50 protein-coding genes and 1 pseudogene (1 of these 51 running past the window's edge) are annotated in these 57671 nt (G+C 59.6%); 21 read left to right on the top strand and 30 right to left on the bottom strand.

Translation table 11 applies throughout. From position 1 onward, the window contains the following. A protein-coding gene (locus FGA82_RS08140; RefSeq protein WP_141126690.1) for an anti-sigma factor crosses the window boundary here: on the bottom strand, positions 1-157 show its 5' end (the start). The gene continues 518 nt to the left of window position 1, outside the view; the window shows 157 of its 675 coding nt (coding positions 1-157); its start codon is at positions 155-157; its stop codon lies off the left edge, out of view. Then, positions 154-789, bottom strand: a complete 636-nt coding sequence (locus tag FGA82_RS08135; protein ID WP_141126689.1) for an RNA polymerase sigma factor — start codon at positions 787-789, stop codon at positions 154-156. Before FGA82_RS08135 ends, FGA82_RS08140 begins: the two co-directional genes overlap by 4 nt. A 150-nt stretch (positions 790-939) precedes the next feature. Between FGA82_RS08135 and FGA82_RS08130 the strand changes: the two genes are divergently transcribed. Then, positions 940-1497, top strand: coding sequence for a DUF2780 domain-containing protein (locus tag FGA82_RS08130; RefSeq protein WP_007909995.1), 558 nt, complete (start codon positions 940-942; stop codon positions 1495-1497). A 1-nt stretch (position 1498) separates the two neighbouring features. On the opposite strand, the gene FGA82_RS08125 is transcribed toward FGA82_RS08130, so the two are convergent. Further along, positions 1499-2386: an acyltransferase gene (locus FGA82_RS08125; protein WP_141126688.1), complete on the bottom strand. Its 888-nt coding sequence runs from the start codon at positions 2384-2386 to the stop codon at positions 1499-1501. Between the two features lie 259 nt (positions 2387-2645). On the opposite strand from FGA82_RS08125, the gene FGA82_RS08120 reads away from it, so the two are divergent. From FGA82_RS08120 to creD, 4 genes are all read left to right on the top strand, one after another. After that, the gene (locus FGA82_RS08120) at positions 2646-3149 is read left to right on the top strand and encodes an ATP-dependent zinc protease family protein (protein WP_141126687.1); all 504 of its coding nucleotides are present in this window, start codon (positions 2646-2648) and stop codon (positions 3147-3149) included. A gap of 68 nt (positions 3150-3217) precedes the next feature. Then, complete coding sequence (creB, locus tag FGA82_RS08115) at positions 3218-3898, top strand: two-component system response regulator CreB (protein ID WP_141126686.1); 681 nt, start codon at positions 3218-3220, stop codon at positions 3896-3898. Beyond that, the gene (gene creC / locus FGA82_RS08110; RefSeq protein ID WP_141126685.1) at positions 3898-5316 is read left to right on the top strand and encodes a two-component system sensor histidine kinase CreC; all 1419 of its coding nucleotides are present in this window, start codon (positions 3898-3900) and stop codon (positions 5314-5316) included. Before creB ends, creC begins: the two co-directional genes overlap by 1 nt. A gap of 168 nt (positions 5317-5484) precedes the next feature. Continuing rightward, the gene (gene creD, locus FGA82_RS08105) at positions 5485-6855 is read left to right on the top strand and encodes a cell envelope integrity protein CreD (protein ID WP_141126684.1); all 1371 of its coding nucleotides are present in this window, start codon (positions 5485-5487) and stop codon (positions 6853-6855) included. Between the two features lie 199 nt (positions 6856-7054). On the opposite strand, the gene FGA82_RS08095 is transcribed toward creD, so the two are convergent. From FGA82_RS08095 to FGA82_RS08060, 8 genes are all read right to left on the bottom strand, one after another. Beyond that, positions 7055-7684 carry a glutathione S-transferase family protein gene (locus FGA82_RS08095; RefSeq protein ID WP_141126682.1) on the bottom strand — a complete coding sequence of 210 codons (630 nt, stop codon included), beginning with the start codon at positions 7682-7684 and terminating at the stop codon, positions 7055-7057. Between the two features lie 182 nt (positions 7685-7866). Beyond that, positions 7867-8046 (bottom strand): hypothetical protein, encoded by a 180-nt coding sequence (locus FGA82_RS08090; protein ID WP_141126681.1) that lies wholly within the window; start codon positions 8044-8046, stop codon positions 7867-7869. Further along, positions 8043-9173 (bottom strand): PepSY-associated TM helix domain-containing protein, encoded by a 1131-nt coding sequence (locus FGA82_RS08085; protein WP_141126680.1) that lies wholly within the window; start codon positions 9171-9173, stop codon positions 8043-8045. Before FGA82_RS08085 ends, FGA82_RS08090 begins: the two co-directional genes overlap by 4 nt. 74 nt (positions 9174-9247) lie before the next feature. After that, the gene (locus FGA82_RS08080) at positions 9248-11674 is read right to left on the bottom strand and encodes a TonB-dependent siderophore receptor (protein ID WP_141126679.1); all 2427 of its coding nucleotides are present in this window, start codon (positions 11672-11674) and stop codon (positions 9248-9250) included. A gap of 235 nt (positions 11675-11909) precedes the next feature. Then, positions 11910-12884, bottom strand: a complete 975-nt coding sequence (locus tag FGA82_RS08075; protein ID WP_141126678.1) for a FecR domain-containing protein — start codon at positions 12882-12884, stop codon at positions 11910-11912. Then, positions 12881-13357, bottom strand: a complete 477-nt coding sequence (locus tag FGA82_RS08070; protein WP_249384227.1) for an RNA polymerase sigma factor — start codon at positions 13355-13357, stop codon at positions 12881-12883. Before FGA82_RS08070 ends, FGA82_RS08075 begins: the two co-directional genes overlap by 4 nt. A gap of 364 nt (positions 13358-13721) precedes the next feature. Further along, positions 13722-14429: a 3'-5' exonuclease gene (locus tag FGA82_RS08065; protein WP_141126676.1), complete on the bottom strand. Its 708-nt coding sequence runs from the start codon at positions 14427-14429 to the stop codon at positions 13722-13724. Next, positions 14426-16360 carry a putative nucleotidyltransferase substrate binding domain-containing protein gene (locus FGA82_RS08060; protein WP_349305993.1) on the bottom strand — a complete coding sequence of 645 codons (1935 nt, stop codon included), beginning with the start codon at positions 16358-16360 and terminating at the stop codon, positions 14426-14428. Before FGA82_RS08060 ends, FGA82_RS08065 begins: the two co-directional genes overlap by 4 nt. A gap of 258 nt (positions 16361-16618) precedes the next feature. On the opposite strand from FGA82_RS08060, the gene FGA82_RS08055 reads away from it, so the two are divergent. Continuing rightward, positions 16619-17065, top strand: a complete 447-nt coding sequence (locus FGA82_RS08055) for a response regulator (protein WP_141126674.1) — start codon at positions 16619-16621, stop codon at positions 17063-17065. A 266-nt stretch (positions 17066-17331) separates the two neighbouring features. On the opposite strand, the gene FGA82_RS08050 is transcribed toward FGA82_RS08055, so the two are convergent. Further along, the gene (locus FGA82_RS08050; protein WP_141126673.1) at positions 17332-19509 is read right to left on the bottom strand and encodes a malate synthase G; all 2178 of its coding nucleotides are present in this window, start codon (positions 19507-19509) and stop codon (positions 17332-17334) included. Positions 19510-19962: 453 nt separating this feature from the next. Here FGA82_RS08050 and FGA82_RS08045 point away from each other — a divergent pair, with 453 nt between their 5' ends. Continuing rightward, positions 19963-20481, top strand: a complete 519-nt coding sequence (locus FGA82_RS08045) for a glycine cleavage system protein R (protein ID WP_034155036.1) — start codon at positions 19963-19965, stop codon at positions 20479-20481. Between the two features lie 223 nt (positions 20482-20704). Here the strand turns inward: FGA82_RS08045 and rarD are convergent, their stop codons facing one another. The 5 genes from rarD to FGA82_RS08020 form a co-directional block, all read right to left on the bottom strand. Continuing rightward, positions 20705-21592, bottom strand: a complete 888-nt coding sequence (gene rarD, locus FGA82_RS08040) for an EamA family transporter RarD (RefSeq protein ID WP_141126672.1) — start codon at positions 21590-21592, stop codon at positions 20705-20707. 169 nt (positions 21593-21761) lie between these two features. Continuing rightward, the gene (locus FGA82_RS08035; protein ID WP_016983182.1) at positions 21762-22736 is read right to left on the bottom strand and encodes a serine/threonine protein kinase; all 975 of its coding nucleotides are present in this window, start codon (positions 22734-22736) and stop codon (positions 21762-21764) included. A gap of 165 nt (positions 22737-22901) precedes the next feature. Continuing rightward, entirely contained in the window at positions 22902-24803 is a 1902-nt protein-coding gene (locus FGA82_RS08030; protein ID WP_141126671.1) for a PhoX family protein, read from the bottom strand. Between the two features lie 70 nt (positions 24804-24873). Then, entirely contained in the window at positions 24874-25638 is a 765-nt protein-coding gene (locus tag FGA82_RS08025; protein WP_141126670.1) for a TOBE domain-containing protein, read from the bottom strand. Positions 25639-25822: 184 nt separating this feature from the next. Beyond that, entirely contained in the window at positions 25823-26557 is a 735-nt protein-coding gene (locus FGA82_RS08020; protein WP_141126669.1) for a ComF family protein, read from the bottom strand. A gap of 91 nt (positions 26558-26648) precedes the next feature. Between FGA82_RS08020 and bioB the strand changes: the two genes are divergently transcribed. From bioB to FGA82_RS07965, 11 genes are all read left to right on the top strand, one after another. Continuing rightward, positions 26649-27704, top strand: a complete 1056-nt coding sequence (gene bioB, locus FGA82_RS08015; protein WP_141126668.1) for a biotin synthase BioB — start codon at positions 26649-26651, stop codon at positions 27702-27704. Between the two features lie 130 nt (positions 27705-27834). After that, entirely contained in the window at positions 27835-29013 is a 1179-nt protein-coding gene (gene bioF, locus FGA82_RS08010) for an 8-amino-7-oxononanoate synthase (protein WP_141126667.1), read from the top strand. Continuing rightward, a complete protein-coding gene (locus FGA82_RS08005; RefSeq protein ID WP_141126666.1) occupies positions 29006-29737 on the top strand; it encodes an alpha/beta fold hydrolase in 732 nt (243 codons plus the stop codon). The genes bioF and FGA82_RS08005 overlap by 8 nt, the downstream gene beginning before the upstream one ends. Next, a complete protein-coding gene (gene bioC, locus FGA82_RS08000; RefSeq protein WP_141126665.1) occupies positions 29730-30539 on the top strand; it encodes a malonyl-ACP O-methyltransferase BioC in 810 nt (269 codons plus the stop codon). Before FGA82_RS08005 ends, bioC begins: the two co-directional genes overlap by 8 nt. Further along, the gene (gene bioD, locus FGA82_RS07995; protein WP_141126664.1) at positions 30536-31216 is read left to right on the top strand and encodes a dethiobiotin synthase; all 681 of its coding nucleotides are present in this window, start codon (positions 30536-30538) and stop codon (positions 31214-31216) included. Before bioC ends, bioD begins: the two co-directional genes overlap by 4 nt. A gap of 107 nt (positions 31217-31323) precedes the next feature. After that, the gene (locus FGA82_RS07990; protein WP_016983171.1) at positions 31324-31620 is read left to right on the top strand and encodes a hypothetical protein; all 297 of its coding nucleotides are present in this window, start codon (positions 31324-31326) and stop codon (positions 31618-31620) included. 275 nt (positions 31621-31895) lie between these two features. Next, on the top strand, positions 31896-33701 hold the full coding sequence (locus FGA82_RS07985; RefSeq protein WP_122660119.1) for a phenylacyl-CoA dehydrogenase: 1806 nt from the start codon (positions 31896-31898) through the stop codon (positions 33699-33701). A gap of 273 nt (positions 33702-33974) precedes the next feature. After that, the gene (locus FGA82_RS07980) at positions 33975-36077 is read left to right on the top strand and encodes a cytochrome-c peroxidase (protein ID WP_141126663.1); all 2103 of its coding nucleotides are present in this window, start codon (positions 33975-33977) and stop codon (positions 36075-36077) included. Positions 36078-36275: 198 nt separating this feature from the next. Next, positions 36276-37565 (top strand): GGDEF domain-containing protein, encoded by a 1290-nt coding sequence (locus FGA82_RS07975; RefSeq protein ID WP_077574791.1) that lies wholly within the window; start codon positions 36276-36278, stop codon positions 37563-37565. Between the two features lie 90 nt (positions 37566-37655). Then, positions 37656-39452 (top strand): acyl-CoA dehydrogenase C-terminal domain-containing protein, encoded by a 1797-nt coding sequence (locus tag FGA82_RS07970; protein WP_141126662.1) that lies wholly within the window; start codon positions 37656-37658, stop codon positions 39450-39452. A gap of 226 nt (positions 39453-39678) precedes the next feature. Beyond that, positions 39679-41457, top strand: a complete 1779-nt coding sequence (locus FGA82_RS07965; protein ID WP_141126661.1) for an acyl-CoA dehydrogenase C-terminal domain-containing protein — start codon at positions 39679-39681, stop codon at positions 41455-41457. A gap of 227 nt (positions 41458-41684) precedes the next feature. On the opposite strand, the gene FGA82_RS07960 is transcribed toward FGA82_RS07965, so the two are convergent. Then, the gene (locus FGA82_RS07960) at positions 41685-42599 is read right to left on the bottom strand and encodes a LysR family transcriptional regulator (protein ID WP_141126660.1); all 915 of its coding nucleotides are present in this window, start codon (positions 42597-42599) and stop codon (positions 41685-41687) included. Positions 42600-42768: 169 nt separating this feature from the next. Between FGA82_RS07960 and FGA82_RS07955 the strand changes: the two genes are divergently transcribed. From FGA82_RS07955 to FGA82_RS07945, 3 genes are all read left to right on the top strand, one after another. After that, a complete protein-coding gene (locus tag FGA82_RS07955) occupies positions 42769-44052 on the top strand; it encodes an aspartate aminotransferase family protein (protein ID WP_141126659.1) in 1284 nt (427 codons plus the stop codon). A 209-nt stretch (positions 44053-44261) separates the two neighbouring features. Next, positions 44262-44444, top strand: coding sequence for a DNA-binding protein (locus FGA82_RS07950; RefSeq protein WP_141126658.1), 183 nt, complete (start codon positions 44262-44264; stop codon positions 44442-44444). 65 nt (positions 44445-44509) lie between these two features. Continuing rightward, entirely contained in the window at positions 44510-44668 is a 159-nt protein-coding gene (locus tag FGA82_RS07945; protein WP_003228885.1) for a YqaE/Pmp3 family membrane protein, read from the top strand. 133 nt (positions 44669-44801) lie between these two features. On the opposite strand, the gene FGA82_RS07940 is transcribed toward FGA82_RS07945, so the two are convergent. The 12 genes and pseudogenes from FGA82_RS07940 to FGA82_RS07885 all read right to left on the bottom strand — a co-directional run. Beyond that, on the bottom strand, positions 44802-46613 hold the full coding sequence (locus FGA82_RS07940) for a S9 family peptidase (RefSeq protein WP_141126657.1): 1812 nt from the start codon (positions 46611-46613) through the stop codon (positions 44802-44804). Next, positions 46579-47715: a pyrroloquinoline quinone biosynthesis protein PqqE gene (pqqE, locus tag FGA82_RS07935; RefSeq protein WP_432767137.1), complete on the bottom strand. Its 1137-nt coding sequence runs from the start codon at positions 47713-47715 to the stop codon at positions 46579-46581. Before pqqE ends, FGA82_RS07940 begins: the two co-directional genes overlap by 35 nt. 7 nt (positions 47716-47722) lie before the next feature. Further along, the gene (gene pqqD, locus FGA82_RS07930) at positions 47723-47998 is read right to left on the bottom strand and encodes a pyrroloquinoline quinone biosynthesis peptide chaperone PqqD (RefSeq protein WP_141126655.1); all 276 of its coding nucleotides are present in this window, start codon (positions 47996-47998) and stop codon (positions 47723-47725) included. Further along, positions 47995-48747: a pyrroloquinoline-quinone synthase PqqC gene (gene pqqC / locus FGA82_RS07925; protein ID WP_141126654.1), complete on the bottom strand. Its 753-nt coding sequence runs from the start codon at positions 48745-48747 to the stop codon at positions 47995-47997. The genes pqqD and pqqC overlap by 4 nt, the downstream gene beginning before the upstream one ends. Before the next feature lie 136 nt (positions 48748-48883). Next, positions 48884-49795, bottom strand: a complete 912-nt coding sequence (gene pqqB / locus FGA82_RS07920; protein WP_141126653.1) for a pyrroloquinoline quinone biosynthesis protein PqqB — start codon at positions 49793-49795, stop codon at positions 48884-48886. Positions 49796-49876: 81 nt separating this feature from the next. Next, positions 49877-49951, bottom strand: a complete 75-nt coding sequence (gene pqqA, locus FGA82_RS07915; RefSeq protein ID WP_003422658.1) for a pyrroloquinoline quinone precursor peptide PqqA — start codon at positions 49949-49951, stop codon at positions 49877-49879. A gap of 155 nt (positions 49952-50106) precedes the next feature. Continuing rightward, a complete protein-coding gene (pqqF, locus tag FGA82_RS07910) occupies positions 50107-52521 on the bottom strand; it encodes a pyrroloquinoline quinone biosynthesis protein PqqF (protein WP_141126652.1) in 2415 nt (804 codons plus the stop codon). A gap of 38 nt (positions 52522-52559) precedes the next feature. Then, entirely contained in the window at positions 52560-53354 is a 795-nt protein-coding gene (locus FGA82_RS07905) for a carbon-nitrogen hydrolase family protein (RefSeq protein ID WP_141126651.1), read from the bottom strand. Positions 53355-53366: 12 nt separating this feature from the next. Further along, positions 53367-55049, bottom strand: a complete 1683-nt coding sequence (locus tag FGA82_RS07900) for a flavin monoamine oxidase family protein (RefSeq protein ID WP_141126650.1) — start codon at positions 55047-55049, stop codon at positions 53367-53369. Between the two features lie 223 nt (positions 55050-55272). Continuing rightward, positions 55273-55734 (bottom strand): Lrp/AsnC family transcriptional regulator, encoded by a 462-nt coding sequence (locus tag FGA82_RS07895; RefSeq protein WP_122599260.1) that lies wholly within the window; start codon positions 55732-55734, stop codon positions 55273-55275. Positions 55735-55882: 148 nt separating this feature from the next. Continuing rightward, positions 55883-56977: a pyoverdine biosynthesis transaminase PtaA gene (locus tag FGA82_RS07890; RefSeq protein ID WP_141126649.1), complete on the bottom strand. Its 1095-nt coding sequence runs from the start codon at positions 56975-56977 to the stop codon at positions 55883-55885. A gap of 188 nt (positions 56978-57165) precedes the next feature. After that, positions 57166-57483, bottom strand: a pseudogene (locus FGA82_RS07885) (type VI immunity family protein); the annotation flags it as partial. Positions 57484-57671: the final 188 nt, after the last annotated feature.

Below are 57671 nucleotides of genomic sequence, written 5' to 3'. Positions count from 1 at the left end.
AAGCGCTCAGGCTTTCCTGCCATTGCGCCAGTTCAGCCCTTAGTGCAGCGTCATCCAGCAGCAACTGTTCAAAACGCCGACGTGCCGCCGCAGGCATCAGCCCGATCGCGTAATCGGCAGCAAGGGCGCGGCGCAGGGCAGGGGTCTGGTAGTTCATGATTCAAGGCACCGGCGCAGACGTTCCAGGCCACGACGGATCCACGATTTCACCGTTCCCAGCGGCGTGGCCAGGTGTTCGGCGAGTTCCGTGCACGACAATCCCTGGAAGTAGGCCACGGTGATCGACTGGCGCTGCATGCTGTCGAGGGTCTCCAGGCAGCGGTTCAGCGCATGCGCCTCGCGCGCGCTGTTCAGCTGATCATGAGCCGAAGGGCTTTCGTCCGGCAGCGCGTCCTGTTCGAGATCGGTCAATGGTCGGTCGCGGTGCTTGCGCAACTGGTCGATGGCTTGATTGCGCGTGATGTTGATCATCCAGGTCAGCGGTGCCGACAAGTGCGCTTCGTAGCGTGAGGCGTTGTTCCAGATGCGCACGAAGGCTTCCTGCAGCACTTCTTCGGCCAGATCGGCGCGGCCCATAAAGCCCAAAGCCACGCCATGCAGACGCGGGCCGACGCTGCGATAGAGCGTTTCGAAGGCGCGACGATCACCCAGTGAACACTGGGCCAACAGCTGTCGCAGCTGATCGGTGTCGGCGATGGAAATGACGACTCTCCAGGCAAAAGTGAGCGCGCGAGGGCGTGACTCGGACTGTTCAGAGGCTAGTTCAGCGACAGCGGTTATGCCATTCATCGCGAGGGGGTCCGGGATTTCACGTTTTATATACGCAGACCGGATGAAAATGGATGCGCCGCGCCGGAACATGCCGGCGGATGCCCGGTCAAACCGGCAGTTTCACTGCCCGTTCAACGGGTGGTTTTCACAGCGCAAGAGGATGTCTGAATGAAGATTTCACGCGGTATTGCCTTGGCTTCACTGATGACCCTTGCGGCCAGCCCGGTATTCGCCGGTTTCAGTCTGGATGACGTGACCAAGGCGGCTTCGAGCATGCAGGGTGGCAACGCGGCCACCGCCGCCGCACCGACTTCGGAAACCGCCGGTCTGCTGCAAGCCGTCACCGGTCTGGGGGTTACCCCGCAGCAAGCCGTCGGCGGCACCAGCGCCATGCTTGGCCTGGCCAAGAACCAATTGAGCAGCACCGATTATTCGCAGTTGGCCAAGGAAGTACCGGGCATCGATAAGCTGTCGGGCGGTAGCGGTAATCTGGCGGCGTTGAGCGGGTTGCTCGGTCAGTCCGGCAAGTCTGCCGGTCTGGAAAACGCGCTGGGCAACGTCAAGGACACCAATGACCTGAACAACGCTTTCGGTGCGTTGGGCATGGACAGCGGCATGGTCGGCCAGTTTGCCCCGGTGCTGCTCAAGTATCTGGGTGATCAGGGCGTTGGCGGCCCGCTGCTGCAGAGTCTGGGCAGCATCTGGGGCGCCGGCACCGGTAGCTGATTCAGCCGCGCTCGCTGCGCAGTTCGGCGATGCGCTGATCCTTCTCGTTCCAGAGCTGGTTGACCCAGCTCTGGACCTTCTGGCGAAACGCCGGATCATTCTCGTAATCGCCCTGCCACAACGCCGGGTCGAGTTCGCGGGTCTTGATATCGATGATCACGCGCGGCACGTTGCCGCTGATCAAATCCCAGAACCCCGGGATTTTCGCCTGTGGATAAACCACCGTCACATCGAGAATCGCATCCAGTTGTTCACCCATTGCCGCCAAGACAAACGCCACGCCGCCGGCCTTGGGCTTGAGCAAATGGCTGAACGGTGATTGTTGCTCGGCACTTTTCGCGGCGGTGTAGCGCGTGCCTTCCAGATAATTCACCACCGTCACCGGCTGACGCTTGAACAGCTCGCAGGCCTGTCTGGTGATTTCCAGATCCTTGCCCGCCAGTTCCGGATTCTTTGCCAGGAACGCTTTGGTGTAGCGCTTCATGAACGGGTAATCCAGCGCCCACCACGCCAGCCCCAGAAACGGCACCCAGATCAGTTCTTTCTTGAGGAAGAATTTGAAGAACGGCGTGCGGCGGTTGAGGGTCTGGATCAGCGCCGGAATGTCGACCCACGACTGGTGATTGCTGACCACCAGATACGAGGTGTCGCCGCGCAAGTCTTCGCCACCGCGAATGTCCCATTGAGTGGGAATGCACAGGCGGAAAATCAGCTTGTCGATTTCCGCCCAGGTCTCGGCGATCCACATCACCGCCGCCGATGCGTAATCGCGCCAGCGGCCTGGTGCGATCAGTTTGAGCAGGGCAGACACCAGCAATGGCCCGATCAGGATCAGGGTGTTGAGCAACAGCAGCAGGGTAACGAAACAGCCGGTGAGCAGGCGGCGCATAAGCAACTCTTTGCAAACGGATGGGCGCGCCATGATAAGCAGCTTCGCGCGACAGGCCAAATCGGCGGTGACGAATGTTTCACTTTTGAAGCGTTAACCTGATCGTTCCCACGCTCTGCGTGGTAACGCCGCCCGGGACGCTCCGCGTCCCTGTGATGCGGAGCGTCACTGGATGCATGCCCACGCAGAGCGTGGGAACGATCAAGCGCGCAACGGTCTAAAATCCCGTTGCCCAACCTCTCCCAAGGAAGCCCCTTACGTGAAATCCCTCCTTGCACTGTTTGCCCTCGTCGCCCTGCCGGTCATGGCCGCCGAGCCGACCCTGTACGGGCGCTACGAATACATCGCGCTGCCGGAAATCGGCGGTGAAGTGCTCAAGGCCAAGATGGACACCGGTGCGCTGACCGCCTCGCTGTCGGCCAAGGACATCGAGACCTTCACCCGTGATGGCGACGAATGGGTGCGTTTCCGCCTCGCCACCAAGGACGCCAGCAACAAGGTCTACGAACACAAGGTCGCACGCATCAGCAAGATCAAGAGCCGTTCGGATGAAGAGGACGAGGGCGAAAGCACCGAAGTCGCCAAGCGCCCGGTGGTCGATCTGGAGCTGTGCCTGGGCGACGTCAAGCGTACCGTCGAGGTCAACCTGACCGACCGCAGCAACTTCAACTACCCGCTGCTGATTGGTGCCAAGGCCTTGCGCGAATTCGGTGCGGCAGTGAATCCGGCGCGTCGTTTCACGGCCGACAAGCCGGACTGCTAAGTGGTCTCATTGACGTAACGTCAGGCTTGGGGCACCGTTCGCGCACTTAACCCACGGGCTCGGACGCCATGCCTCATATCCTGATTGTCGAAGACGAAGCGGCGATTGCCGACACGCTGATTTTTGCCTTGCAGGGCGAGGGCTTCACCACCACGTGGTTGAGCCTCGGCGTGGCGGCGCTGGAGCATCAGCGGCAGACCCCGGCCGATCTGATCATCCTCGACATCGGCCTGCCGGACATCAGTGGCTTTGAGACCTGCAAACAGCTGCGGCGCTTCAGCGAAGTGCCGGTGCTGTTCCTCAGCGCCCGGGATGCCGAGATTGATCGCGTGGTGGGTCTGGAAATTGGCGCCGACGACTACGTGGTCAAGCCATTCAGCCCGCGTGAAGTCGCGGCGCGGGTCAAGGCCATCCTTAAACGCATGGCGCCGCGTCCGACGATTGAAGCCACTTCGGCGCTGTTTCGTGTCGATCCGGAGCGGATTCAAATCATTTATCGCGGCCAGACCCTGAGCCTGACCCGCCACGAATTCCGCCTGTTGCAATGCCTCCTTGAACAACCCGAGCGAGTGTTCAGCCGCGAGCAATTGCTTGACGCATTGGGTGTCGCCGCTGATGCCGGTTACGAGCGCAGCATCGACAGCCACATCAAAAGCGTGCGCGCCAAGTTGCGTCTGGTGCGCGCCGACGCCGAGCCGATCCAGACCCATCGCGGCCTCGGTTACAGCTACAGCCCGGGGCACAGCTGATGTCACTGGGGCTGCGGATCTTTCTGGTGTACGTGCTGTTTGTCGGCCTGACCGGGTATTTCGTGCTCAACACGGTGATGGAAGAAATCCGTCCCGGCGTGCGTCAGTCCACCGAAGAAACCCTGGTCGATACCGCTAACCTGATGGCGGAAATCCTCCGTGACGATTTCAAGGCTGGCACTCTCAGTGAGAACCGCTGGCCCGAGTTGCTGCGTGCGTATGGCGAGCGCCAGCCGCAAGCGACCATCTGGGGCTTGCCGAAAAATCAGGTCAACCATCGCATCTACGTCACCGACGCCAAGGGCATTGTGGTACTCGATTCCAGTGGCGTGGCCGTGGGGCAGGACTACTCGCGCTGGAACGATGTCTACCTGACCTTGCGCGGTGAATACGGCGCGCGTTCGAGCCGTAGCGACCCGGACGACGCGAGCTCGTCGGTGATGCACGTCGGCGCGCCGATCCGTGACAACGGGCAGATTATCGGCGTGGTCACCGTGGCCAAACCCAACAGCTCTTTACAGCCTTACGTGGATCGCACCGAGCGGCGCTTGCTGTTTTACGGCGCCGGGTTGATCGGCCTCGGTTTGTTGTTCGGTGCGTTGTTGTCTTGGTGGCTGAGCCGCGCGCTGCACCGTCTGACCGGTTATGCCCAAGCGGTGAGCGAGGGCCGGCGGGTGGAAGTGCCGCATTACCGTGGCGGTGAACTGGAACAGCTCGCCACAGCGGTTGAGCAGATGCGCACACAACTGGAAGGCAAGGCCTACGTCGAGCGCTATGTGCACACGCTGACCCATGAACTGAAAAGTCCGCTGGCGGCGATTCGTGGCGCGGCGGAGTTGCTGCAAGGCGACATGCCGCCGGTTCAGCGATTGCGCTTTGTCGGCAACATCGACAGCGAAAGTGCGCGGATGCAGCAGTTGATCGAGCGGTTGCTGAACCTGGCGCAGGTTGAACAACGTCAGGGCCTTGAAGAGCGGGTCGCTGTGCCGCTGGCGGTTTTGGTTGATGAACTGTTGCAAGGGCAGGCGGCGCGGATTGAAGGCAAACAGTTGCGGGTCGAGCAGACGATTGCGCCGGATCTGCTGCTGATTGGCGAACCGTTTTTGCTGCGTCAGGCGTTGGGTAATCTGCTGGAGAATGCGCTGGATTTCACTCCGGTTCAGGGGCTGCTGCGTTTCAGTGCCGAGCGGGTTGGCGAGCAGATCGAATTTCGATTGTTCAATGAAACGGCGCCGATTCCTGACTACGCCTTGCCGCGTCTGACTGAGCGCTTCTACTCGTTGCCGCGTCCGGACAGTGGGCGTAAAAGTACGGGGTTGGGGCTTAACTTCGTTGAAGAAGTGGTCAAGTTGCATGGTGGGGCGATGCAGATTCGCAATGTCGAGAACGGTGTTGAAGTGACATTGCGCTTGCCTTGATTCAGTCAAAGATCGCAGCCTTCGGCAGCTCCTACATAGGGTTGCGTACACCTGTAGGAGCTGCCGAAGGCTGCGATATTTTGATCTTTCCACACAATCTCCATATTCCCCCCACATTCCCCTCATACAGCACCACCAGACTCTGCCCATCCAAACAGGGAGAGTCCCATGAACAAGAATCTGACGATAAAGCTCGGCGCCATTGCCGTGCTGATCCTGCTGTTGCTGATCCCGCTGCTGATGATCGACGGCGTCATCGACGAGCGCCAACAGTTGCGTGACGGCGTGCTTGAAGACATCGCCCGCAGCTCCAGCTACAGCCAGCAACTGAGCGGGCCGGTGATGGTGGTGCCGTATCGCAAGGTGATTCACAACTGGAAAACCAATGACAAGACCAACCAGCGCTACGACGAACCGAGCGAAGAGCGCGGGCGTTTGTACTTCCTGCCGGAGCGTTTCGAGCTCGACGGCCAGGTGCAAACCGAACTGCGTGCGCGGGGCATTTATGAGGCGCGGCTGTTCCACGCCGACAACCGCATCAATGGCCATTTCACATTGCCGGCGCAATTGGGGATCAAGGAAGACTTCAGCGACTACCAGTTCGACGCACCGTTTCTCGCGGTCGGCATCAGCGACATTCGCGGCATCGAAAATGCGCTGAAACTGGAACTCGATGGCCAGCGCCTGGACTTCGTTCCCGGTACTCAAGTGGGTTGGCTTGGTGAGGGTGTGCGAGTGACGTTGCCGCAGCTCGACACCAGCAAAAGCACCGAGTTGAGTTTTGGATTTGACCTGCGCCTGCAAGGCACCGGTTCATTGCAGGTGCTGCCAGTGGGCAAGAGCAGCAGCGTCAGCCTCACGGCCAACTGGCCACACCCGAGTTTCATCGGCAATTTTCTACCGGCCAAGCGTGAGATCAACGATCAGGGTTTCAGCGCGGATTGGCAGACCACGTTTTTCTCCACCAACCTGCAAGACGCCATGAGCCGTTGTGTGAGCGGCAATGATTGCGAGGCGTTCAATGGTCGCAGCTTCGGTGTGAGTTTCATCGACCCGGTGGATCAATATCTGAAGAGTGACCGGGCGATCAAATATGCGTTGTTGTTCATCGTTCTGACGTTCGCCGGTTTCTTCCTGTTCGAAGTACTCAAGAGCCTGGCGGTGCACCCGGTGCAATACGCGCTGGTGGGTGTGGCGCTGGCGTTCTTTTATCTGTTGTTGCTGTCGTTGTCGGAGCACATCGGTTTTGCCCTGGCGTATCTATTGTCGGCCAGCGCTTGTGTGTTGTTGATCGGGTTTTATGTCTGCCATGTGTTGCGCAGTGTGCGCCACGGTTTGAGCTTTTCGGCGGGGCTGGCGGCGTTGTATGGCCTGCTTTACGGGTTGCTGAGCGCTGAGGATTACGCGTTGTTGATGGGCTCGTTGTTGCTGTTCGGTTTGCTCGGTGTGTTCATGGTGCTGACGCGCAAACTGGATTGGTACGGGATCGGGCAGAAACCGGCCAAGCCGCTGGAGTTTGATGTGGGGGCGATGCAATGAGCGGGTTGCGTGAAGATCAGCGGGAGGTAGAGGTTTTGGTGACACTGATTTTTGCAGCGCTGCCATCGGAACCGAGGTGGTTCATTCGCGAGCAAGCTCGCTCCCACAGGATTGGTGTTGGAACAGAGATTTCTGCCATACCCAAAAACAATGTGGGAGCGAGCTTGCTCGCGAAGAGGCCGGTACAGGCGCCGCCGATTTAAGGCTTGGGCATGGTCGCGATCATGGACGGTCGCTGACTCACTTCAAAAAACCAGTTGGCCAGATGCGGGTTGGCGTCACGCCAGCCCAGATCCGGGAAGCGCAAATCGAGATAACCCAACGCACACGCCACGCTGATCGCTGCCACATCGAAATGGCTGGTCAGCTCGGCAATGGCATCCTTTTCCAGTACAGCGAGGGCGCGACGGATCTTGTCGCGCTGCGCTTCGAGCCATTCATCCCAATGCTTTTCCGGAGCACGCAAAACCATTTCATAACGCACCATCACCGATGCATCCATGATCCCGTCGGCCATCGAGGCCAGGGTCAGACGACGCCAGCGGGCCGCGCCTTCGCGCGGGATCAGCGGGTTGCCGACGTGTTGCTGGTCGAGGTATTCGAGAATCACGCGGCTGTCATGGATGACATTGCCATCGGCCAGACGCAGGGCGGGGATCTTGCCCAGCGGGTTGTCGAGATTGAGCTCGGCGCTCGGGCTGACCGGGCTGAGCACGCAGTCTTGCAGGGCGACGCGATCCTGCTGGCCGGTTTCGTACAGCAACACCATCACTTTGCGCACAAACGGGGAGAGCGTGTTGTGGTACAGGGTCATGCTGGGGGCGGACATTGGCAAACCTCGGTGATCATCGAAGAGCAGGTGGTTAGCCTAGCCAGATGCGGCGAGGCTGGCGAGAAATTGATGGTGTAATTACTGCCGCCTTCGCGAGCAAGCTCGCTCCCACAGGGGAGCGCATTTCAAATGTGGGAGCGAGCTTGCTCGCGAAGGGGCCATCCCAGGCAGCGCAGACTTCACCCGCGCAGCAGCAATCCCCTGACCGCCAAAAATGCCGGGACACCCAGCCCAACCCAACTCAACGCATCCCAAATCCCATCCCCCAGCAACGCCGCAAACAACCCCGCCGCACTGAGCAGTGCAATCACCAACGGCGTACTGAACACCTTCCAGAAATTCGACTGACGCGGCTTCATGCAGAGGCCTCCGCCGTTTCCACTACAGGCTTGGCCGCTTTGCGCCGCACCACCCACAAGTACACGCCACTGGCGAGGACGATGATGGTCAACACATCGAGGGTCGCCCAAAGGATTTTCATCGGCATGCCGCCGTAGTCACCGAAGTGCAGCGGCTGCGACATACCCATGGCGTCCATGTACCAAGGGCGTTCAGCCACGGCGGTGACTTGCAGTGTGGTGGCATCGATCAGCACCGGCGTCAGCAGGTGCGAGGTCAGGTGCGTGCCGCCCTTCATGAACACCGAGTAATGGTGCTCGCTGGAAAAGCGTGTGCCGGGGAAGGCAATGAAATCCGGCTTCATCCCCGGTGCCACTTCAGCGGCGATATCGAGCAAACGCGTGGCCGGCGCCAGGTGGGTCAGCGGAGGCGCATCGCGGTAAGGTTCGATCAGCGCAGTCAGTGCTTCATTGCGCCACGCCGCGATCAACAAGTCGGCGCAAGCGCTGATCACACCGGTCACGCCGACCACCAAGGCCCATGTCAGGGTGACAACACCGATCAGGTTATGCAGGTCGAGCCAGCGCAACCTTGTCGACTTGTCCTGACGCACCGTGCCGAACTTCAACCGGCGCATGAACGGCAGGTATAGCACCGTCCCGGAAACGATGGCCACGACAAACAGCAGCCCCATGAACGCCAGCAGCAATTTGCCCGGCAGCCCGGCAAACATGTCGACGTGCAGGCGCAGGATGAACAGCATCAAGCCGCCGTTGGCTGAAGGCGTTTCCAGCGCTTCACCGGTACGCGCATCGAGCATGAACGTGTGCGACGAATTCGGTTCGGTGCCGGCGGTTTTCGCCATGATCGTCAGCACGGCATTCGGCTCATCGTCATCGAAACCGAAATACTGCACGACTTCATCGGGGCGATGTTTCTCGGCGGCCTCGACCAGTTGCGCCAGATTCAGGCGCGGCGTGTCGGCCGGCATCTCGCGCACTTCGGGCGCATCGCCGAGCAGATGTTCGATCTCGTGATGGAAAATCAGCGGCAATCCGGTCAGTGCCAGCATCAGCAAAAACACGGTGCAGATCAGGCTGGTCCAAGTGTGGATGAACGACCAGCGACGAATTGTTTTACTTTTCATTTCATGACCTTCAAAAACACCAAAGCCGTCCACGAGGGACGGCCTGGTCACAGGGCCTGTTTCAGCTCAATCGCTTACCACTTGTAAGTGGCGCTGGCGACGACACTGCGCGTGTCGCCGTAGTAGCAGTAGAAGCTGTCGCAGGTGGAAATGTATTCCTTGTCGAACAGGTTGTTCGCGTTGACTGCCAGCGACGCGCCTTTGAGGCTGTTGTCCAGACGGCCGAGGTCGTAATGCACGCTCGCGTCGAACACGGTGTAGGCGTCCGCCTTGCCCAGCCAGGTATTGGCCTTGTCGCCGTAGGTGTTGCCGGTGTAACGCACGCCACCGCCAATGCCGAAGCCGTCGAGCACGCCGGCGTGCCAGGTGTAGTCAGTCCACAGCGACGCTTGCTGGTTCGGCATCAGTTGCAGGCGATTGCCCTTGTCGACGCCATTCTGCACTTCGGATTTGGCCAGGGTGTAGGCAGCGATGACTTTCAGGTTGTCAGTCACGTCGGAAACCGCTTCCAGCTCCAGGCCTTTGACTTTCACTTCGCCGGTCTGGCTGGTGATCGACACGTTGTTGACGAAGGTGTTGACCGAGACGTTCTTCTGGGTGAGGTCATACACGGCGGCGGTCAGCAGGGTTTTGCTGCCCGGTGGCTGGTACTTGATACCCAGTTCCCACTGCTTGCCTTCGGTCGGTTTTAGCGAGCCGGTCGAGGTGGCATCGGCACCGGTGGTCGGCTGGAAGGATTCGGCGTACGACAGGTACGGCACGAAACCGTTGTCGAAGACATAGCTGAGCGCTGCGTTGCCGCTGAAGGCCTTGTCGCGCTGAGTGTTGGTGGCATCGCCCTTGTTGATGAACTTTGTGCTGGTGTGCACCCAGTCTTCACGGCCGCCGAGGGTCAGGCGCCACTGGTCAAGGGCCATCTGGTCCTGGATGTACAGGCCGGTCTGGTAAGTTTTCTGGTCATAATCGTAAAACGCGGTGGAGCGCGCCGGGCGCACGATCGGCTGACCGTAGATCGGCGTGATCACGTTGGTGGTCAGGCCGTCACCGAAGATCGAGGTGTAGTTGGTGTTGCTGCGCTGGTGATCAAGGCCCAGCAGCAGGGTGTGGCGGATATCGCCGGTGGCGAAGTCGGCCTGGAAATTGTTGTCGACGGCGAATTGGCTGATGTCTTCTTCGACGCTGGTGCTGGTGCGCTTCACGTTGCCCTGATCATCGACTTGCGCGAACGGGTAGGAACCCGGCGTCAGCGACTGGAACGACAGGTCCGACTTGGTGTAGCGCAGGTTCTGCTTGAACTGCCAGACATCGTTCAGACGATGTTCGAAGGCATAGCCCAGCGCGTAGTAGGTGCGATCGTAATATTCCCAGTCCGGATCGCCCAGATTCTTGTGGTGGGAAATATCACCGAGCGGCGATTTGATCTTGGTGCCCTGCACCGGCAGGAACTGGCTGGTGATGCCGGTATCGTCGCGGGTGAACTGGCTCAGCAGGGTGAATTTGGTGTCGTCGTCGATGTTCCAGGTCAGGCTCGGCGCGATGTTGTAGCGCTTGTTGTCGACGTGATCGACCTGCGTGCCGCTGTCGCGCACGACGCCGCTGAGGCCGTAGAGAAACTGGCCGGCGTCATCGATCTTGCCGGTGCTGGCGAAGTTGATCTGGCGGTGATTGTCGCTGCCGTACTGCAACTGGATTTCGTTGCTGGCTTCGACGCTTGGGCGACGGCTGACCATGTCCAGCAGGCCGCCCGGCGGGGTCTGGCCGTAAACCGAAGAGGCCGGGCCGCGCAGCAGGGCGAGGCGGTCGAGGTTCCAGGTTTCCTGTTTCGGGTTGGCGTACACGCCTTTTGGCAGCGGCAGGCCGTCGAGGAACTGGGTCGGTTCGAAACCGCGTACACGCAGCCAGTCGGCGCGGGTGTCGCTGCCGTAGCTGCTGGCGGTAATGCCCGGCATGTAGCGCACGGCGTCGTCGAGGCTGTGCACGCTGCGGTCGTCCATTTGCTGACGTGTAGCCACCGAGATCGAACGCGGTGCTTCGACCAGCGCGGTGTCGGTCTTGCTGCCAGCGGCGGTGCGAGTGGCGGTGTAGCCTTCGACCGGGCCCCAGGCGCTTTCGAAGTTTTCCACGCCGATGACGGAAGTTTCCGGCAAGGCCAACGTTCCTTCAGGTACGGCCACCAGGGTGTAGGTGCCAGTGCTGCTTTGTTCCAGTTGCAGACCGGTGCCACGCAGGGCCGCGCGCAAGGCGCCGGACGCGTCGTACTGGCCGTTGACCGGTGCCGAGGTCTTGCCTGCCGCCAGTGACGGATTGAGCGACAGCGCAATCCCGCCCTGGCTGGCGATCTGGTTGAGGGTCGTCGACAGTGGCGCCGCCGGCAGATTGTAGGCACGCACGCTGGACGCTTGTTCAGCGGCGAGCAACGGACTGCTGATCAGCGGTGCGCTGAGCGCGATGGCGACAGCCAGCAGACTGGGGCGCAACAAGGTGTCTAGCGAACGGGACATACGGCGGCTCCTGAATGGAAATATTTCTCAATTGCCTGTGTGCCGGATGAAAAGCAAAAAGTGATAGGGCTGGATGAAAATAATTTCTATTAGCCGGAAAACAGCCACATTTCTGCGGGGTTGATCGTTCCCATGCTCCGCGTGGGAATGCCTCAATGGACGCTCTGCGTCCGCTTCGGCAGGGACGCAGAGCGTCCCGGGCTGCATTCCCACGCAGAGCGTGGGAACGATCAGGTCAAGGGGAGGAGGGCTCGGCCTTCGCGACAGTGACCCAATACGGCGTATGCCGCTCGATCTGCACCGGCAGGGTCGGCAGCAATGCGCTCAAGGCTTTATCGGTGTCATGCAGCGGGAAGCTGCCGGTAATCCGCAAATCCGCCACTTCCGGCGCCACGCCCAGATGCCCGCGACGATAACGCCCCAGTTCATGCACCAGATCGCCGAGGCGCGCGTTATCCACCACCAGCATGCCGCGCGTCCAGGCATCGGCGCCGGGAGTGAGCGTGGCAATCGAGCCGAATCCGTCACTGCGCAGCAGCACTTGCTGGCCTTCATGGAGAATTTGCTCTTCAGGGTTGGATTGCGGGTGCGCCGCGACCGCCGACTGCAACACGCTCAGGCGCGTGCCTTCGTCTTCACGCTTGACCAGAAACCGCGTACCCAGAGCGCGCATGCTGCCTTCGCGGGTTTCAACGATGAAGGGCCGCGCATCGCCATGACCGGTCTCGACGAGAATTTCGCCTTCCTGCAAAACGATCAATCGGCGCTTCTCATCGAAGCGCACATCCACCGCACTGTGGGTGTTCAGATTCAGCACGGTGCCGTCAGCCAGACGTACGATGCGCTGCTCACCGGTCGCGGTGCGTTGATCGGCGAGCCAGTAATCCAGCGGCAGAAAGCGTTCGCTGGCAAACAGGCCCACACCGACCAGCACCACAACGCTGGCCAGCCCACTGCCGAGCTTGCGTACCCGTCGCCGAATGCCTTCGCGCGATTGCAGCAAGGCGCTGCGGGCCGGGCCTTTGGCCACGCTGAATCGCTGATCGAGCATGCCCAGCTGGCGCCAGGCGCGGGCGTGTTCTTCATGGGCCGCATGCCATTTGGCGAACTCCTCGCGCTCCAGCGGACTGCTCGAATCGAGGGTCAGTTGCCAGGCAATCGCCGCGTCCAGCACATGGGCCGGCACCGGTCTGGAACTGGCCGGACTCATGTCGGTTCCCCGTACAGGGCGATGTAGCACTGCCGAATGCCTTGCGCCAGATACTGGCGCACACGCGGCACCGAAACGCCGAGCTTGTTGGCGATCTCGGCATGGCTGAGGCCATCGAGGCGGTTATAAAGGAAAGCGGCACGGGCCTTGGTCGACAGTTTGCCGAGCAAGCGGTCGATGGCTTTGAGGTCTTCGAGGATCATTTGCTGTTCTTCCACCGAAGGTTGTTCGCCTTCGGGGATCAGCATCAGTTCGGTGAGGTAGGCCTGTTCCAGCGCCGCGCGGCGGAAGTAGTCAAACAGCAGACCTTTGGCGATCGCCACCAGAAAGGCGCGCGGCTCGCGGGGCGTCAGCATTTCGTTGCGACCGAGCAGGCGCACAAAAGTGTCCTGACTGAGGTCTTCGGCGCGCTCTGGGCACGCCACATTGCGTCGCAGCCATGCCAGCAGCCAACCGCGATGGTCGCGATACATCGCACCGACGAGCTCACTGTTAGGGCTTGGGACTGACGACACCGGACATCACCGATTGGGAAATGTTAACTAACGCGAATTGTTCGCGATTGTGGCAGAGGTGGGAATGGTTAGCAATTGGCCACTGGTCAGGTGGGCGTTGAAGGCGAACCCTCACCCTAGCCCTCCCGAAACGTCGGACCGCCCAGAGGGAGAGGGGATCGATTGGGGGATATTGACGCAATACACCGACGTGAAAGATTTCTGCTGAATCCATAATCGACTCGGTTTCTCAGGTCGATGGAAAACCCGAGACACCTCGGTAGGCTCCCTCTCCCTCTGGGAGAGGGCTGGGCGGGCGGCGTTCCGATGAGGGGCTTTTGATTTAAAACGAAGGCGCCTGCTGCCTACGCTTCCACTGACTCAATCGCTGATGCAAATTCAACGGACTATGAATCTGCTGCCCTCGCGCCCGGCTGAACAGAATCAACGCCAACTCCGCCGTGGCCAGCGCATCGGCACTCGCATTATGCCGTTCGAACACCTCAAGCTTGAACCAGTCGATCCACTCATCCAGCCCGGCCTCACGAATATTCGCCTGCGGACACACCAGCGGCGCAATGTCGGCAACATCGAGAAACACCGGCTGCAACTTGTGCCCCAGATGCTCCTTCAACGCGCGCCCGAGCATGTGCTGATCGAACGGCGCATGAAACGCCAGCACCGGGCTGTCGCCAACAAACTCCAGCAATTCCAACAACGCCTCGGCCGGCTCACTGCCCGCGGCAATCGCATTCGGCCCCAATCCGTGAATCAACACGCTGGGGCTGAGCTTCAATTCGCGACATTGCAACGTGCGTTCGAACTGCTGACTGAAATCGATCGCGCCGTCCTCGATCACCACCGCGCCAATCGACAACACACGATCCTTGTTCAGGTTCAGTCCGGTGGTTTCCAGATCCAGCACCACCCAACGTTGTTCACGCAACGTGCATTCGCGCAGTTCAGTGATCGCCGGCAGCTTCGCCAGACGCTGTTGCAAATCCGCTGGCACCACCGGACTTGTCGGACGTAGCCACGAGAACAGGCTCATAGTTGATACCGCAACGTCAGGCTGCTTTGCAGGCGCTGGGCCTGGCGCAACGATTCACGCAGGATGCGTCGGTCGAGATGATTGAGGCTGTCCGGGTCGACTCGGTTGGAGTAGGGCAGATTCTCCCGCGTTTGCAGTTGATGCTGTTGCATGCGCGTCTGCTGAATGAAGTGATAGGCCTCTTCATACGCCGCGCCATCCAGTCGCTCGATGACTTCTTTCTCGACCAACTGCCGGAAGCGCTCAAGGGTGTTGTTGGCGTCGATGCCATTGGCCAGCGCCAGCAGTCGCGCGCCATCCACGAACGGCGTCAGCCCCTGCACCTTGAGGTCCAGCGTGGCTTTCTCCCCATTCTTGCGCGCCAGCACAAACTCACGGAAACGTCCCACCGGTGGGCGATTGCGCAGGGCGTTCTCGGCCATCATGCGCTGGAACAAACGGTTGTCGCCGACCTGATCAAGAATGCCCCGGCGCAGTTGTTCACAGCCTTGTTCATCACCCCAGACCACGCGCAAGTCGAAATAAATACTCGACCCGAGCAGATTCTCCGGCGTCGCCTCACGAATAAACGCCGCAAAGCGCCGTGCCCATTCTGCCCGCGACAGGCACAGCTCGGGGTTGCCGGCCATGATGTTGCCTTTGCACAGGGTGAAGCCGCACTGCGCCAGGCTCTGATTGATCTGCTGGGCCAGCGGCAGCAGCTTGCCGCGAATCTCCGCCGCATGCGCGGCATCGCGGGCGTCGAACAGAATGCCGTTGTCCTGATCGGTGTGCAGGGTCTGCTCGCGGCGGCCTTCGCTGCCGAAACACAGCCAATTGAACGGCACGCCGGGATCGCCTTTTTCGGCGAGGGTCAGTTCGATCACCCGGCACACGGTGTGATCGTTGAGCAAGGTGATGATATGGGTGATCTGCGTCGAAGACGCACCGTGGGCGAGCATGCGCTCGACCAGTTGGCCGATCTCGCCGCGCAGGCTCACCAGTTGTTCGACGCGCTGGGCGCTGCGGATCGTCCGGGCCAGATGCACCAGGTCGACCCGTTGTAGCGAAAACAGATCGCGCTCGGAGACCACGCCGCACAAACGCTGATCCTTGACCAGACAGACGTGGGCGATATGCCGTTCGGTCATGGCAATCGCCGCATCGAACGCGCTGTGGTCCGGCGAAAGATAAAAGGGCGAAGGCGTCATGTGGCGCTCGATGGCTTCACTGAAATCACCGATGCCAGCAGCCACCACATGGCGCAAATCACGCAGGGTGAAAATTCCCAGCGGTGACTTGTGTTCATCCACCGCAACGATGCTGCCGACCTGTTGCTCGTGCATCAGCTTCACCGCTTCACGCAGTGGTGTGTCGGGACTGCAGGTCACCGGGTGACGCATCGCCAGTTCGCCGAGGCGGGTGTTCAGCGAATATTGCGTGCCGAGGGTTTCCACGGCTTTCTGCTGCACTTGCTGATTGACCTGATCAAGCAGGCTACTGACCCCGCGCAAGGCGAAGTCACGAAAGGCATTGGAGAGGGCGAACAGTTTGATGAACGCCAGTTTGTTCAGCTGCAGGCAGAAGGTGTCCTCGCCGGCCAGATGTTCGGTGCGAGTCGCGCGTTCACCGAGCAATGCAGCCAGCGGAAAGCATTCGCCGGTGGTGATTTCAAACGTGGTCTCGGTGCCGGGTTTGGTGATGTGCTGACGTTCGCCGACCACCCGACCCTGTTTGACGATATAGAAGTGTTCGACCGGGCCGTCGGCGGGTTTGATGATGCTCTCGCCCTGAGCGTAAAACCGCAGTTGGCATTGCTCCACCAGATACGCAAGGTGGGCATGTTCCATCTGATTGAAGGGCGGGAAGCGCTGGAGGAATTGCAGGGTGCCCTGAATGTTCTGCAATACCGCGGTTTTCCCTGCCTGGATGAAGGCGTCCGCTTTACTCATAACCATTACCGCAGTCTTTTTCGAATTGTTGTTGTCGGATCGTTACGGCCATGGTCGACCCCTACGGACAGGGTGCCCATTGGACGTAAGTCTAGGTTTTGCCACCATTGGCGCCGTTTCGGAGATGCCCTACGCAAACAGTCGGAAATTCCTCGGTCTACCCCCTTGGAAAAAAATCCGACGAAGTGCACATTGAAGCTCTGCCCAGCGATGTCTGACCACTTGCCAAGGGACTGTTTTGAATACTTAGAGAACGCCATGTCCGACCACGATATTTTGAGCGATGCCGAGCGAGAAGCGCTCAGTGCAGTCATGCTCGAGCCTGACTTGCCACCGCAGCGTGTGTTGATCGTTGATGACGACAAGGACGCCCGGGAGCTGTTGTCGGAAATTCTCGCGTTGGACGGTATTCGTTGCATGACTGCGGCCAGTGGTGAAACAGCGCTGAAGATGCTCGCGGAAAAAACCTCGATTGGGCTGGTGATCACGGATCTGCGCATGGGCAATGTCGATGGCCTCGAGCTGATCCGCCAGGTGCGTGAGTCGGTGCGGGCGGCGCTGCCGATCATCATTGTTTCCGGCGATGCCGATGTGAAAGACGCGATTGCGGCGATGCATTTGAGCGTGGTGGATTTTTTGCTCAAGCCGATTGATACGGGCAAGTTGCTCGGTCTGGTCAAACACGAATTGGGTATTGACCCCTAAGAGCCCCTCACCCTAACCCTCTCCCAGAGGGAGAGGGGACTGACCGCGGTGAATGTGCAAGGTCCACCGACTTGAAATTCCTCAGTCGAACTCCGGTTTTGAAAAGCAAAAAGGTCGGCTCCCTTTCCCCCTCTACCCCTTGGGGGAGAGGGCTGGGGTGAGGGGGATCGATCTCAAGCCCTCCACAAATACCAGCCCACACCGCACTAACAAAAAAGCCCTGATCTCTCGATCAGGGCTTTTTCATGTCCGGCATTCAGCGCAAGTTACAGGCCGTTGGCCTTCTTGAACTCGCGACGACGACGGTGCAGAACCGGCTCGGTGTAACCGTTCGGCTGCTTGGTGCCTTCAACCACCAGTTCGACCGCCGCCTGGAAGGCGATGTTGCTGTCGAAGTTCGGGGCCAGCGGACGGTACAGCGGGTCGTTGGCGTTCTGACGATCCACCACCGGCGCCATGCGCTTGAGGCTTTCCATCACTTGCGCTTCGGTGACTACACCGTGGCGCAGCCAGTTGGCGATGTGCTGGCTGGAGATACGCAGCGTGGCACGGTCTTCCATCAGGCCGACGTCATTGATGTCCGGTACTTTCGAGCAGCCGACACCCTGGTCGATCCAGCGCACCACGTAACCAAGAATGCCCTGGGCATTGTTGTCCAGTTCGTTCTTGATCTGCTCTGGGGTCCAGTTCGGGTTGACCGCCAGCGGGATGGTCAGGATGTCGTCGACCGACGCGCGAGCACGTTTGGCCAGTTCGGCCTGACGGGCGAATACGTCAACCTTGTGGTAATGCAACGCGTGCAGCGCAGCAGCAGTCGGCGATGGCACCCAAGCGGTGTTGGCGCCGGCCAGCGGGTGAGCGATTTTCTGCTCGAGCATCGCCGCCATCAGATCCGGCATCGCCCACATGCCTTTACCGATTTGCGCACGACCTTGCAGGCCGGTGCTCAGACCGATATCGACGTTCCAGTTTTCATACGCACCGATCCATTTCTCAGCCTTCATGTCAGCCTTGCGTACAACCGGGCCGGCTTCCATGGAGGTGTGGATTTCGTCGCCGGTGCGGTCGAGGAAACCGGTGTTGATGAACACCACGCGCTCGCTGGCTGCCTTGATGCAGGCCTTGAGGTTGACCGTGGTACGGCGTTCCTCGTCCATGATCCCGACTTTCAGCGTATTGCGCTTCAGGCCCAGCACGTCTTCGATGCGGCCGAACAGCTCGTTGGTGAACGCTGCTTCTTCCGGGCCGTGCATCTTCGGTTTAACGATGTACACGGAACCGGTGCGAGTGTTGCGGCGTGAGGTGTTGCCATTGAGGTTGTGCATCGCCGCGAGGCAAGTGACCAGACCGTCGAGAATGCCTTCCGGCACTTCGTTACCGTCTTTGTCGAGGATCGCGTCGATGGTCATCAGGTGGCCAACGTTGCGCACGAACAACAGCGAACGACCGTGCAAGGTAACTTCACCGCCATTTGGTGCGGTGTAGGTGCGATCCGGGTTCATGGTGCGGGTGAAGGTCTGGCCGCCCTTGGACACGGATTCCGCCAGGTCGCCCTTCATCAGGCCGAGCCAGTTGCGGTAGATCACCACTTTGTCGTCAGCATCGACGGCGGCCACGGAGTCTTCGCAGTCCATGATGGTGGTCAGTGCCGCTTCCATCAGGATGTCTTTGACGCCGGCAGCGTCGGTCTGGCCAACCGGTGTGGTGGCGTCGACCTGGATTTCGAAATGCAGACCGTTGTGTTTCAGCAGGATCGCGATTGGCGCGTTGGCGTCGCCCTGGAAACCGATCAGTTGTGCATCATCGCGCAGGCCACTGTTGCTGCCGCCCTTGAGGGTGACCACCAGTTTGCCGTCGGCGATTTTGTAGCCGGTCGAATCAACGTGGGAGCCAGCAGCCAATGGCGCGGCTTCGTCGAGGAACGCACGGGCGAAGGCGATGACTTTGTCGCCACGCACCTTGTTGTAGCCTTTGCCTTTTTCCGCGCCACCGTCTTCGCTGATCGCGTCGGTGCCGTAAAGGGCGTCGTACAGCGAACCCCAGCGGGCGTTCGAGGCATTGAGAGCAAAGCGAGCGTTCATCACCGGCACAACAAGTTGCGGGCCGGCGGTACGGGCGATTTCATCATCGACGTTTTGCGTCGTTGCCTGGAAATCAGCCGCTTCTGGCAGCAGATAACCGATTTCTTGCAGGAAGGCTTTGTAGGCCACGGCGTCGTGCGCCTGACCGTTGCGTTCCTGATGCCAGGCGTCAATACGAGCCTGGAAGTCATCGCGTTTGGCGAGTAGGGCTTTGTTCTTCGGCGCCAGGTCATGAATGACCTTGTCGGCACCTTCCCAGAATTTTTCGGCGGTGAGGCCGGTACCGGGAATGGCTTCGTTGTTCACGAAGTCGAACAGGACTTTGGCGACCTGCAGGCCACCGACTTGAACGTGTTCAGTCATTGCTTGCCTCACTCTGCTCAGCTATTTCGCTTTTCAGCTCTTCAATTTGACAATGAAGCCTCTGGCCATTTAAACCACAAACCTGCCGACCAGTACATGCCATTGCTGGCGGCTGGGCTGGGACCAATCAACGGCTTGGGGCCTTGCTGACGGGGCTTTCAGGGTTGCGAACAGGCCTTGGGCAGACATCGATTCAGCGTTATGTAGTGCGCGCTGCGGCATACTACATGATGAGTTGCGCTTGTGAAAATCAGACTAATTACGTCGTTCTGCGACCTCATGTCGCATTGCGGTCACATCGCGGAACGGGATGTTCTCAAAAAACCGATGGATTGTTCCAGCTAAATATAAAAAGTTGTACACGATTTGTCGTTTCGGGCGTCTGAGGCGGCTGACCATCCCTTGCCTATACTTGCCCTTCTACAACAAAAGTCATGACAAGAGGGCTGCGCCATGGACCATCTCGTACTCACCGTTTTCGCCCCGGACAAGCCCGGGCAGGTCGAGCGCATCGCCCAATGCATTGCCGAACACGGCGGTAACTGGCTGGAAAGCCGCATGTCGCGGATGGCCGGGCAGTTCGCCGGGATTCTTCGAGTGGGGGTACCGGCAGAGGCTTACGACGAATTAGTCGATGCCTTACAAGCACTGTCGACTCATGGTATCCGCGTACTGATTGCCGAAAGCGGTATCGAGCAGTCCTGTACCTGGAAACCGATCGCCATGGAGTTGGTGGGCAATGATCGGCCCGGCATCGTGCGTGACATCACCCGGTTGCTCAGCGAACAGGGCGTCAACCTTGAGCGGCTGGTGACTGAGGTACGACCAGCACCGATGAGCAGTGAACCGCTGTTCCACGCTGAGGCGATTCTTGCAGTGCCACTGACCCTGTCGCTTGATGTCTTGCAGTCGCGCCTGGAAACCCTGGCTGACGATCTGATGGTAGAACTGGTGTTACGCACAGACGTTTAAGCGCCGATCAGGTTATCCAGTTTAATCGTGCACCTGCCTGTGGATAACCTGTAGAGACACCCCGCAACGCGAGGCCCGCCCTGGCTTTGCTGCAGGTGATCAAAAAACCGCCAACATTCAGTGACTTGCACACAAACGGCGGGGATCACGCTGTGGATAACCTTGGGAAGGAACGATGCAGGCCACGAGAAACGTGGCCTGTGAGGGTTTGTGCGTTTTTTGATCAGCTACGCCGACGCAAACTGATCACCGCATCGACGCTGTAAACGGCCAGACCGGCCCAGATGAAGATAAACGCCACCAGTGTGCTGGACGATAGATGCTCATCGAACAGCAACACCGCTTGCAACAGCACCAAGGTCGGCGCCAGGTATTGCAGGAAGCCGATCGTGGTGTACGGCAAGTGGCGCGTGGCGGCGTTGAAGCACACCAGCGGGACCAATGTCACTGGACCGGCCGCCACCAGCCACCAGGCTTGGGACGTGGTCCAGAACTCCGGTTGCGCGCTGGTTGCGGTTTGGTTGAACAGCAGCCAGGCGATGGCAATCGGCACCAGCATCCAGGTTTCCACCACCAGCCCCGGCAATGCCTTGACCGGTGCCTGTTTGCGGATCAGACCATAGAAACCGAACGTCAGCGCCAGCACCAGTGACACCCACGGCAAACTACCGACTTGCCACACTTGCTGCGCCACGCCCACTGCTGCCAAACCGACCGCGACCCATTGCATGCGCCGCAGTCGCTCGCCAAGTATCAACATGCCCAACAACACGTTTACCAGCGGATTGATGTAATAACCGAGACTCGCCTCAAGCATCCGCCCGTTGTTCACCGACCACACGTAAGTCAGCCAGTTGGCCGCGATCAACGTGCCGCTCAGCGCGAGAATCGCCAGACGTTTGGGGTTGTCGAGCAACTCGCGCAACCAGCCCGGGTGTTTCCACACCATCAGCAACAGCGCACCAAACAGCGCCGACCACAGCACCCGGTGGATGATGATCTCGACGGCCGGCACTTCGGCGATGGCTTTGAAGTAAATCGGGAACAGGCCCCAGATGATGTAGGCACTCAGGCCCAGAATGTACCCGCGACGCGGGTTGGCGGCTTGCATGCAGAATCCTTGCTCAGGCAGCTAACAAAGGAGGGATTGTAAGGAGGTTGTATAGATGTGTCGTGTCAGAAAGCGAAAAGATCGCAGCCTTCGGCAGCTCCTACAGGGATATGCATTCCAAGGTAGGAGCTGCCGAAGGCTGCGATCTTTTGATCTTTTTGAGCTTTGATCAGAAGAGTTTCAGTGGCTCTTCATTAAGCGCCGACAGTTGCTCACGCAGCGCCAACACCTGATCGCCCCAATACCGCTCGGTGCCGAACCACGGAAAGCTGTGCGGGAACGCCGGGTCGTCCCAGCGCCGCGCCAGCCAGGCGCTGTAATGCATCAGGCGCAAGGCGCGCAGCGGCTCGATCAGCGCCAGCTCACGCGGATCGAAATCGTGAAACTCGTTGTAGCCATCCATCAGTTCCGACAACTGCCCGAGGCATTCCTGACGATCCCCGGCGAGCATCATCCAGATGTCCTGCACCGCCGGGCCCATGCGGCAGTCGTCGAGGTCAACGATGTGGAACATCTCGTCGCGGCACATCATGTTGCCGGGGTGGCAGTCGCCGTGCATGCGGATATTCTGGTGCGGAGTGTTGGCGTAGGCATCTTCCACGCGCTTGAGCAGGTCGCGGGCGACGGACTCGTAGGCCGGCAGCAGGCTTTTCGGAATGAAGTTACCTTCGAGCAAGGTGTTCAGCGAGGCGTGGCCGAAGTTCTGTACGGCGAGGGCTTCACGGTGTTCAAACGGCTTGGTTGCGCCGACCGCGTGAATCCGCCCGAGCAACTGGCCCAGGCGATACAACTGATCAAGATTGCCCGGCTCCGGCGCCCGACCGCCGCGACGCGGGAACAGAGTGAAGCGGAAACCGGCATGCTCGTGCAGGGTTTCGCCGTTGTGGATCAGCGGCGCCACCACCGGGATTTCGACGTCGGCCAGCTCGAAGGTGAACTTGTGTTCTTCGAGAATGGCTTCGTTGGTCCAGCGCTGCGGGCGATAGAACTTGGCGATCAGCGGTTCGGAGTCTTCGATGCCGACCTGATAGACACGGTTTTCGTAGCTGTTGAGCGCCAGAATGCGCGCATCACTGAGGAAGCCAATGCTTTCAACGGCATCGAGCACGAGGTCGGGGGTGAGGGTTTCAAACGGGTGGGCCATGCTGACTCCTGCGCGCAGCAGGCTGCCGCGTCCGGCCCAGCATGGTAGCGCAGATGGCAGCGGGGGAGGTGGTTGGTGTCTGTGCTGACGCCATCGCTGGCAAGCCAGCTCCCACATTAGAAATGCGTTCCCTGTGGGAGCTGGCTTGCCAGCGATGAGGGCCTGTCAGGCGCCGACGATCCCGCCATCCTCCCGAGTAATCGCCATCACCGACGACCGCGGCTTGCCATTCGGCAAATGCTCAGGGAACGTCGAACCACCGTTCTCCCCCGGATGCTGAATGCCGACAAACAGGGTTTTCTGATCCGGCGAGAAGCTGATCCCCGTCACCTCGCAACCAATCGGCCCGACCATGAACCGGCGAATCTCACCGGTCTTTGGATCGGCGCAAAGCATCTGGTTGTTGCCCATCCCGGCAAAATCCCCAGCGTTGCTCGAATCGCCGTCGGTGAGAATCCACAAGCGCCCGGCCTTGTCGAAGCCCAGACCATCCGGGCTGTTGAACATGTTCTGCGGGGTGATGTTCTTCGAGCCACCTTTCGGCGTCCCGGCATGTACGCCCGGGTTGCCGGCGACCACAAACAGATCCCAGGCAAACGTCTTCGAAGCGTGATCATCGCGGTCGGTGCGCCAGCGCAGAATCTGCCCGTAGACGTTCTTCTCGCGCGGATTCGGCCCACCGACTGGCTGGCCGTCTTCGCCACGCTTGGCGTTGTTGGTCAGGGTGCAATAGACCTGGCCGTCCTTCGGACTGACGACGATCCATTCCGGGCGGTCCATGCGCGTTGCGCCGACTACGCTGGCGGCGAGGCGCGCATGGATCAGCACCTCGGCCTGATCGGCGAAACCGCTGCTGGCGTCGATGCCGTTCTTGCCGTGGGTCAGCTCGATCCACTGGCCCTGGCCTTTCGGGTGATCGGGGTTGCTGTCGCCGTTGTCGAATTTCGCCACGTACAGGGTGCCGTGATCGAGAATGTCGCGGTTGGCCTTGGCGTTGCGGTGGTTGATGCGGTCGCGGCTGACGAATTTGTAGATGAACTCGCCGCGTTCGTCGTCGCCCATGTACACCACGGCGCGACCGTCATCGGTCTCGGCCAAGGCGGCGTTTTCATGTTTGAAGCGGCCCAGCGCCGTACGTTTGACCGGGGTCGATTGCGGATCGAACGGATCGATCTCGACCACCCAGCCGTGACGGTTGAGTTCGTTGGGGTTTTTCGCCATGTCGAAGCGTGGGTCGTACGGGTGCCAATTTATTTCGCGGCTGGCGACCGAGACGCCGTAGCGCTTTTGCGCCGGGTCGAACTGCTGCTGGGCGTTGCTGCTGCCGAAGCAGTCGGTGAAGTTTTCTTCACAGGTCAGGTAAGTGCCCCACGGGGTTTTACCGTTGGCGCAGTTCTGGAAGGTGCCGAGGACTTTCTTGCCGTGTTTATCGGCGGCGGTCTTCATCAATTCGTGGCCAGCCGCCGGGCCGCTGATGCGCAGCGGCGAGTTGCCGTGAATGCGGCGGTTGTAACGCGAGCCTTGAACGAACTGCCACTGACCGTTCTTGCGCTGTACCTCGATCACCGACACGCCTTCGCAGGCCAGTGCCTTGCGCACGTCTTCGGCCGATTGCGGCATGCCGCCGTGCGGGTAGAGGTAGCGGTAGTTGGTGTATTCGTTGTTGATCGCCATCAACGCGCGGTTGCGATCATCGGGGAAGGCGAACAGGCTCATGCCGTCGTTGTTGTCGCCGAACTGCATTTCCTGTGCGGCCGCAGTGCCATTGCCGCTCGGATCGAAGGCCGGGCCGTTCTTCTGCAGGGGCTGACCCCAACTGATCAGCACTGAAGACTTGTAGCCTTTGGGCAGCGTGATGACGTCGGTGGTCGCCGCGGGAATGCTCTCGAAACCGAGCAGGCGGCTGTTGCCGGCGCTGACTCCGGTGGCCAGCGCGCTGCGGCTCAACAGACTGCCACCGAGGAACATCGCCGCGCCGCACAGCGCACCGGCGCCGATGAAACCGCGACGGCTGAGGCCGACCATTTTTTCCAGGTCAGTGGATTGGTTTTCTTCTAATAGGCTCACATCAGGCTCCCTGCTTGGTTTTGGCAGCTACCTTAATGAGCATCGATGACGCTTTCGTTGCAGCGTCTGATTACAGCGGCGTGCCGATCAGCACGTTGGACGGCGAAAACTGCACCTGCACCGGTTGTTCCACGCTCAATCCGCGCGTGCGCAAATCGAGCGGCTCAGCCAAGGCGCAGAGGGTATGGCCGTTGGGCAGGGTAATACGTACTTCGCTGGGGCCGTCCTCGGCGTCGAGAATCGCTTCGATGGTGCCCTTCAGAAGATTGTGACCAGACGTTGCAGGTTGCTCGTGTCCGAGCAATTCCAGCCAGCCGGCCTTGATCAGCGCCACTACTTCTGTGCCGGCTTGCAGCTCCAGATGCACGGTGCTGTCGTGGGTGATCTGCGCGTCGAGGCACAGCCCTTCGGCCAGTTCGAGGCGGATCAGGTCATTGCGCCCCTGCGCTTGGATCGCCACGACTTTGCCGTGCAACTGATTGCGCGCGCTGGTTCTGAGCATCAGGCGACCGAGCAGATCCAGATCGCTGGCATCTTCTGCCGCTTCCAGCACCTGCGCCTGCAAGGCCTGCAGTTTTTGGTACAGGCGCAAAACGCGTTCGCCTTCGCTGGAGAGTTTCGCACCGCCGCCACCCTTGCCACCGACGGCACGCTCGACCAATGGTTTTTGCGCCAGGTTGTTCAACTCATCGATGGCGTCCCACGCCGCTTTGTAGCTCAAGCCTGCGCTCTTCGCAGCGCGGGTGATCGAGCCTTGTTCGGCGATGTGTTGCAGCAGGGCGATACGCTGCGGACGGCGGACGATGTGCTGGGACAACAGGGAAGGCATGGACATGGGTGGATGCTTTTTTTGTGGCGGTGGACGTGGAAGTTGGCCGCTAGCGACGCGAGAGTCAAGCCCGACACAGAACCCTGTGGGAGCGAGCTTGCTCGCGAAAGCGGCGTCTCAGTCAACATTGATTTTGAATGTGCTGGCCCCTTCGCGAGCAAGCTCGCTCCCACAGGGGGTTGTGCAATATTCAGGCTCCGGGTTTTGGCGTGCGGGCCAGACAATAGACATCGACCCGCGCAGCGCCTGCGTTCATCAGCAACCGGGCCAGCGCCTGTGCGGTAGCGCCGGTGGTCAGCACATCATCAACCAACGCCAAATGCCGGCCTCGTACCTGCGCATCCGGCATGATCTCGAAGGCATCGCGCAGATTATGTTTACGCGCCTTGGCATCAAGATCCTGCTGGGCGTCGGTCTCCTTGATTCGCCGCAGAACCTGTTCTTCGCACGGCAGATCCAGCGACTGACTCAACCACCTCGCCAGCATCGCAGCCTGATTGAATCCCCGTTGACGCAGACGTTTACCCGCCAGCGGCACCGGCAACAACGCATCGGGTCTCGGCAAGCCTTCATCGAAACGATGTTGCAGGTATTCCCCGAGAACGTCGGCGAGCAAGTGGCCAAACGGCCATTTCGCGTTGTGTTTAAAGCGCGTAATCAAACTGTCGACCGGGAAGCCATACAACCACGGCACCACAACCTGTTCGAACGCCGGCGGCTCCAGCAGGCACTCGCCACAGGTCCCGCCCGCTGCGCTTAACGGCAAAGCGCAGGTGATGCACTGCTCGCCAAGCCAAGGCAAATCGGTTTCGCAGGCCACGCAGATTGGCATTTCTGCTTCTGCCGGCTCATCGCAAAGCAAGCAGTTCTGTACATTATTTAAACAGATGTAAACCTGTCCTTCGTATCGTGGTTGACAGCGCATGACTCTTCCTTAAATATGCCGAACATCCGTGTAGCGCCTGTGGGTATTCCGTTTCCCCAGTCGCGAGCCAAGCATAACCAAGGAATTACCCATGAGCGCGAGCACCACCGCCACCCTGCGTCACGACTGGTCTCTGGCCGAAGTCAGAGCACTCTTCGTACAGCCCTTCAACGACTTGCTGTTCCAGGCGCAAACGGTGCACCGCGCACATTTCAACGCCAACCGCGTTCAGGTTTCGACGCTGCTGTCGATCAAGACCGGCGCCTGCCCGGAAGACTGCAAGTACTGCCCGCAGTCCGGTCACTACAACACCGGCCTTGAAAAAGAAAAGCTGATGGAAGTGCAAAAGGTCCTCGAAGAGGCGGCACGCGCCAAGGCGATCGGTTCGACGCGTTTCTGCATGGGCGCGGCGTGGAAACACCCGTCGGCCAAAGACATGCCGTACGTGCTGAAAATGGTTGAAGGCGTGAAGGCCATGGGCCTGGAAACCTGCATGACCCTTGGCCGTCTCGATCAGGATCAGACCGAAGCACTGGCCAAGGCCGGGCTCGATTACTACAACCACAACCTCGACACGTCGCCTGAGTTCTACGGCAGCATCATCACCACCCGTACCTACAGCGAGCGTCTGCAAACGCTGGCCTACGTGCGTGAGTCGGGGATGAAGATCTGCTCCGGCGGCATTCTCGGCATGGGCGAGTCGCTGGATGACCGCGCCAATCTGCTGATCCAGTTGGCCAACCTGCCGGAGCATCCGGAATCGGTGCCGATCAACATGCTGGTGAAAGTCGCCGGCACGCCGCTGGAAAACGCCGAAGACATCGACCCGTTCGACTTCATCCGCATGCTCGCCGTGGCGCGTATCCTGATGCCGCAATCCCACGTGCGCCTGTCCGCCGGCCGCGAAGCGATGAACGAGCAGATGCAGGCCCTCGCATTCTTCGCCGGTGCCAACTCGATTTTCTACGGCGACAAGTTGCTGACCACCGCCAACCCGCAGGCGGACAAGGACATGCAACTGTTTGCGCGCCTGGGCATTCAGCCGGAAGCCCGTGAAGAGCATGCCGATGAGGTTCACCAGGCTGCGATCGAGCAGGCATTGGTTGAGCAGAAGAGCAACGAGCAGTTCTACAATGCTGCCGTCTGATCGCCATACGGATTCCATGTAGGAGCTGCCGAAGTCTGCGATCTTTTGATCTTGTCTTTTAAAAAACAACATCAAAAGATCGCAGCCTTCGGCAGCTCCTACACAGTCATTTTTCAGATGTGAGGCCTGCATGTCTTTCGATCTCGCCGCACGCCTTGCTGCCCGTCGTGCCGAAAACCTCTATCGCCAGCGACCGCTGCTCGAGTCCCCGCAGGGGCCGCAAGTGGTGGTCGACGGCAAACCGCTGCTCGCGTTCTGCAACAACGATTACCTCGGCCTGGCCAATCATCCGCAAGTGATCGAAGCCTGGCGCTCCGGTGCTGAACGCTGGGGCGTCGGTGGCGGTGCGTCGCATCTGGTGATCGGCCACAGCGGCCCGCATCACGAACTGGAAGAGGCACTGGCCGATCTCACCGGGCGTCCGCGTGCGCTGCTGTTCACCACCGGCTACATGGCCAATCTAGGCGCAGTCACAGCGCTGGTCGGGCAGGGCGATACGGTGCTGGAAGATCGCCTCAATCATGCTTCGCTGTTGGATGCGGGTCTGTTATCCGGCGCGCGTTTCAATCGCTATCTGCACAACGACGCGGTGAGTCTGGCCAAGCGCCTGGAGAAAGCCATCGGCAACACGTTGGTGGTCACCGACGGTGTGTTCAGCATGGACGGCGACCTCGCGGATCTGCCGGCGCTGGCCCGTGAAGCCAAGGCCAAAGGTGCTTGGTTGATGGTTGATGATGCTCACGGTTTCGGGCCGCTGGGTGCGAATGGCGGCGGGATTGTCGAGCATTTCGGTTTGAGTCAGGAGGATGTGCCGGTGCTGGTCGGCACCCTCGGCAAAGCCTTCGGTACGGCTGGCGCTTTCGTCGCGGGCAGCGAAGAGCTGATCGAAAGCCTGATCCAGTTCGCCCGGCCGTACATCTACACCACCAGCCAGCCACCGGCGCTGGCCTGTGCGACGCTGAAAAGTCTCGATTTACTGCGCAGTGAACACTGGCGCCGCGAGCACTTGCAGACGCTGATCCGCCAGTTCCGTCGGGGTGCCGAGCAGATCGGCCTGGAGCTGATGGACAGCTTCACGCCGATTCAGCCGATCATGATTGGCGATGCCGGGCGCGCGGTGCGGCTGTCACAGATGTTGCGCGAGCGCGGATTGATGGTCACCGCGATCCGCCCGCCGACCGTGCCCGCCGGCAGCGCCCGCTTGCGCGTGACCCTTACCGCCGCCCACAGCGAGGCGCAGGTGCAGCTATTGTTAGAGGGACTGGCCGATTGCTTTGCCCAACTGTCGTCGGAGCCAAGCCATGCGTGATCGCCTGATTCTGCTGCCCGGCTGGGGCCTCGGCGTGTCGCCCATGGAGCCTTTGGCTGCGGCGTTGCAAGGGCTCGACGAACATCTGAAAGTGGAAGTCGAGCCGCTGCCGCAGTTGGATTCCAGCGATCCGCAAGACTGGCTCGACGAACTCGATGAACGTATTCCCCACGACGTGTGGCTCGGTGGCTGGTCGCTGGGCGGCATGCTTGCGTCCGAATTGGCCGCACGTCGGGGTGAACATTGCTGCGGCTTGCTGACGCTGGCGAGCAATCCTTCTTTTGTCGCTCAAGAACAATGGCCGAATGCGATGCCCGGCGAGACCTTCGATGCGTTCCTTGCCGGGTGCCAGGCCGATCCGCGTATGACTCTCAAGCGTTTCTCGTTGCTGTGTGCTCAAGGTGCGCAAGATCCGCGCGGATTGTCGCGGCTGATGCTCGGCGGCGCGCCGCAGACGGCGCCCGCTGTGTTGATGGCGGGACTGGAACTGCTCGCGCAACTGGACACCCGTGAAGCATTGCAGGCGTTTCGTGGCCCGCAATTTCATCTGTTCGCCGGACAGGACGCTCTGGTCCCGGCGGAAGCGGCGGGGGGGTTGTTCGCGCTGTTGCCGGATATTGAAATAGGTCTGATCGAACAGGCCTGTCATGCGTTTCTTCTGGAAGAGCCCCACGGACTGGCGGGCGCTATCCAGGCTTTTTTACATGAGTGCGGTGATGACTGATTTGTCTCTTGTGCTGCCTGGCGCCTTGCCTGACAAGCGTCAGGTCGCAGCCTCTTTTTCTCGTGCAGCGGCCAGTTACGACAGCGTCGCCGAGTTGCAACGTGATGTCGGTACACAATTGCTGCAGCGGTTGCCGCAGGAATTTGTACCGGCGCGTTGGCTGGATCTGGGCTGTGGCACGGGTTATTTCACCCGAGCGCTGGCCTCGCGTTTTGTTGAGAGCCACGGTTTGGCGCTGGATATCGCTGAAGGCATGCTTGAGCATGCGCGGCCGTTGGGCGGTGCCGAGCATTTCATCGCTGGCGATGCGGAGCGGCTGCCGCTGCAGGATTCGACCTGCGACCTGATTTTCTCCAGCCTCGCGGTGCAGTGGTGTGCGGATTTCGAAGGGGTGCTCAGCGAAGCCTTCCGCGCGCTGAAACCAGGCGGGGTTTTTGCGTTTGCTAGTCTTTGTGTAGGGACGTTGTTTGAATTGCGTGATAGCTGGCGGCAGGTCGATGGGCTGGTGCACGTCAACCGCTTCCGCGAGTTCTCCCGTTATGAGCAATTGTGTGCGGCCAGTGGCTTGCGCACGTTGAGTCTGGAGAATCAGCCTCACGTGTTGCACTACCCGGATGTGCGCAGTCTCACCCATGAATTGAAAGCCTTGGGTGCGCACAATCTGAATCCGGGGCGGCCGGGCGGTTTGACCGGGCGCGCGCGGATTCTCGGGCTGGTCGAAGCTTACGAGCAGTTCCGTCAGGCGTCGGGGTTGCCGGCGACTTATCAGGTGGTCTACGCCGTGTTGGAGAAACCCGTATGAGCGCAGCCTATTTCATCACCGGAACGGACACTGATGTCGGCAAGACCACGGTTGCCGCAGGGTTGCTGCATGCAGCGCGTTCGGCCGGGCTGAGCACAGCGGCGGGCAAACCGGTGGCGTCCGGGTGCGAAGTGACGCCGAAGGGATTGCGCAATGCCGACGCGTTGGCGCTGCTGGCCGAATGCTCGTTGCCGCTGAGTTATCAACAGGTCAATCCGGTGGCGTTCGAGCCGGCGATTGCTCCGCATCTGGCGGCGCGAGAAGCGGGTGTGTCCTTGACCGTGCAATCGCTGCTGGCGCCGATGCGCGAGATTCTGGCGATGAATGCCGATTTCACTCTGATCGAAGGCGCGGGTGGTTGGCGGGTGCCATTGGCAGATCAGGATAATTTGTCGGATCTGGCGATTGCGCTGAAGTTGCCGGTGATTCTGGTGGTGGGCGTGCGGCTGGGTTGCATCAGTCATGCCTTGTTGACGGCCGAGGCGATTGCTCGCGATGGGCTGCAATTGGCAGGTTGGGTGGCGAATATCATCGATCCGAAGACGTCGCGGCTGGAAGAAAACCTCGCGACATTGGCCGAGCGAATTCCGGCGCCGTGTCTGGGGCGCGTGCCTAAACTCAAGACCTTGAGCGCGGAAACGGTGGCGGATCATTTGCAACTGGATCTGCTTGACTAAGTTTTTCTCTATGAGCAGGCACTGTGCCATTAGTGTTTTTGACGGGTGTTTTTCTGGCGCCTCTGCTTCAATGGCGTCATTGATCCTTTCCAAGGATGAGAACCGTTATGGAAATCTCCGGTAACACTGCTTTTTATGCAGGTCTGAGCTCGATTCAGAGCGGGCAGAACCGCGTCGATCAGGCTGCCAGCCAAATTGCCAACAACACCATTGAACGTTCGGTCACCAGCCAATCTTCGGAGGCACAGGTTGATCGTCTGCGTGGTGTCGATCGCAGTCAGCAAATGGACTTGGGTAGCGACATGGTTCAGATGGCCCAAGGTAAATTCCAAGTGGAACTGGGGGTGAAAGTCGCTAAGGCATCCGACGAAGTGCTGGGTACGATCATCGACACCTTCGCCTGATTTTTTCGTAATCTGCATCTTGAACGCCGCGCCTTGTCGCGGCGTTTTTCGTTGTAAGTCCTTCTCCCTCAACTAATCTTTTTCCAGCGCCCGTGACTCGTTCGAGTTCATGGCGGTTTGCTGCGTCCGCTGTTTGAACGATATGGGGACGAACGGCAAAACTTCGATGCTTGACAAGATTTCGGCGTAAACGTATGTTTCAAACAACTGTTTGACCGTCACAACAAATCAACGCGGTCGTTCATTCCCGGTTACATCAGCAGAGGTTTATCGCTATGCCTGACTACAAGGCCCCCTTGCGTGATATTCGCTTCGTTCGTGACGAACTGCTCGGCTACGAAGCGCACTATCAGAGCCTTCCGGCTTGCGCAGACGCAACTCCGGACATGGTTGACGCCATTCTCGAAGAAGGCGCCAAGTTTTGTGAGCAGGTACTGGCACCGCTGAACCGCGTGGGCGACCTCGAAGGTTGCACCTGGAGCGAGTCCGGCGTGAAAACCCCGACGGGCTTCAAAGAGGCTTACAAGCAATTCGTCGAAGGCGGCTGGCCGAGCCTGGCGCACGACGTCGAGCACGGCGGCCAAGGCCTGCCTGAGTCGCTGGGTCTGGCCGTGAGCGAAATGGTTGGCGAAGCCAACTGGTCGTGGGGCATGTACCCAGGCCTGTCGCACGGCGCGATGAACACCATCTCCGAGCACGGCACCCCAGAGCAGCAAGAAGCCTATCTGACCAAACTGGTCTCCGGCGAATGGACCGGCACCATGTGCCTGACCGAGCCGCACTGCGGCACCGACCTGGGCATGTTGCGCACCAAGGCCGAACCTCAGGCTGATGGTTCCTACAAAGTCTCCGGCACCAAGATCTTCATCTCGGCCGGTGAACACGACATGGCCGACAACATCGTCCACATCGTGCTGGCTCGCCTGCCGGACGCTCCGGCTGGCACCAAAGGCATCTCGCTGTTCATCGTTCCGAAGTTCATGCCGAATGCTGATGGCACCGTCGGTGCACGCAACGCTGTGACTTGCGGTTCGCTGGAACACAAGATGGGCATCCACGGCAACGCGACCTGTGTGATGAACTTCGACGGTGCTACCGGTTACCTGATCGGCCCGGCGAACAAAGGCCTGAACTGCATGTTCACCTTTATGAACACCGCACGTCTGGGTACTGCGCTGCAAGGTCTGGCCCATGCCGAAATCGGTTTCCAGGGCGGCCTAAAATACGCTCGCGATCGTCTGCAAATGCGCTCGCTAACTGGCCCGAAAGCGCCGGAAAAAGCCGCTGACCCGATCATCGTGCACCCTGACGTACGTCGCATGCTGTTGACCATGAAGGCTTTCGCCGAAGGTAACCGTGCGATGGTGTACTTCACCGCCAAACAGGTCGACATCGTCAAATACGGCGTCGATGAAGAAGAGAAGAAGAAAGCCGACGCACTGCTGGCCTTCATGACCCCGATCGCCAAAGCGTTCATGACCGAAGTCGGTTTCGAATCCGCCAACCACGGCGTACAGATCTACGGTGGCCACGGCTTCATCGCCGAGTGGGGCATGGAGCAGAACGTTCGCGACAGCCGCATTTCGATGCTGTACGAAGGCACCACCGGTATCCAGGCACTCGACCTGCTGGGCCGTAAAGTGCTGATGACTCAAGGCGAAGCCCTGAAAGGCTTCACCAAGATCGTCCACAAGTTCTGCCAGAACAACGAAGGCAACGAAGCCGTTGCAGAATTCGTCGCACCGCTGGCGGCAATCAACAAGGAATGGGGCGAGCTGACCATGAAGGTCGGTATGGCGGCCATGAAAGATCGCGAAGAAGTCGGCGCGGCCTCCGTGGATTACCTGATGTACTCCGGTTATGCCTGCCTGGCTTACTTCTGGGCAGACATGGCGCGTCTGGCAGCTGAAAAGCTCGCAGAAGGCACCGGCGACGCGGCGTTCTACACCGCCAAGCTGCAAACCGCGCGTTTCTACTTCCAGCGCATCCTGCCCCGTACCCGTACCCACGTGGCCACCATGCTGTCGGGCGCCAACAACCTGATGGACATGAAAGAGGAAGACTTCGCACTGGGCTACTAAGTCCTAACGTTGTCGATTGAAAAAAACCGCTGCTCCTTCGGGGGCGGCGGTTTTTTTTGCGCTGGATTTATCCCCAACACTGGGGACGTTTCCCCAGCAGAAACGGTGAGCTGACAGCGCGCAGTCCTAGCGTTTATTGATTCAAAATGTTTCTCGGAACGCTGGCCAATTAATTGCACTGCGCACATTAACCGGCGCAAACGAGACAGCCAGTCCTGTTCCACGACACCTCTCGCCCGGCGAACTCATAACAACAACGTCAGGGTGAAGCCTATGAACATCTGTCGACTTGTCGAGTTAGTCCTCGCACTTGCAACCCTCAGTGCCATGGCGGCAGATCCGGCAGAGGTGGATCCGCCCGTGCCGGAGGTGCCAAGCCTGCAGTCCTTGCGCGGCATGGTGCCGCCCGATCCCTCTGGAACCGAGGGCGGCCGCAAAGTCGACTTGATGACCGACTACGTACTCAATCGCTCCGCCGCGATCCTGCTCGGCAAGGCGCTGTTCTGGGACATGGAAGTCGGCAGCGATGGCGCCACGGCATGCGCATCTTGTCACTATCACGCCGGCGTCGATCATCGCATCACCAACCAGCTCAACCCCGGCCAGGCGCACACCAACGCCAACGTCGCCTCGATCTTCAACAAACCCTTTGTAGCATCGGACATCCCCGGTGACGTGGCGTCCTACGCGACACTATCTGGTGGCAAGGGCGGGCCGAACTACACGCTGAAGAAAACCGATTTCCCGACCCACGTGCTGAGCAATCCACTGGAGCGCAACTCACCGATCGTCTATTCGAGCGACGATGTCGTCGGCTCCCAAGGCGTATTCGATGCCAACTTCGTCAAACCGAATCAGCCACGTTTCGACAAATGCACCCAGCAACCGGACGGCATCTTCCAGGTCGGCGGCATCAATGTACGTCGCAGCACCGGGCGGAATGCGCCGTCGGTGATCAACGCTGCGTTCAATGTGCGCAACTTCTGGGATGGCCGGGCCAACAACGTGTTCAACGGTTTCTCGCCGTTCGGCAATCGCGATCCCGATGCAGGGATTTACGTGACCGCCGAGCGCAGCACCGTGGCAAGCAAAGTCCGGCTGGCGCTCAACGATGCTTCCGCCGCGTCGCAAGCTGTGGGCCCGCCGGGTAGCGGGGTGGAAATGTCCTGTGGCGGCCGTACCTTCGCCGACATCGGCCGGCGCATGCTCGATCAACTGATGCTCAAACAACAGCGGATATCTTCCAACGACTCCGTGCTGGCATCAGTATCCGGCGCGCGGCGTCCGACCTATCGCGAACTGATCAAAAACGCCTTCCAGCCACGCCTGTGGAACGCCACGCAAAACGTGCTGGTGGGTGGTGCGCCGTACACGCAAATGGAAGCCAATTTTCCGTTGTTCTTCGGGCTGGCGATTCAGATGTACGAATCCACCCTGATTTCTGATCAGGCGCCAATCGATGCCTATCTGCAAGGCGACTCAACCGCCATGAATGCGCAGCAGGTCCAAGGCATGAACCTGTTTCTCGGCAAAGGTAAATGTGTGAACTGCCATGGCGGCGCGGAGCTGACCAATGCCGCCAGCCGCCTGCTGATGCATCCACGTGAGCGCATTGAACGCATGGTCATGGCCGATAACCTCACCACCCTCTACGACAACGGTTTCTACAACACGGGTGTACGTCCGACTTCCGAAGATCTGGCCCTCGGTGGCTCGGATGCCTGGGGCAACCCATGGTCGTTCAGCCGTCAGTACAACAAGGTGTTGCAGGGCGCCAGCATTCCCGATCCGCTGGACATCGATGTCTGCACCTTCGAAGCGCCACTCAGCGCAGCGATTCCGTGCGACGCGACGCTCAAACCCAACGTCAACTTCCGCGATTCGGTCGATGGCGCATTCAAGACGCCGACGCTGCGCAACATAGCGCTGACCGGGCCGTACTTCCACAACGGCAGCCGCGCCACGCTCAAGCAAGTGATGGAGTTCTACAACCGCGGCGGTGATCGCCGTGGTGAAGACGCCAACAACACCAGCGGTTTCGAACACCCTTCGGCGAATCAGCACAACACCTCGAACCTCGATCCGGACATGACCAACCTCAATCTGACGCCTGAAGAAATCGACGCACTGGTGAAATTCATGGAAGTCGGCCTGACCGATCCGCGCGTGGCTTGGGAGCGGGCGCCGTTCGATCATCCATCACTGGTTATCCCACAAGGCCATATCGGTGATGAAAACGCCGTAACCCAAAGGCCCGCCAGCCCGAAAGTTACCACTCGGCAAGCGGCGGATGCTTCGCTCAATCTCAAGCCTTACGGCGCTGAGGGGCGGAGTCCGGCGGAGGGGCCACTGTTGCCGTTCTACAACGATCTCTGAGGGGGATTTTCCAGCCTGGCCACCAGTCATGATGGCCAGCGCGGCGGATCGGGCAAAAAACTTGGCAAATCGCTCAGATAGTCAGCTTTTCTGCCGTTAAAGAGACTGCGTGTGATCTGGATCACATTGTGTGTGCTTAACTGCACGCATTGCAGGCACAATGCCATCTCTTTGCCATGACGGGTCGGAGCTTTACCCTTGCCGCGTTCTTCCGCTGTACGTTTCAGCCATTTCCTACCTTCACTGCTGTTGTTACTCGCGGGGTTGGCGGCTGCGTACGTCAAAGACCTCAGTGTGTTCTTCACTTCGCTGTTCAACGTGTTGCCGACGTTGGTGCTGTTGTTGGGCGGCGCGTATTGCGCGGTTTACCGCCGACAGCGCGAACTGTTTCTGATGCTCACGGTGTACATCGCCTACTTCTTGCTCGACACCCAGACCGACTATTACCGCGACAACGGCAAGGTGCGCGAAGACGCCGCGGTGGTGTTCCACCTCGTCTGTTTATTGCTGCCGTTGTTGTTTGGGCTGTTTGCGGCGTGGCAGGAGCGCACGCATCTGTTTCAGGACATGGTTGCGCGCTTCGCCGTGTTGCTGGCTTTTGGCAGTGTGGCATTGGGCCTGGAGCAAAGTTATCCCCAGGCGTTGCTGATCTGGCTGTCGGAAATCCGCTGGCCTGCGCTGCACGGCGCGTGGATGAGCCTTATCCAGCTGTCCTATCCGGTGTTTATTTCGGCGTTCCTGCTGCTGGCTTGGCAATACTGGCGCAATCCGCGCCCATTGCATGCGGCGCAACTGGTCGGTTTGCTCGGCGTGTTCTGGATGCTGCCGAAAACCTTCATCCTGCCGTTTACCCTGAATATCATGTGCAGTCAGGTGATGTTGATGATCGCCGCTGCAGTTGCGCACGAGGCTTATCAAATGGCCTTCCGTGACGAACTGACCGGTCTGCCGGGCCGTCGCGCACTCAACGAGCGCATGCAGCGCCTCGGCCGCAACTATGTACTGGCGATGAGCGACGTTGACCACTTCAAGAAATTCAACGACACCCACGGCCACGATGTCGGTGACCAAGTGCTGCGTCTGGTGGCCAGCAAACTGTCGAAAATCAGCGGTGGCGGTAGGGCGTATCGCTATGGCGGTGAGGAATTCGCCCTGGTGTTTGCAGGCAAAACCCTTGAAGAGTGCATGCCGCATCTTGAAGTGATCCGCGAGTCGATTGCTTCCTACAGCATTCAGCTGCGTAATCAGGAGAACCGCCCGCAGGATGACCAACAGGGTCGTCAGCGTCGTGCCGGCTCGGGTGCCTCCAGCGTATCGGTGACGGTGAGCATCGGCGTCGCTGAACGAGTGGAGCAGCGCAATCCGGAACAAGTGCTGAAATCCGCCGACGAAGCGCTCTACGCGGCTAAAGGCGCAGGACGTAACTGCGTGGTCGCATTCGGCCAGAACCGCCGCGGCGCGGTGCGCATGGACACGGCCGCAGGTTGAGTGATGACGGCGCATTCAGCGTCTGCACAGTGATTGTTTGGCGCAGTGGCCGGCAGTAGGTTGAGGCAATCTGCTGACGGAGAAGCCACCATGCCTGAGTACAAAGCCCCGCTGCGCGACATGCGCTTTCTGATCGATCACGTCTTCGACTTCCACGGCAACTACGCCGCCCTCGGCGCGCACGACGCCAGCCCGGACATGATTAACGCGATCCTCGAAGAGGGCGCGAAGTTCTGCGAGAACGTTCTGGCGCCGCTCAATCGTAGCGGTGACGAAGAAGGCTGCCATTTCGACAACGGTGTGGTGACAACGCCTACAGGCTTCAAGCAAGCCTTCGCACAATACGTCGAGGGCGGCTGGCACGGTCTGGCTGCAGACCCGACCTATGGCGGCCAGGGCCTGCCAAGTTCGCTGGGGCTGGTGATCAGCGAAATGGTCGGCTCCAGCAACACGTCTTGGGGCATGTACCCAGGACTGACTCACGGCGCGATGTCGGCGATCCATGCCCACGGCAGCGCTGAGCAAAAAGAAACCTACCTGAGCAAACTCACCGCCGGCCAGTGGACCGGCACCATGTGCCTGACCGAAGCCCATTGCGGCACCGACCTGGGCATTATCAAGACCCGCGCCGTGCCTCAGGCCGACGGTAGCTACGCGGTCACCGGCAGCAAGATTTTCATCTCCGCCGGCGAGCACGACATGAGCGACAACATCATTCATCTGGTGTTGGCCAAACTGCCGGACGCGCCGGCCGGGACTAAGGGCATCTCGCTGTTTATCGTGCCGAAGTTCTTGCCGAATACGGCAGGCGAGGCGGGCGAGCGCAACGGCGTGTCCTGCGGTTCGATCGAACACAAGATGGGTATCAAGGCTTCGGCCACTTGCGTGTTGAACTTCGACGGCGCCAAGGGCTATCTGATCGGCGAGGCGAACAAAGGCCTGAACTGCATGTTCACCATGATGAACCATGCGCGCCTCGGCACCGGCATGCAGGGGTTGTGTCTGGGCGAGGCGAGCTTTCAGGGCGCGATCAAATACGCCAACGACCGCTTGCAGATGCGCTCGCTGACCGGTGCCAAAGCCCCGGACAAAGCGGCCGACCCAATCATCGTCCACCCGGACGTGCGGCGCATGTTGCTGACCATGAAAGCTTTCAACGAAGGCAACCGCGCGCTGACCTATTTCACCGCACAGTTGCTCGATGTCGCGCATCTGAGCAGCGATGCCGACGCGCGTCAGGAGGCCGAAGATCTATTGGCCTTCCTCACGCCGATCTGCAAGGCCTTCATGACCGATACCGGGCTGGAAGTGACCAACCTCGGCATGCAGGTGTTCGGTGGTCATGGCTTCATTCGTGAATGGGGCATGGAGCAACTGGTGCGCGACTGTCGGATCGCTCCGATCTACGAGGGTACCAACGGCATTCAGGCGCTGGATTTGCTGGGTCGCAAGGTGCTGGGCAGTCAGGGCAAATTGCTGCGCGGCTTTACCAAGATCGTCCATAAGTTCTGCGCGGCCAACGCTGAGCACCCGCAAATGGGCAGTTTCGTTGCGCAGCTCAATGAGCTGAACCAGCAGTGGGGCGACCTGACCATGAAGGTCGGCATGGCGGCGATGAAGAACCCGGATGAAGTGGGCGCGGCGTCGGTGGATTATCTGATGTACAGCGGTTACATCATTCTCGGTTATCTGTGGTTGCGCATGGCATTGGTGGCGCAGGCGCAACTGGAGGCGGGCGAGGGCGAGGCGGATTACCTGCGCGGGAAGTTGGCGACGTGCGAGTTTTACTTCAAGCGTTTGTTGCCGCGTACGGCGGCGCATCGGGCGGCGATCGAGGCGGGGAGTGATTGCCTGATGAAACTGCCTGCGGAGTTGTTTGCACTTTAGTAAAGATCAAAAGATCGTCCGATCGCGGCACGAGCCTTCGGCAGCTCCTACACGGGATCTAATTTCTCTGTAGGAACTGCCGAAGGCTGTGATCTTTTTGTGGTGACTAAAAATAACAAAACAGTCACCGGTTGACCCTATGTGTCGCAAAAGTTGTTGAGGTACACTCCGGCTCAACGAAAACACCATTCCACGAATCACCTGTTTAGATCTTGCGAGGTTTGCCATGGCTGACTACAAAGCGCCGCTGCGCGATATGCGCTTCGTCCTCAATGAAGTGTTCGAAGTCGCCAAACTCTGGGCTGAACTGCCAGCACTGGCCGAGACCGTCGACGCCGAAACCGTTGAAGCCATTCTCGAAGAGGCCGGCAAGGTCACCAGCAAAAGCATCGCGCCGCTGAGCCGTGCGGCTGACGAAGAAGGTTGCCACTGGGCCGACGGCGCCGTCACCACTCCCGCCGGTTTCCCACAGGCTTATCAGACTTACGCTGAAGGTGGTTGGGTCGGCGTTGGCGGTGACCCCGAGTACGGCGGCATGGGCATGCCCAAAGCCGTGTCGGCGCAGGTTGAAGAAATGGTCAACTCCGCCAGCCTGTCGTTCGGTCTGTACCCGATGCTGACCGCCGGTGCTTGCCTGTCGATCAATGCCCACGCCAGCGAAGAGCTGAAAGCCGCGTACCTGCCGAACATGTATGCAGGCGTCTGGGCCGGTTCGATGTGTCTGACCGAGCCGCACGCCGGCACCGACCTGGGGATCATCCGCACCAAGGCCGAGCCTCAGGCCGACGGTTCCTACAAAGTCAGCGGCACCAAGATCTTCATCACCGGCGGCGAACACGACCTCACCGAAAACATCATCCACCTGGTGCTGGCGAAATTGCCGGACGCCCCGGCGGGTCCGAAAGGCATTTCGCTGTTCCTCGTGCCGAAGTTCATGGTCAATACCGACGGCAGCCTCGGCGCGCGCAACCCGGCGAACTGCGGTTCGATTGAACACAAAATGGGCATCCAGGCATCCGCGACCTGCGTGATGAACTTCGACGAAGCCGTGGGTTATCTGGTCGGCGAGCCGAACAAAGGCCTGGCCGCGATGTTCACCATGATGAACTACGAGCGTCTGGGCGTCGGTATTCAAGGCCTGGCGACCGGCGAGCGTTCGTATCAGAACGCTGTCGAATACGCCCGCGACCGTCTGCAAAGCCGTTCGCCGACCGGTGCGCAGAACAAAGACAAAGTCGCTGACCCGATCATCGTCCACCCGGACGTGCGGCGCATGCTGCTGACCATGAAAGCCTCGAACGAGGGCGGCCGTGCGTTCTCCACTTACGTGGCGATGCAACTCGACACCGCCAAGTTCAGCGAAGACGCCACCACCCGCAAACGTGCTGAAGATCTGGTCGCGTTGCTGACGCCAGTGGCCAAGGCATTCCTCACTGATCTGGGTCTGGAAACCACCGTGCACGGCCAGCAGATTTTCGGCGGCCACGGATATATCCGCGAGTGGGGTCAGGAGCAACTGGTGCGTGACGTGCGCATCACGCAAATCTACGAAGGCACCAACGGCATTCAGGCGCTGGACCTGGTCGGGCGCAAGATCGTCGGCAGCGGCGGCGCGTTCTACCAATTGTTCGCCGACGAGATCCGCCACTTCACCGCAACTGCCAGCGCCGATCTGGGCGAATTCACCAAGCCGCTGAACGATGCCGTCGGCACCCTCGACGAGCTGACCTCGTGGTTGCTGGATCGGGCGAAAAACAATCCGAACGAAATCGGCGCGGCCTCGGTCGAATATCTGCAAGCGTTTGGATACGTTTCCTACGCCTACATGTGGGCATTGATGGCAAAAGCTTCGCTGGGCAAAGAAGAGCAAGATGATTTCTATGCCAGCAAACTGGGCACTGCGCGCTTTTACTTCGCCCGTCTGCTGCCGCGTATTCACTCGTTGAGCGCGTCGGTGAAGGCCGGTAGCGAGTCGCTGTTCCTGCTGGATGCCGCACAATTCTGATGCGATAGCGTCATGTAAGCATTCTCTTACATGACGTGCTGCTGTTCTCCCATATGCGTAGATTGGATCCACGGCTAATCTACATTTCATGGACGTCGCGCAGGAAGCGCAAAGCAACAACACGGACACGTAGGATTCTGCCAGGGTGGCGGAGTGAAATGGATGTCAGGGAAACAGTCTGCAAAGCCCCGCTTCGGCGGGGTTTTCTTTTGCCTGCAGAATAGTGCTCAGGCCAAGGGGTCCAACGCCGGCTTCACTTCGCGCTCCATCACTTCTTCCAGCAACGTCTGCAACAGCGCCAAAGGCGCCTGCTGACGCTGCACATCACGACAGACCAGACCAACCTTCAGCGGCACCCTGGGTTCGCTCAGCGGTTTCCACAGCAAATCCTGATCGTCGTACTCCTTTTGCGAACGCCCCGGCAGCACCGTCGCCAGTTTGGTGTGCGGCAGACTGTCGAGAATCCCCACCATATTGTTCAACTCGGCTTGCACCTGCGGACGTCGTCCGAGGGTGGTCAGTTGCGCCTGCCAGATCTGGCGAATCTGAAACTCTTCACCCAGCAGCAACATGGGCAGTTCAGCAGCCTGGCGCATCGAGACTTTCTTGAATTCACGCAAGGGGTGATCGGCCGGGATAACCAGCGTCAGTTCATCTTCATACAGCATCACGCCATGCAGGCCCGGTTGGCGCGGCGGCAAATAACTGATGCCGATGTCCAATGAACCGTTGAGCAGACGCCTTTCGATTTCAAGCCCAGTCAATTCATAAATCTGCACCACCAGATGCGGCTGCGCCTTGCGCACCCGCTCAAGCATTTGCGGCACCAGACTGGTGTGCACCGTTTGCAAAACGCCGATCGCCAGCGTGCGCAAGGCTTGGCCCTTGAAATTGCCCAATGCCTCGCGCGCTCGTTGCAAGCCATCAAGCAATGGCAAGGCATGGTTGTACAGCGTGTGCGCGGCGAGAGTTGGCAGCAGGCGTTTGCTGCTGCGTTCGAACAAGGTGACGTCGAGGTTCTGTTCGAGCTGGCGGATCTGTTGCGACAGCGCCGGTTGCGAGATCGACAGGCGCTCGGCGGCGCGGCCAACATGACCTTCTTCGTAGACCGCGACGAAATAACGCAGTTGTTTGAAATCCATAAGTAATACTTATCGAAAATGCTGGTAAATCGAAATGGCCCGTAGGCGTCAGTGAGCCTAGTCTAACCGCATTCACAAGGCTTACAGGGCCAGAAAGCGCGATGAATAGCGTTCGCTTCGAAAGTGTTTGCATAGGCAGTTCAAAACACCTGAGACGAGGTGTTTTTCAATGAATCTGTTCAGTTTGCGGCGTCAGACGCCGAGTCTTGATGACCTCGCTTTCGAGGCCAGTTCTTCTGATATCAGCGAAAATCCCAGCGCTGCGCGCTTGATGCCCAGTGTCGAACGGCCGCAACAGGTGTTCGTTCGGGGTCAGGGTTCGTGGTTGTGGGACAGCAATGACCGTGCGTACCTCGATTTTTCCCAGGCCGGTGGTGCCAACAGCCTTGGTCACAGCCCGTCGGCGTTGGTCAAAGCTATTGCCAGTCAAGCCCAGGCGCTGATCAATCCCGGTTTCAATCTGCATAATCGCGGCATGCTCAGCCTTGCCGAGCGTCTGTGCGCCGCCACTTTCAGCGATCAGGCCTACTTGCTCAACAGCGGCAGCGAAGCCTGTGAAGCGGCGATCAAACTCGCGCGCAAGTGGGGGCAGCTGCATCGCGGCGGCGCCTCGCGGATCATTGTCGCGAAGCAGGGTTGTCACGGTCGCAGTCTGGCGACAATTTCCGCCTCGGACAGCTGCAACCTGCACAACCGGTTTGCACCGTTGTTGCCGGGTTTCGATCCGGTGCCGTTCAACGACTTGCCGGCCCTGCACGCGGCGGTCGATGCGCAGACCGTGGCGATCATGCTTGAGCCGATCCAGAGCGATGCCGGCGTCGTTCCCGCCACCGAGCATTACCTCAAAGGTGTCGAACGGCTGTGCCGCGAATTGGGCATTCTGCTGATTCTCGACGAAGTGCAGACTGGCATCGGCCGCTGCGGCGCTCTGCTCGCGGAACAGTACTACGGCGTGCGCGCCGATATCGTCGTGCTCGGCAAAGGACTTGGCGGCGGTGTGCCATTGGCGGCGCTGCTGGCGCGGGGCAAAGCATGTTGTTTCGAGGCCGGCGAACTGGGCGGCACGCATCACGGCAATGCATTGATGACGGCGGCCGGTCTGGTAGTGCTCGACAGCGTGCACGACCGCAGCTTCCTCCAGCAGATCAACGATAACGGTCAGCACCTGCGTGAAGGTCTGGCCCGATTGGCACACCGCTACGACCACGGCGAACTGCGCGGTCAAGGTCTGTTCTACGGACTGACCCTGTCAGACGATTCCGCCGAGGCCGTGGTCCACGCCGCCCTTCACGAAGGCTTGCTGCTCAACGCCCCGCAAGCCAACTGCCTGCGCTTCACCCCGGCGCTCACCGTGAGCAAAAGCAACATCGACGAAATGCTCCTGCGCCTGGGCCGCGCGTTCTCGCGAGTGCGCACGGCACAACTGCAATGTCGCAAAGGGATTGCCGTCTGAGCTGAAGTTTCCTACCCAAATCCAAGAACCGTCTCGCGGTATAACGCACGCCCCACGCCTGATTCTTTTGGCGTGGGGCGTTTTTTTTGTGGCCGGCTTTTGCAAATGGCAATTAATGCTTGAACGATGGAGCAGCTCATGTTTTTAAGCTCAGCCGTTGCTACGACAAATCGAGAACCTCTCGACCAAGGAAATGGAGGAGCCATCTCATGGGTGAAAAATTCAAAAGTGAAGTTTCTGAATTGATACACGAGTCAGCCATTGCTCTGCTTGATGTCGGTGCCATCAGCAAGGCAACGATGCGGGAGTTTGATGAGTCATGCCTAGCTGCAATTTCTGACGCGGCTCGGCGTCAATCTGATGCTGACACGGAACATGGTACTGAACCCTGACGAACGGCGCAGGTCGATTAGCTTGTATGGCTCAAGTGAGCCAACCCCCATACAGGAGCTGCCCCATGGATTTCATTCGCATCATCATCGCTATTTTGTTGCCACCACTGGGCGTGTTTCTGCAGGTCGGGTTTGGCGGGGCGTTCTGGTTGAACATTCTGCTGACGTTGTGCGGGTATATTCCGGGGATCGTGCATGCGGTGTACATCATCGCCAAGCGCTGAGTCCGGCGGCGCCAAGTAGATAGCTTTCGCGAGCAGGCTCGCTCCCACAGGGGATTTGTGAACAACACAGATCCAATGTGGGAGTGAGCCTGCTCGCGAATGGCGCAACTCGATTTTGAATGGGGCGCGGTGATCAGTCCGCCAGTCCCATCACCCGCCGATAGAACTTCCACTCCTGCTCCAGTGCATGCGCCTGATTGGCCGCGCGGCGGAAGCCGTGGCGTTCGTCGGGGTAGTAATGCGCTTCGACCGGGATGCCGTTTTTCTCGAGTGCCGTGACCATGTCGCGTGTCTGTTGCGGGACGACGACAGCATCCAGTTCACCCTGAAAGAAAATCACCGGCACGCGAATGTTGTTCGCGTGCAGCAGCGGCGTGCGGGCAGCGTAGCGTTCGGCGTCTTGCTCGGGATCGCCGATCAGCCAGTCCAGATAATCACCTTCAAATTTGTGCGTTGCTCGAGCCAACGCAACCGGGTCGCTAACGCCGTACAAACTCGCTCCGGCGCGGAAAACCTGGTTGAACGCCAGCGCACATAACGTGGTGTAGCCGCCTGCGCTGCCGCCCCGAATGAATGCGCGCTCACCGTCGATCAAACCCTGCTCGGCGAGATAGCTCACCACCGCACAAGCATCCTCGACATCCACTTCACCCCAGCTCAGGTACAAGGCCTGGCGATATTCGCGGCCGTAACCGCTACTGCCGCGATAGTTGAGGTCGGCGACGGCGAAACCGCGTTGCGTCCAGTACTGAATGCGTGGGTCAAGCATCGGGTAGCAGGCCGATGTCGGGCCGCCGTGGATGAACACCACCAGCGGCGGTTTTGCCTCGCCGCTCATGGCCGGATAAAAGAACCCGTGCGCCTCGCCCGAACCGCTTGGGTAGCGCAGGGTTTGCGGACGGCTGATGCGTTCGGCAGGCAACGGCGCCACGCCGCCGGCCAGCACGTTCACTTCGCGTGTAGTTCGATCAATGGAGATGACCGACGAAGGACTGATCGGCGAGGCGGCGATGCAGTAGATAAATTGCTCATCCACAGCTAGATGACGGAAGCGGCTGTAGTCGCCAGTGAAATCTTCGTCACCCAGCGTCAGGCGACCAAAACCATCTGCGCTCCAGCTCGCCAAAAACGAACTATCAACAGGCAGCCAGGTACAGCCGCCCAGTTGCCACGGTGCGGGTGCGTGATCGGCCTGTGCAGCAGGTAATGGCTCCAAACCGTCGGAAGTCTCAGCCCACGGTTGCCAGAATCCACCACGATCGGTCAGGCAATACAGTCGACCTCCGGCGTTAAATCGTAGCTGTTGAATGGATTCTTCAACCTCACCGCCAGCAACGCATCGCGGCAAACCGAACGCGGCGTCAGTCAAGTGCTCAGCCACCATCAACCGGGTCGAGGTCCACGGTTGATGCGGTCGGCTCCACTCGATCCAGGCCAAACGCTGGCCATCCGGGCTGAGTGTTGGCGCAGCATAAAAATCCGCGCCCTCAATCAGCAAATGCCGCGCGCCGTCAGCCAGATCAATCGCCACCAGCCGATGCTGGTCTTGCTGTTCCTCAACCGCCAGAACCTGGCCAAAAGCAAAATGCAGATCACCATAACGGCACTCACCCGACGTCAGTACCTCAGGCGTTCCATCCAGCGTCTGCCGATACAACTGCTGATCGGCCTCAGCGACGAAAACCACCCCGTCCGGCGTCAGACAAAACGCGCCACCGCCATATTCGTACACCCGACTGCGCACGCTGAAACCGTTCGGTGTCAGACATTTCGCCACACCATCGCGCCAATGCCAGATCCGGCACGCAGCATCTTCCGGGCGATATTCATTCCAGAACAAACCGTTAGCACCGAGCTGCAACTCGGCGAAGTCCATGCCAGCGGCCACAGCTTGCGAGGCGCTGAAAGGTTCAGCCCTTGGCGATGAGGCGTGAGTTTCGTTCATTGCGGAAGGCCAATTGTTCGATGGTTTGAGTGGCGGTCTCGGCTTCTTCGCGGGCCTTGAGAATCACGCCGTGATGTTCGGATTTGCTGCACACCGGGTCAGCATTGCTCGCATCACCGGTGAGCATGAACGCCTGGCAGCGGCAGCCGCCGAAGTCTTTTTCTTTCTCGTCACAGGAGCGGCACGGCTCGGGCATCCAGTCGTAACCACGGAAGCGGTTGAAGCCGAACGAGTCGTACCAGATGTGCTGCATGCTGTGATCGCGCACATTGGGAAATTGCACCGGCAGTTGTCGGGCGCCATGGCAGGGCAGGGCGGTGCCGTCCGGGGTAACTGTCAGAAAGATACTGCCCCAGCCGTTCATGCAGGCTTTCGGGCGTTCTTCGTAGTAATCCGGGGTGACGAAAATCAGCTTGCACGGATGCCCTTCGGCTTCCAGTTTTGCGCGGTATTCGTTGGTGATGCGTTCGGCACGGACCAGTTGCTCTTTGGTCGGCAACAGGCCGACACGATTGAGCTGCGCCCAACCGTAGAACTGGCAGGTGGCGAGCTCGACGAAGTCGGCTTCAAGCGCAATGCACAGCTCGATGATGCGGTCGATTTTGTCGATGTTGTGCCGATGGGTGACGAAATTCAGCACCATCGGATAACCGTGGGCCTTCACTGCGCGAGCCATTTCCAATTTCTGCGCGAAGGCTTTTTTCGAACCGGCGAGCAGGTTGTTCACTTGCTCGTCACTGGCCTGAAAACTGATCTGGATGTGATCCAGTCCGGCCTTTTTGAAGTCGCTGATTTTCTGCTCGGTCAGGCCGATGCCGGAGGTAATCAGGTTGGTGTAGAAACCCAACTGCCGAGCTTCATGAATCAGCTCGGCGAGATCCTGACGCACCAGCGGTTCGCCACCGGAAAAGCCCAGTTGCGCCGCGCCCATCTCCCGCGCTTCGCGAAATACCTTGATCCACTGCTCGGTGCTCAGCTCTTTGCCCTGCTCGGCGAAATCCAGCGGATTGGAGCAGTACGGGCATTGCAGCGGGCAGCGGTAGGTCAGCTCGGCGAGCAGCCACAGCGGCAGGCCGATTTCAGGTTTTGGCGGTACTTGCACCGACGAATCAGGCAAGTTCGATCCAGTGCTGCGCACGGGCAACCTCCATGAATTGCTCGATGTCGTCACCGAGTTGGGGCACACCGGGGAACTGCTCATCGAGTTTGGCAATGATTTCTGCGACATCGCGTTCGCCGTCAATCAAACCACCGATCAGCGCGGCGCTGTCGTTGAGTTTGATCATGCCTTCGGGGTAAAGCAGCACGTGGCCTTTCTGCGCCGGTTCGTACTGGAAACGGTAGCCGGGACGCCAGGTCGGAACTTTGCTGCGGTCGAAACTCATAAGGTGATTCCTTTATGCCAGACCCGTTGTTCGGTGACGCTGTGATACGGCGGGCGGTTCAGTTCGTAGGCCATGCTCATGGCATCGAGCATGCTCCAAAGAATGTCCAGTTTGAACTGGAGAATTTCCAGCATGCGCTCCTGACCTTCGCGGGTCTTGTAGTGCTCGAGCGTGATCGCCAGCCCGTGCTCGACATCGCGTCGCGCCTGACCGAGGCGCGTGCGGAAGTATTCGTAACCGGCCGGGTCGATCCACGGGTAATGTTGCGGCCAGCTGTCGAGGCGTGATTGGTGGATCTGCGGCGCGAACAGTTCAGTCAGCGAGCTGCTGGCGGCTTCCTGCCAACTGGCGCGGCGGGCGAAGTTGACGTAGGCATCGACGGCGAACCGTACGCCGGGCAGCACCAGCTCCTGAGAGCGCAGTTGATCCGGGTCGAGACCGACCGCTTGACCGAGTCGCAGCCACGCTTCGATGCCGCCGTCTTCACCGGGGGCGCCGTCATGGTCAAGCAGGCGCTGAATCCACTCGCGGCGTATTGCCCGATCCGGGCAGTTGGCGAGGATCGCCGCGTCTTTCAGAGGGATGTTCACCTGATAGTAGAAGCGGTTGGCGACCCAGCCCTGAATCTGCTCGCGAGTGGCGCGGCCTTGGTACATCGCCACGTGGTACGGGTGGTGGATGTGGTAATAGGCGCCTTTGGCGCGCAGGGCCGCTTCGAATTCGGTGGGGGACAGCGGGGTGTCGGTCATTGCGGTTCTCCGGGGAACAACCGTTGGAATCCTGGGTGTCTATTCGGACGCCTTCGCGAGCAAGCTCGCTCCCACAGGGTTTGTGAACGCCACAGATCCAGTGTGGGAGCGAGCTTGCTCGCGAAGAGGCCGGTCGCTACAGCACAATACTCATGCCATCGAACGCCACTTCAACATTACGTCTCGCCAGTTCCGCACGCTCCGGCGAATCCTCATCGAGAATCGGGTTGGTGTTGTTGATGTGGATAAGCACTTTGCGCTGCTCAGGCAACTGCTCCAGCACTTCGAGCATGCCGCCAGGGCCGTTCTGTGCCAGATGGCCCATCTCGCGACCGGTGCGAGTGCCAACGCCACGGCGCTGCATCTCATCGTCGTCCCACATGGTGCCGTCGACCAGCAGGCAATCACTGCTGGCCATGATTTCCAGCAGCGGCGCATCGACCTTGCCCAGACCCGGCGCGTAGAACAATTTGCCGCCGGTATTCAGGTCTTCCACGATCAAGCCGATGTTGTCGCCCGGATGCGGATCGAAGCGGTGCGGCGAATACGGTGGCGCGGCGCTGCGCAACGGTAGCGGGGTGAAGCGCAGGTTCGGGCAGGCGGCCACGGTGAAGCTCTGGTCGAGTTCGATGCGGTTCCAGTCCAGCCCGCCGTTCCAGTGCGTAAGCATCTTGAACAGCGGGAAACCGGTGCTGAGGTCTTCGTGAACCATGTCCGTGCACCAGACCTGATGCGGGCAACCTTCGCGCAGGCTGAGCAGGCCGGTGGTGTGGTCGATCTGGCTGTCCATCAGGATGATCGCGCTGATGCCGGTGTCGCGCAGCGCACGGCCCGGTTGCATCGGGACGAAGCTTTGCAACTGCGCGCGAATGTCCGGTGAGGCGTTGCACAACACCCAGTTCACGCCGTCATCGGAAATCGCGATGGACGATTGGGTGCGGGCCTTGGCATTCAGGCTGCCGTCGCGAAAGCCTGCGCAATTGACGCAGTTGCAGTTCCACTGCGGAAAACCGCCGCCGGCGGCCGAACCCAGAATCTGGACGAACATGAACACTCCATCATTTCAACGCGGAAAATAAAACGCCCCGGCGAACCGAGGCGTTGCACTGCAATTCTACGTAAGCAGAACTCAGCGGCTGGCGAAGTACATGGTGACTTCGAAGCCGATACGCAGGTCGGTGTAAGCTGGTTTTGTCCAGGACATGGGTGTCTCCTTCAGGTTGGTGGGATAGCGCTGTCCATAGGTATAGTCCACGGCAGCGCAAAGATGTTCCAAATAGTTAGGCGGCTATGTTACTCAAAATTTCACCGGGTTTGCCCGTGAATCTTTGAGAAAGCTCCTTGCAGCCTCGGTAATGATCAATTTGCCGCTTGCCATGGGGTTTGCGGCACTGGATCGCTGGCGATGCAGAGCCAGCCGCCTTCGGCTTTGATCAAGCGCTGTGCAGCGCTGAGCAGTGTCTGGCGATCCAGTTGGCGGATCGCAATGATCAATTGCTCAAGATAATCCGACGAGTGGCCAGCGAGCCTGGCCTGCCAAAGCAGCTCGGCAGCGTCTTTGCTGGACAGATTGGCGTCGTCGAATTGATTGGCGAGGTTTTGCCGTTGCTGGCCGAGGCTGACCTCATCAAGCTCTTCGATCAGCGCGGGAATGCCGTTGAGAAACTGTTGAATGTGCTTGAGCAACGCCGCAGGTTTGGCACTTGGCGATTGCACACCGAACAGGAGAGTGGTCTGGCCCTGCATCTGGCGCAGCGCACTGAACACCGCGTAGCCCAATTGCAGCTCGACTCGCAAACGCTGATAGAACGGTGTCTGGCAAAGTTGCGCGAGCAGGCGCCAAGCAGCTTCGTCGGTGATGTCGCGGCCTTCGGTCGGGCAGCACAGGAGCAAGGCGTGTTCGCTGGACGCGGTATCGATGTGGCTCCAGTGTTTTTGCGTCGGGATCGCCGCAGGCGCTGGCAACTGATTGTCCGGGCTCCCGGGAATGCGGCTCAAGGCCAGGCCCATAGCCGCTTGCGTCTGTTGGTTGAGACCTAAAGCGAGGCCGTCCCAGCGTGAACTTGTCCACAGGTGTCTGGCGTCGTCGCTGATGTTGACTGATTCCAGCACCTGTTCCGGCAGCGTTTTGAGCAGTTGGCGGATGGGGATCAGCGGGGTTTCTGGCTCACTGCGTGAGGAATCCGCATCAACTTGCGTCAGACTTTTCAGCGCGTGCTCCAGGATGCTGGGCATCGATTCCGAAAGCCCGGTGAGCTTCAGGAGCCATTGAGTACCGGTGGCGTTGAAAGACACCTCCACCCCGGCTTCGCGCGCGTCCTGCTGCGTTTGCCGAAGACTGCGTTGCAATCTTGAGTGCAGATCAGCGGTGGCTGCAGCTTCCATGTGCCAACGCAGATAGATCGCGCCTTCATCGCCGCTGTCCGGCAATGCCTGGCTGAATTGCATCGGCGAGCGTTCGCGACGGCCGCGCGAGCGATCCTGAGCGAACGTTCGCAAGCCACGGTGGGCGCTGGTCTGGCCGCGAATCAGCCCGGCATTGGCCAGAGGTTCGCTGACACGCAGGAATGGATTGGCAGCGGGCAGGTGCCAGTGCTCGCTGAAGTTATCCACAGTACCGATTTCGCCGAGGATTTGAGTGAGGGCTTCAGCGCCTTTGTCTGACAGACCATTTTCCAGCTGTTCACTGTCGTGCCGCGCCAGTTGTAGCGCACCTCTGACTTGCTGCTGACGTTGAAGAAGGGCGGCGTATTCCTCGCGCAGTGGCGCCCAATCTTGTTGAGCAAAGAAACTCACCCAATCGAGCAGGTCGTCGCGAATGGCTTTCAACGATTGGGACGGCGCGCTGAATTCCAGATCCAGCAATGCTTGCCCGGCGAATTGGTAAATCGGCGTGGCTTTTAATCCATCCGCCAGTTTTTGCTGCTGCAAATGCGCGAGCAATCCGCCGGGCTTGGCGCTGTTCAACCAATGGCAAAGAAACGCCAACGCCTCGCTGGACGATTCAGGCAGAGCCTCAAACGCGAATAACAGATTGCCGCGTCGCTCATCGACCTGTTGATAACTTTTCACCGCTAACGACAAGGGCAGAGCCTGCGCAACTTTATCCCCAGCCGGTAAAGCCGCTGCGAATTTCTCCGTTAATGCTTTCAACTCATCAAGACTCTGCGGTCCGACCAGGCTCAGGGTCATCTGCCCAGTCTGATAAAACTGCTGGTGGAAGTCCTTCAAGGCCTGTTGAAACGCAGGCTGTTCGACATGCAGGCTGTCACGATTCCCCGCATGAAATCCGCGCAACGGGTGCTCTGCCGGTAAACCTTCGTACACGGCAAACTGCTGCTGCGCCGCAGGATCCTGCGACCAGGCGACAAATTCCGCCTGCAACACTTCCCGTTCCCGCAACTGATCGTCCAGATTCATACGCGGCTTGGCGAGCATGTCTGACAGACGCTCCAGCCCACCGCTGAACGACTGCGTCGGTAGCTCAAAGAAAAAGTCAGTGGCGCGTTCGCGAGTACTGGCATTCACCTGCCCGCCGTGACCTTGCACATAGGCCATCAGCCCTTCGCCTGCAGGAAAACGCTCGGTGCCGAGAAACAGCAAATGCTCAAGAAAATGCGCCAGCCCCGGCCACGCCAATGGCGCGTCGTGGCTACCGGCAGACACCCGTAATGCGGCGGCGCTACGCTTCAGACCTGGCACATGACGCAGGGTCACGCGCAAGCCATTGGCCATGGTTTCGGTGTGAGGGCGGGGGTGAGTCGGCGCAGGCATGGGCACTTCCAGAACAGTGAAGTGCCAATGCTAGCGGATTAGCGCTGATTCAGCGCGCCGTAAAGCTCCGGGCGGCGATCGCTGAGGTAGCGATTGGCCGCGCGCGAGTCGAGCATCGACTGTCGATCCAGTTCGCCGATGATCAGCGCTTCGTCGAGTCCGGCCTGGGCGATGCGGCTGCCATCCGGTGCGGCGAGGCTGCTTTGCCCGCAATAGTGGATGTCGCCTTCGCTGCCGCAATAGTTGGCGTAGGCCACGTAGCACTGGTTTTCGAAGGCGCGCGATCGCACGGTGACGTCAGCGACGAAATCGAACGGAATCATGTTCGCCGTCGGCACCACAATCAGCTCGGCGCCGGCGAGCGCCAGACGGCGGGTGTTTTCCGGAAACTCCAGGTCATAACAGATCAGGAAACCGAGCTTCCAGCCGTTGAGTTCGACGATCGGGAAATCATCATCGCCGGGGCTGAACATCGAACGATCCAGATCGCCGAACAGATGCGTCTTGCGGTAATTGCACAGGCGCTCGCCGTGCGAATCGATCAACTGCACGGCGTTGTAGATCTGCCCGTCGGCGGTGCGCTCCGGATAGCCGTAAACAATCGCCAAACCTGCGGCTTTGGCGATTCGCCCGATCTGCTGTGCCCACTCACCGTTGTAAACCTCGGCCAAGGTGCTGACCGCTTCGGCGCCAATGTTGTAGCCGGTCATGAACATCTCCGGCAACACCAGCAGGTCGGCGCCCTTGGCCTCCATCGCCAGTTGATGCAGGCGTTGCAGGTTGGCGGCAGGGTCCAGGGGCAGCGGTGGACATTGGTAAAGGGCTACACGCATCAGGGATTCCTCTTACTCGGGCAGGGCGATAGGGCCGATATCTTTGAACACATCACCCGGGCCCGGGTTCGCTTTATGTGTCGAACCGCCGAAATGCTTCATGATTCCCCACACTGCGTTGAGCGAGGTCTGCACCGCGCCTTCCACCCATGCCGGTGTCCACGAAACGTCGTCGCCGGCGATGAAAATCCCGCGTTGCTCGGCCGGCATATCGTCCTGCATGAAGTGCGCGTACATGCGCTGGTTGTAGCGATAGTGGCCGGGCAGTGCACCTTTGAAGGCACCGAGGAAGTACGGATCGGCTTCCCACGACACGGTGATCGGGTCGCCAATGATTCGCGCGGCGATATCAACTTTCGGGTAGATCTTTTTCAACGCATTCAACGCCAGCTCAACGCGTTTTTCCACCGGATGCGGGAGCATCTTCAGTGCGTCACTCATCCATGAGTAGGACAGGCAGATCACCCCCGGTTTGTCGTCGCCGTTGTCGAACAGGTAAGTGCCGCGGGTCAGGCGATCAGTGAGGGTCATGCTCATCAAATCGCGGCCGGTTTCCGGGTCCTTGTCCTTCCAGAATGGCCGGTCGACCATCACGAAGGTCTTCGACGACTGCATGTAGCGTGTGCGGTCGAGGGCCATCCACATCTTCTGCGAGAACAGGGTTTCGTCGCATTCGATCTGGGTGGTCAGCAGCCAGCTCTGGCAGGTAGTCAGCACGGCGGCGTATTCGCGGGTGTCGCCATTGTTGTCGGTGACCGCGAAACGGCCATCCGCCGCGTGGGCAATTTTCTTCACGCCGGAACGCGGCGCGCCACGGTGCAGGGATTTCAGGCTGGTGCCTTCGGGCCAGTGCACGCAGCGTTCCGGCACATGGCGCCAGATGCCTTGTGGAACCTGTTCGACGCCGCCGACGACCAAGTGTTGGTGATCGTCGCAATTGGTCATCACCACGCGGAAGATTTCCAGCATCGAGTTCGGGAAGTCCGAGTCCCAGCCGCCGGTGCCGAAACCGACCTGACCGAACACTTCACGGTGATGGAATGACAGTTTGGCGAAGGCCTCGGAGGTGGCGACGAAATCGTAGAACGTGCGGTCGTCCCACAGCGGCACCAAAGTATTCCACAGCTCTTTCAGGCGCGGCACATCGCGGTCGCGAATGGCTTGCTGGATATCGGCGAACTGCGAACCGGCCTCCAGCGCATCCGCCCAGGCGTCAGCCACTTCCTGGAACAGTGCAGGAAGATCCGCCAGTTTCTGTGCGTAATGGGTCTTGCCTTCCAGATCGATCACGGTGCTGCCGGAGGCTGGCGTCAGTGGGTTCGGGAAGGGTTTGGTTTCGAGGCCGAGCTTGTCGACGTAATGATAGAACGCGGTGGAAGACACCGGGAAGCGCATGCCGCCCAATTCGGCGACGATGCCGTCAGTGCCGTTGAAGGCCTGCGAACGCAGACGGCCACCGAGTTTTGATGCTTCGTAAACCACGGGTTTCAAGCCGAGCTTCATCAGTTCGTAAGCGGCTACCAGCCCGGCGATACCAGCGCCGACGATCGCCACTTCAGCACCGTGATTGTGCTCAGGAATGTTGCCGAGACCGGCCGGGTGTTCGATCCAGTCGTCGAACGCGAACGGAAAGTCCGGACCGAAAATGGTGACTGGTTTCTTACCGTCTGCAGGATGGCGATTGTTCTTGTTCATGGCTGACCTTGCTGGCGACCCGACGCGGAATGCGCGTCTGAGTATAGGGAAAGATGCCAGCCATTCTAGGGAGCGTAGAACACGTTAATAAGACGCAAAGTGTCGTCATTTTGCCAGATTAATAATCAATATGACGATTGGGGGCTGCACTCCGACCAAAGTGCGCGAGCGGGCCTGCTCGCGAAGAGGCCCTGAAATCCACCCGAGAAGCCCGATCGAAATCTTAAACCGGCTGCCCCCGATCAATCTTGCTACTCAAAATGATCGACGTCGTGGTTTTCTCCACCCCGTCCACGCTGCCAATCTGATCGAGCAATTGATCCAGTTGCTCCGGCGAATCCGTACGCAACCACGCCACATAATCGAACTCGCCACTCACCGCACACAACTGCTGCACCTGCGCCATCGCACTCAACCGGCGCACCACCTCTTTGCCGGAACGCGGCTGCACCTTGATCCCGACATACGCCTGCAACCCGCCATCGACTACCCGCTGACCCAGACGCACGCCATAACCGGTGATCACTTTGGCTTTTTCCAGCCGCGCCAGCCGCGACGTCACGGTGGTGCGCGCAATGCCCAACTGCCGGGCGAGCATGGCCACGCTCTCACGGGCATTGATCTGCAGGGCGGCGATTAGCTGACGGTCGATTTCATCAAGCACGGGTGGGCGGATGTCTGGCAAGGGGGGCGGCTCCATTGGCGCGAATCGGTGGCTTGCGCATGTTACAGGCTCAATAGAGGGGACGCTTGCAGGCGATGATTAGGTTTTCACCTGCGTGTCGACGATATTGAGCTGCTGAAACCTGACCGTTGCTTCATGCCCGTGTTGCTTAGCCCATAACCTCGGCAAACGCATCCCGGAATCGGCGCATGTCATCGTCCGTGCCGACACTGACACGCACCCAGGTCGGCCATTCTTTCCATACTCGACCGACATGCACGCGGCGCTCGGCCAGTGCCTTGACCACGTCATTCGCCGGGCGTCTGACGTCGATCATGAAGCAATTGGCCTGGGACGCCGTGCAGCGAAAACCGCGGGTGCTCAACCACGCGACGGTTTCCTCGCGCAGGCGCGTATTGTTCTGTTTCCTTTGGGTCAACAACGACGCGTCTTCAAGGCTGGCAATTGCTCCCAGCAGGGACGATGCGGCCGGTACGTTGTAGTTGTCGAACACCTCAAGTTGTTCCAGCAGCGCCGGGTTGCCCACCGCGATGCCTAGCCTTGCTCCGGCCATGCCGTAGATTTTCGAAAAGGTACGCAGCACCAGCAGATCGGGGTGATTCTTGACCAGAGGGATGCACGTCGCGGCCTGCGAAAAATCGATGTAAGCCTCATCCACCAACAGAATCGAGCCTTTGGGTTTGTTCTTCAGGGCAAGTTCGATATCGCTGCGGGCCGTGAGGGTGCCGGTCGGATTGTTCGGGTTGCAGATATAGATCAACCCCGGCCGAGGGTCGACAGCCAGCATGCGCGGCAGGTCGTGAGCATGCTCTGCGTCAAGAGATACCTCATGAACCGTGACTTTCCTGCTGCGAGCCGCCTGGGCGGGATCTTCGTAGGACGGTGTGGCGACGACCAGACTTCCCTGCTGCGTGAAGGCATGCACGGCATACTGCAAGGCCTGTTTGGAGCCGCTATACGTCTGGACGAAATCCTCGGGAATGCCTTGCTGGCGGGCAAACAGTGCATTGAGTCGATACTGGATCTTGTAGGGATAGCGCCCCGACAGGGCGATACCTTCCTGCATCGCGTGCCGGGCTGCCGCTGAGGGTCCCCAAGGACTTTCGTTGAAGTTGATCAGCACGTCATCAGAAGTTGCCGCTGTCGAGGCGGTTTCAATGTGAGCCTGTGCCCAGGGGTTGTGGGCCAGCAACGGCAGCGTCGCAGCAAATCCAACGAATGAGCGTCGAGTGACATCAACCATGAAAACTCCCTTTTCGGATCATCAGATGCGCCACGGCTGTGGGGCCTGGATACTGAAGTAACGAACTGGTTAATGGTTGATTTACAGGAGGGTGATCTCATGAGCAGAAAAGCACACGCAAAAAAACCGCCCATCACGGGCGGTTCAGCATGTGCAGCGAGCGTCGGTTTTTCTCTGCGCGCAGACCGCTACAAGCGTTCTGCCAGCGAATTTGTAGAGTTCAGATGCGGTTCCTCGTGCAGCAACTTGAGGCGCCAGTCTGTAATCCAACTGTCGTCAACATCCAGGCGTTTAAGCCACTGATCGGCTGACCATCCGACCAACCTCAATTCCCCCGCGTGACTGTTGCCATGCAGCGACTCGACAGACTCGTAGCGAACAGGTTTGAGCAGATGGTTTATCAGTACATATGGCGCTGGTCTCAGATCCTCGCCATCGCCGGCTATGTACGGGTGTGCGCCCGACTGGATGATCCCACCTTCGTCGTAGGTATAAAACGCGAAATGTTGCAGCATCAGTGCACACGAGTGGACAGATTATGGGCGGAACACGCTATTTCGCGATTTGAGGAGCCGCATTTTTTTCGCTTCAGATACGCAAAAGCCGCGCATTTGCGCGGCTTTCAGGTTTGGTGGGCCCACACGGACTTGAACCGTGGACCAAAGGATTATGAGCCCGAGTTAGAGTGCCGTAG

The sequence above is a fragment of the Pseudomonas fluorescens genome, assembly GCF_005938625.1.
In the GTDB taxonomy this organism is placed as follows: domain Bacteria; phylum Pseudomonadota; class Gammaproteobacteria; order Pseudomonadales; family Pseudomonadaceae; genus Aquipseudomonas; species Aquipseudomonas fluorescens_BD.
This window is presented reverse-complemented; position numbering and strand designations above follow the sequence as displayed.

Coding starts and splice junctions, on each gene's coding strand:
- FGA82_RS08135 (WP_141126689.1), bottom strand. CDS start 789: ATGAATGGCATAACCGCTGTCGCTGAACTAGCCTCTGAACAGTCCGAG.
- FGA82_RS08130 (WP_007909995.1), top strand. CDS start 940: ATGAAGATTTCACGCGGTATTGCCTTGGCTTCACTGATGACCCTTGCG.
- FGA82_RS08125 (WP_141126688.1), bottom strand. CDS start 2,386: ATGCGCCGCCTGCTCACCGGCTGTTTCGTTACCCTGCTGCTGTTGCTC.
- creB (WP_141126686.1), top strand. CDS start 3,218: ATGCCTCATATCCTGATTGTCGAAGACGAAGCGGCGATTGCCGACACG.
- creC (WP_141126685.1), top strand. CDS start 3,898: ATGTCACTGGGGCTGCGGATCTTTCTGGTGTACGTGCTGTTTGTCGGC.
- creD (WP_141126684.1), top strand. CDS start 5,485: ATGAACAAGAATCTGACGATAAAGCTCGGCGCCATTGCCGTGCTGATC.
- FGA82_RS08095 (WP_141126682.1), bottom strand. CDS start 7,684: ATGTCCGCCCCCAGCATGACCCTGTACCACAACACGCTCTCCCCGTTT.
- FGA82_RS08090 (WP_141126681.1), bottom strand. CDS start 8,046: ATGAAGCCGCGTCAGTCGAATTTCTGGAAGGTGTTCAGTACGCCGTTG.
- FGA82_RS08085 (WP_141126680.1), bottom strand. CDS start 9,173: ATGAAAAGTAAAACAATTCGTCGCTGGTCGTTCATCCACACTTGGACC.
- FGA82_RS08080 (WP_141126679.1), bottom strand. CDS start 11,674: ATGTCCCGTTCGCTAGACACCTTGTTGCGCCCCAGTCTGCTGGCTGTC.
- FGA82_RS08075 (WP_141126678.1), bottom strand. CDS start 12,884: ATGAGTCCGGCCAGTTCCAGACCGGTGCCGGCCCATGTGCTGGACGCG.
- FGA82_RS08070 (WP_249384227.1), bottom strand. CDS start 13,357: ATGTATCGCGACCATCGCGGTTGGCTGCTGGCATGGCTGCGACGCAAT.
- FGA82_RS08065 (WP_141126676.1), bottom strand. CDS start 14,429: ATGAGCCTGTTCTCGTGGCTACGTCCGACAAGTCCGGTGGTGCCAGCG.
- FGA82_RS08060 (WP_349305993.1), bottom strand. CDS start 16,360: ATGAGTAAAGCGGACGCCTTCATCCAGGCAGGGAAAACCGCGGTATTG.
- FGA82_RS08055 (WP_141126674.1), top strand. CDS start 16,619: ATGTCCGACCACGATATTTTGAGCGATGCCGAGCGAGAAGCGCTCAGT.
- FGA82_RS08050 (WP_141126673.1), bottom strand. CDS start 19,509: ATGACTGAACACGTTCAAGTCGGTGGCCTGCAGGTCGCCAAAGTCCTG.
- FGA82_RS08045 (WP_034155036.1), top strand. CDS start 19,963: ATGGACCATCTCGTACTCACCGTTTTCGCCCCGGACAAGCCCGGGCAG.
- rarD (WP_141126672.1), bottom strand. CDS start 21,592: ATGCAAGCCGCCAACCCGCGTCGCGGGTACATTCTGGGCCTGAGTGCC.
- FGA82_RS08035 (WP_016983182.1), bottom strand. CDS start 22,736: ATGGCCCACCCGTTTGAAACCCTCACCCCCGACCTCGTGCTCGATGCC.
- FGA82_RS08025 (WP_141126670.1), bottom strand. CDS start 25,638: ATGTCCATGCCTTCCCTGTTGTCCCAGCACATCGTCCGCCGTCCGCAG.
- FGA82_RS08020 (WP_141126669.1), bottom strand. CDS start 26,557: ATGCGCTGTCAACCACGATACGAAGGACAGGTTTACATCTGTTTAAAT.
- bioB (WP_141126668.1), top strand. CDS start 26,649: ATGAGCGCGAGCACCACCGCCACCCTGCGTCACGACTGGTCTCTGGCC.
- bioF (WP_141126667.1), top strand. CDS start 27,835: ATGTCTTTCGATCTCGCCGCACGCCTTGCTGCCCGTCGTGCCGAAAAC.
- FGA82_RS08005 (WP_141126666.1), top strand. CDS start 29,006: ATGCGTGATCGCCTGATTCTGCTGCCCGGCTGGGGCCTCGGCGTGTCG.
- bioC (WP_141126665.1), top strand. CDS start 29,730: ATGACTGATTTGTCTCTTGTGCTGCCTGGCGCCTTGCCTGACAAGCGT.
- bioD (WP_141126664.1), top strand. CDS start 30,536: ATGAGCGCAGCCTATTTCATCACCGGAACGGACACTGATGTCGGCAAG.
- FGA82_RS07990 (WP_016983171.1), top strand. CDS start 31,324: ATGGAAATCTCCGGTAACACTGCTTTTTATGCAGGTCTGAGCTCGATT.
- FGA82_RS07985 (WP_122660119.1), top strand. CDS start 31,896: ATGCCTGACTACAAGGCCCCCTTGCGTGATATTCGCTTCGTTCGTGAC.
- FGA82_RS07980 (WP_141126663.1), top strand. CDS start 33,975: ATGAACATCTGTCGACTTGTCGAGTTAGTCCTCGCACTTGCAACCCTC.
- FGA82_RS07970 (WP_141126662.1), top strand. CDS start 37,656: ATGCCTGAGTACAAAGCCCCGCTGCGCGACATGCGCTTTCTGATCGAT.
- FGA82_RS07965 (WP_141126661.1), top strand. CDS start 39,679: ATGGCTGACTACAAAGCGCCGCTGCGCGATATGCGCTTCGTCCTCAAT.
- FGA82_RS07960 (WP_141126660.1), bottom strand. CDS start 42,599: ATGGATTTCAAACAACTGCGTTATTTCGTCGCGGTCTACGAAGAAGGT.
- FGA82_RS07955 (WP_141126659.1), top strand. CDS start 42,769: ATGAATCTGTTCAGTTTGCGGCGTCAGACGCCGAGTCTTGATGACCTC.
- FGA82_RS07950 (WP_141126658.1), top strand. CDS start 44,262: ATGGGTGAAAAATTCAAAAGTGAAGTTTCTGAATTGATACACGAGTCA.
- FGA82_RS07945 (WP_003228885.1), top strand. CDS start 44,510: ATGGATTTCATTCGCATCATCATCGCTATTTTGTTGCCACCACTGGGC.
- FGA82_RS07940 (WP_141126657.1), bottom strand. CDS start 46,613: ATGAACGAAACTCACGCCTCATCGCCAAGGGCTGAACCTTTCAGCGCC.
- pqqD (WP_141126655.1), bottom strand. CDS start 47,998: ATGAGTTTCGACCGCAGCAAAGTTCCGACCTGGCGTCCCGGCTACCGT.
- pqqC (WP_141126654.1), bottom strand. CDS start 48,747: ATGACCGACACCCCGCTGTCCCCCACCGAATTCGAAGCGGCCCTGCGC.
- pqqB (WP_141126653.1), bottom strand. CDS start 49,795: ATGTTCGTCCAGATTCTGGGTTCGGCCGCCGGCGGCGGTTTTCCGCAG.
- pqqF (WP_141126652.1), bottom strand. CDS start 52,521: ATGCCTGCGCCGACTCACCCCCGCCCTCACACCGAAACCATGGCCAAT.
- FGA82_RS07905 (WP_141126651.1), bottom strand. CDS start 53,354: ATGCGTGTAGCCCTTTACCAATGTCCACCGCTGCCCCTGGACCCTGCC.
- FGA82_RS07900 (WP_141126650.1), bottom strand. CDS start 55,049: ATGAACAAGAACAATCGCCATCCTGCAGACGGTAAGAAACCAGTCACC.
- FGA82_RS07890 (WP_141126649.1), bottom strand. CDS start 56,977: ATGGTTGATGTCACTCGACGCTCATTCGTTGGATTTGCTGCGACGCTG.